This is a genomic window from Ruegeria sp. HKCCA4633, assembly GCF_013034605.1.
GTDB lineage: Bacteria > Pseudomonadota > Alphaproteobacteria > Rhodobacterales > Rhodobacteraceae > Ruegeria.
The window spans coordinates 1-54675 of record NZ_WQGJ01000013.1; the positions used below are offsets into that span (position 1 = coordinate 1).

The 54675-nt window shown below is 56.2% G+C and carries 66 protein-coding genes, 1 tRNA gene and 1 pseudogene (1 of these 68 only partly in view); 34 read left to right on the top strand and 34 right to left on the bottom strand.

Translation table 11 applies throughout. The features are described 5' to 3' along the window. Positions 1-128: 128 nt before the first annotated feature. Positions 129-1955 carry an amidohydrolase gene (locus tag GOV85_RS20110; RefSeq protein ID WP_171181584.1) on the top strand — a complete coding sequence of 609 codons (1827 nt, stop codon included), beginning with the start codon at positions 129-131 and terminating at the stop codon, positions 1953-1955. 34 nt (positions 1956-1989) lie between these two features. Beyond that, a pseudogene (gene tuf / locus GOV85_RS20115) lies at positions 1990-2130 on the top strand (elongation factor Tu); the annotation flags it as partial. Between the two features lie 93 nt (positions 2131-2223). Here tuf and GOV85_RS20120 read toward each other — a convergent pair. Continuing rightward, positions 2224-3288 carry a DUF1214 domain-containing protein gene (locus GOV85_RS20120; RefSeq protein WP_216599166.1) on the bottom strand — a complete coding sequence of 355 codons (1065 nt, stop codon included), beginning with the start codon at positions 3286-3288 and terminating at the stop codon, positions 2224-2226. A 346-nt stretch (positions 3289-3634) separates the two neighbouring features. Between GOV85_RS20120 and rpsJ the strand changes: the two genes are divergently transcribed. The 5 genes from rpsJ to GOV85_RS20145 are packed head-to-tail and all read left to right on the top strand — an operon-like array spanning position 3635 to position 6229. Then, entirely contained in the window at positions 3635-3949 is a 315-nt protein-coding gene (gene rpsJ / locus GOV85_RS20125; protein WP_008756422.1) for a 30S ribosomal protein S10, read from the top strand. A gap of 18 nt (positions 3950-3967) precedes the next feature. Further along, on the top strand, positions 3968-4693 hold the full coding sequence (gene rplC / locus GOV85_RS20130; RefSeq protein ID WP_170574972.1) for a 50S ribosomal protein L3: 726 nt from the start codon (positions 3968-3970) through the stop codon (positions 4691-4693). Further along, entirely contained in the window at positions 4690-5307 is a 618-nt protein-coding gene (gene rplD, locus GOV85_RS20135) for a 50S ribosomal protein L4 (protein ID WP_171181588.1), read from the top strand. Before rplC ends, rplD begins: the two co-directional genes overlap by 4 nt. Further along, the gene (locus tag GOV85_RS20140; protein WP_170609990.1) at positions 5304-5600 is read left to right on the top strand and encodes a 50S ribosomal protein L23; all 297 of its coding nucleotides are present in this window, start codon (positions 5304-5306) and stop codon (positions 5598-5600) included. Before rplD ends, GOV85_RS20140 begins: the two co-directional genes overlap by 4 nt. Next, a complete protein-coding gene (locus tag GOV85_RS20145; RefSeq protein WP_171181590.1) occupies positions 5597-6229 on the top strand; it encodes a hypothetical protein in 633 nt (210 codons plus the stop codon). The genes GOV85_RS20140 and GOV85_RS20145 overlap by 4 nt, the downstream gene beginning before the upstream one ends. A gap of 267 nt (positions 6230-6496) precedes the next feature. On the opposite strand, the gene GOV85_RS20150 is transcribed toward GOV85_RS20145, so the two are convergent. The 19 genes from GOV85_RS20150 to rplB form a co-directional block, all read right to left on the bottom strand. Continuing rightward, on the bottom strand, positions 6497-6709 hold the full coding sequence (locus GOV85_RS20150; RefSeq protein ID WP_171181592.1) for a DUF1127 domain-containing protein: 213 nt from the start codon (positions 6707-6709) through the stop codon (positions 6497-6499). Between the two features lie 302 nt (positions 6710-7011). Continuing rightward, on the bottom strand, positions 7012-7200 hold the full coding sequence (gene rpmD, locus GOV85_RS20155; protein ID WP_050605831.1) for a 50S ribosomal protein L30: 189 nt from the start codon (positions 7198-7200) through the stop codon (positions 7012-7014). Positions 7201-7212: 12 nt separating this feature from the next. Further along, entirely contained in the window at positions 7213-7782 is a 570-nt protein-coding gene (gene rpsE, locus GOV85_RS20160) for a 30S ribosomal protein S5 (RefSeq protein ID WP_155148691.1), read from the bottom strand. Positions 7783-7898: 116 nt separating this feature from the next. After that, positions 7899-8258: a 50S ribosomal protein L18 gene (gene rplR, locus GOV85_RS20165; RefSeq protein ID WP_039523386.1), complete on the bottom strand. Its 360-nt coding sequence runs from the start codon at positions 8256-8258 to the stop codon at positions 7899-7901. Between the two features lie 11 nt (positions 8259-8269). Then, a complete protein-coding gene (gene rplF, locus GOV85_RS20170; RefSeq protein ID WP_170467582.1) occupies positions 8270-8803 on the bottom strand; it encodes a 50S ribosomal protein L6 in 534 nt (177 codons plus the stop codon). 11 nt (positions 8804-8814) lie between these two features. Then, a complete protein-coding gene (gene rpsH, locus GOV85_RS20175) occupies positions 8815-9207 on the bottom strand; it encodes a 30S ribosomal protein S8 (protein WP_171181595.1) in 393 nt (130 codons plus the stop codon). A 13-nt stretch (positions 9208-9220) separates the two neighbouring features. Beyond that, positions 9221-9526: a 30S ribosomal protein S14 gene (gene rpsN, locus GOV85_RS20180; protein WP_171181605.1), complete on the bottom strand. Its 306-nt coding sequence runs from the start codon at positions 9524-9526 to the stop codon at positions 9221-9223. Positions 9527-9545: 19 nt separating this feature from the next. Beyond that, positions 9546-10106 carry a 50S ribosomal protein L5 gene (rplE, locus tag GOV85_RS20185; protein ID WP_171181607.1) on the bottom strand — a complete coding sequence of 187 codons (561 nt, stop codon included), beginning with the start codon at positions 10104-10106 and terminating at the stop codon, positions 9546-9548. Next, the gene (gene rplX / locus GOV85_RS20190) at positions 10099-10410 is read right to left on the bottom strand and encodes a 50S ribosomal protein L24 (protein ID WP_171092002.1); all 312 of its coding nucleotides are present in this window, start codon (positions 10408-10410) and stop codon (positions 10099-10101) included. Before rplX ends, rplE begins: the two co-directional genes overlap by 8 nt. Before the next feature lie 2 nt (positions 10411-10412). Continuing rightward, positions 10413-10781 carry a 50S ribosomal protein L14 gene (gene rplN, locus GOV85_RS20195; protein ID WP_008757934.1) on the bottom strand — a complete coding sequence of 123 codons (369 nt, stop codon included), beginning with the start codon at positions 10779-10781 and terminating at the stop codon, positions 10413-10415. Positions 10782-10856: 75 nt separating this feature from the next. Then, positions 10857-11087 (bottom strand): 30S ribosomal protein S17, encoded by a 231-nt coding sequence (gene rpsQ / locus GOV85_RS20200; RefSeq protein ID WP_171181609.1) that lies wholly within the window; start codon positions 11085-11087, stop codon positions 10857-10859. Between the two features lie 4 nt (positions 11088-11091). Next, positions 11092-11298 (bottom strand): 50S ribosomal protein L29, encoded by a 207-nt coding sequence (rpmC, locus tag GOV85_RS20205; protein ID WP_010437082.1) that lies wholly within the window; start codon positions 11296-11298, stop codon positions 11092-11094. 195 nt (positions 11299-11493) lie between these two features. Further along, positions 11494-11916 carry an ester cyclase gene (locus GOV85_RS20210; RefSeq protein WP_171181611.1) on the bottom strand — a complete coding sequence of 141 codons (423 nt, stop codon included), beginning with the start codon at positions 11914-11916 and terminating at the stop codon, positions 11494-11496. A 108-nt stretch (positions 11917-12024) separates the two neighbouring features. Beyond that, positions 12025-12645 (bottom strand): 2OG-Fe(II) oxygenase family protein, encoded by a 621-nt coding sequence (locus GOV85_RS20215; RefSeq protein WP_171181613.1) that lies wholly within the window; start codon positions 12643-12645, stop codon positions 12025-12027. 235 nt (positions 12646-12880) lie between these two features. Continuing rightward, positions 12881-13294 carry a 50S ribosomal protein L16 gene (rplP, locus tag GOV85_RS20220; protein ID WP_117872242.1) on the bottom strand — a complete coding sequence of 138 codons (414 nt, stop codon included), beginning with the start codon at positions 13292-13294 and terminating at the stop codon, positions 12881-12883. Positions 13295-13306: 12 nt separating this feature from the next. Beyond that, complete coding sequence (gene rpsC, locus GOV85_RS20225; protein ID WP_171091997.1) at positions 13307-14014, bottom strand: 30S ribosomal protein S3; 708 nt, start codon at positions 14012-14014, stop codon at positions 13307-13309. Continuing rightward, positions 14014-14394: a 50S ribosomal protein L22 gene (gene rplV / locus GOV85_RS20230; RefSeq protein ID WP_039538267.1), complete on the bottom strand. Its 381-nt coding sequence runs from the start codon at positions 14392-14394 to the stop codon at positions 14014-14016. The genes rpsC and rplV overlap by 1 nt, the downstream gene beginning before the upstream one ends. 3 nt (positions 14395-14397) lie before the next feature. Continuing rightward, the gene (gene rpsS, locus GOV85_RS20235; protein WP_005980699.1) at positions 14398-14676 is read right to left on the bottom strand and encodes a 30S ribosomal protein S19; all 279 of its coding nucleotides are present in this window, start codon (positions 14674-14676) and stop codon (positions 14398-14400) included. A gap of 3 nt (positions 14677-14679) precedes the next feature. Continuing rightward, positions 14680-15522, bottom strand: a complete 843-nt coding sequence (rplB, locus tag GOV85_RS20240) for a 50S ribosomal protein L2 (protein ID WP_008757664.1) — start codon at positions 15520-15522, stop codon at positions 14680-14682. Between the two features lie 475 nt (positions 15523-15997). Here rplB and GOV85_RS20245 point away from each other — a divergent pair, with 475 nt between their 5' ends. Further along, the gene (locus GOV85_RS20245; RefSeq protein WP_171181615.1) at positions 15998-16465 is read left to right on the top strand and encodes a helix-turn-helix domain-containing protein; all 468 of its coding nucleotides are present in this window, start codon (positions 15998-16000) and stop codon (positions 16463-16465) included. Then, positions 16462-17055, top strand: a complete 594-nt coding sequence (locus GOV85_RS20250; protein ID WP_171181616.1) for a PIN domain-containing protein — start codon at positions 16462-16464, stop codon at positions 17053-17055. Before GOV85_RS20245 ends, GOV85_RS20250 begins: the two co-directional genes overlap by 4 nt. 168 nt (positions 17056-17223) lie before the next feature. Here GOV85_RS20250 and GOV85_RS20255 read toward each other — a convergent pair whose 3' ends face one another. Then, positions 17224-18258 carry a fatty acid desaturase gene (locus GOV85_RS20255; protein ID WP_171181618.1) on the bottom strand — a complete coding sequence of 345 codons (1035 nt, stop codon included), beginning with the start codon at positions 18256-18258 and terminating at the stop codon, positions 17224-17226. Between the two features lie 318 nt (positions 18259-18576). On the opposite strand from GOV85_RS20255, the gene rplO reads away from it, so the two are divergent. From rplO to GOV85_RS20355, 20 genes are all read left to right on the top strand, one after another. Next, a complete protein-coding gene (rplO, locus tag GOV85_RS20260; protein ID WP_171091991.1) occupies positions 18577-19050 on the top strand; it encodes a 50S ribosomal protein L15 in 474 nt (157 codons plus the stop codon). Positions 19051-19159: 109 nt separating this feature from the next. Beyond that, positions 19160-20524, top strand: coding sequence for a preprotein translocase subunit SecY (secY, locus tag GOV85_RS20265; RefSeq protein WP_171181620.1), 1365 nt, complete (start codon positions 19160-19162; stop codon positions 20522-20524). Then, complete coding sequence (locus GOV85_RS20270; protein WP_171181622.1) at positions 20521-21165, top strand: adenylate kinase; 645 nt, start codon at positions 20521-20523, stop codon at positions 21163-21165. Before secY ends, GOV85_RS20270 begins: the two co-directional genes overlap by 4 nt. A 201-nt stretch (positions 21166-21366) precedes the next feature. Further along, positions 21367-21735: a 30S ribosomal protein S13 gene (rpsM, locus tag GOV85_RS20275; protein WP_170328762.1), complete on the top strand. Its 369-nt coding sequence runs from the start codon at positions 21367-21369 to the stop codon at positions 21733-21735. Between the two features lie 15 nt (positions 21736-21750). Then, on the top strand, positions 21751-22140 hold the full coding sequence (gene rpsK, locus GOV85_RS20280) for a 30S ribosomal protein S11 (RefSeq protein WP_008757289.1): 390 nt from the start codon (positions 21751-21753) through the stop codon (positions 22138-22140). A 114-nt stretch (positions 22141-22254) separates the two neighbouring features. Continuing rightward, positions 22255-23271, top strand: coding sequence for a DNA-directed RNA polymerase subunit alpha (locus GOV85_RS20285; protein WP_050605850.1), 1017 nt, complete (start codon positions 22255-22257; stop codon positions 23269-23271). 116 nt (positions 23272-23387) lie between these two features. Continuing rightward, the gene (gene rplQ, locus GOV85_RS20290) at positions 23388-23810 is read left to right on the top strand and encodes a 50S ribosomal protein L17 (RefSeq protein ID WP_171181624.1); all 423 of its coding nucleotides are present in this window, start codon (positions 23388-23390) and stop codon (positions 23808-23810) included. A 139-nt stretch (positions 23811-23949) separates the two neighbouring features. Then, the gene (locus GOV85_RS20295; RefSeq protein ID WP_171181626.1) at positions 23950-25272 is read left to right on the top strand and encodes a DUF3300 domain-containing protein; all 1323 of its coding nucleotides are present in this window, start codon (positions 23950-23952) and stop codon (positions 25270-25272) included. A gap of 1 nt (position 25273) precedes the next feature. Further along, positions 25274-26164 (top strand): DUF2950 family protein, encoded by an 891-nt coding sequence (locus tag GOV85_RS20300; RefSeq protein WP_171181629.1) that lies wholly within the window; start codon positions 25274-25276, stop codon positions 26162-26164. A 123-nt stretch (positions 26165-26287) separates the two neighbouring features. After that, the gene (locus GOV85_RS20305) at positions 26288-27343 is read left to right on the top strand and encodes a TauD/TfdA family dioxygenase (RefSeq protein WP_171181631.1); all 1056 of its coding nucleotides are present in this window, start codon (positions 26288-26290) and stop codon (positions 27341-27343) included. Between the two features lie 74 nt (positions 27344-27417). Then, entirely contained in the window at positions 27418-28803 is a 1386-nt protein-coding gene (locus GOV85_RS20310; RefSeq protein ID WP_171181633.1) for a trypsin-like peptidase domain-containing protein, read from the top strand. Positions 28804-28806: 3 nt separating this feature from the next. Next, the gene (locus GOV85_RS20315; RefSeq protein ID WP_171181635.1) at positions 28807-30117 is read left to right on the top strand and encodes a replication-associated recombination protein A; all 1311 of its coding nucleotides are present in this window, start codon (positions 28807-28809) and stop codon (positions 30115-30117) included. A gap of 98 nt (positions 30118-30215) precedes the next feature. Then, on the top strand, positions 30216-31022 hold the full coding sequence (locus tag GOV85_RS20320) for a crotonase/enoyl-CoA hydratase family protein (protein WP_171181637.1): 807 nt from the start codon (positions 30216-30218) through the stop codon (positions 31020-31022). A 120-nt stretch (positions 31023-31142) separates the two neighbouring features. Then, positions 31143-32186, top strand: a complete 1044-nt coding sequence (locus tag GOV85_RS20325; protein ID WP_171181698.1) for an RluA family pseudouridine synthase — start codon at positions 31143-31145, stop codon at positions 32184-32186. Further along, on the top strand, positions 32183-32854 hold the full coding sequence (locus GOV85_RS20330; protein WP_171181639.1) for an HAD-IA family hydrolase: 672 nt from the start codon (positions 32183-32185) through the stop codon (positions 32852-32854). Before GOV85_RS20325 ends, GOV85_RS20330 begins: the two co-directional genes overlap by 4 nt. Positions 32855-32857: 3 nt before the next feature. Further along, positions 32858-33565: an ATP12 family chaperone protein gene (locus GOV85_RS20335; RefSeq protein WP_171181640.1), complete on the top strand. Its 708-nt coding sequence runs from the start codon at positions 32858-32860 to the stop codon at positions 33563-33565. A 205-nt stretch (positions 33566-33770) separates the two neighbouring features. Next, positions 33771-34787, top strand: a complete 1017-nt coding sequence (locus tag GOV85_RS20340) for an amino acid ABC transporter substrate-binding protein (RefSeq protein WP_171181642.1) — start codon at positions 33771-33773, stop codon at positions 34785-34787. A 123-nt stretch (positions 34788-34910) separates the two neighbouring features. Next, a complete protein-coding gene (locus GOV85_RS20345; protein ID WP_171181644.1) occupies positions 34911-36143 on the top strand; it encodes an amino acid ABC transporter permease in 1233 nt (410 codons plus the stop codon). A gap of 3 nt (positions 36144-36146) precedes the next feature. After that, positions 36147-37445: an amino acid ABC transporter permease gene (locus tag GOV85_RS20350; protein WP_171181646.1), complete on the top strand. Its 1299-nt coding sequence runs from the start codon at positions 36147-36149 to the stop codon at positions 37443-37445. A gap of 12 nt (positions 37446-37457) precedes the next feature. Beyond that, entirely contained in the window at positions 37458-38249 is a 792-nt protein-coding gene (locus GOV85_RS20355) for an amino acid ABC transporter ATP-binding protein (protein WP_280922860.1), read from the top strand. Positions 38250-38293: 44 nt separating this feature from the next. Here GOV85_RS20355 and GOV85_RS20360 read toward each other — a convergent pair whose 3' ends face one another. From GOV85_RS20360 to rpmH, 12 genes are all read right to left on the bottom strand, one after another. Next, a complete protein-coding gene (locus tag GOV85_RS20360) occupies positions 38294-38791 on the bottom strand; it encodes a histidine phosphatase family protein (protein WP_171181648.1) in 498 nt (165 codons plus the stop codon). Beyond that, positions 38788-39474, bottom strand: coding sequence for a ferredoxin (locus tag GOV85_RS20365; protein WP_171181650.1), 687 nt, complete (start codon positions 39472-39474; stop codon positions 38788-38790). The genes GOV85_RS20360 and GOV85_RS20365 overlap by 4 nt, the downstream gene beginning before the upstream one ends. Before the next feature lie 22 nt (positions 39475-39496). Then, positions 39497-40360: an acetylglutamate kinase gene (gene argB, locus GOV85_RS20370; protein ID WP_171181652.1), complete on the bottom strand. Its 864-nt coding sequence runs from the start codon at positions 40358-40360 to the stop codon at positions 39497-39499. A gap of 60 nt (positions 40361-40420) precedes the next feature. Then, complete coding sequence (gene yihA, locus GOV85_RS20375; RefSeq protein WP_171181654.1) at positions 40421-41074, bottom strand: ribosome biogenesis GTP-binding protein YihA/YsxC; 654 nt, start codon at positions 41072-41074, stop codon at positions 40421-40423. Further along, entirely contained in the window at positions 41071-41808 is a 738-nt protein-coding gene (locus GOV85_RS20380) for an MOSC domain-containing protein (protein WP_171181656.1), read from the bottom strand. Before GOV85_RS20380 ends, yihA begins: the two co-directional genes overlap by 4 nt. Continuing rightward, positions 41805-43634, bottom strand: coding sequence for a membrane protein insertase YidC (gene yidC, locus GOV85_RS20385; RefSeq protein WP_171181658.1), 1830 nt, complete (start codon positions 43632-43634; stop codon positions 41805-41807). The genes GOV85_RS20380 and yidC overlap by 4 nt, the downstream gene beginning before the upstream one ends. A gap of 126 nt (positions 43635-43760) precedes the next feature. Then, positions 43761-44756: an EAL domain-containing protein gene (locus GOV85_RS21810; protein ID WP_371810824.1), complete on the bottom strand. Its 996-nt coding sequence runs from the start codon at positions 44754-44756 to the stop codon at positions 43761-43763. Next, on the bottom strand, positions 44750-45316 hold the full coding sequence (locus GOV85_RS21815) for a diguanylate cyclase domain-containing protein (protein WP_371810825.1): 567 nt from the start codon (positions 45314-45316) through the stop codon (positions 44750-44752). The genes GOV85_RS21810 and GOV85_RS21815 overlap by 7 nt, the downstream gene beginning before the upstream one ends. 44 nt (positions 45317-45360) lie before the next feature. Next, entirely contained in the window at positions 45361-46254 is an 894-nt protein-coding gene (ttcA, locus tag GOV85_RS20395) for a tRNA 2-thiocytidine(32) synthetase TtcA (RefSeq protein WP_171181660.1), read from the bottom strand. 56 nt (positions 46255-46310) lie between these two features. Continuing rightward, positions 46311-46556: a membrane protein insertion efficiency factor YidD gene (yidD, locus tag GOV85_RS20400; protein WP_171181663.1), complete on the bottom strand. Its 246-nt coding sequence runs from the start codon at positions 46554-46556 to the stop codon at positions 46311-46313. Then, positions 46553-46978 carry a ribonuclease P protein component gene (rnpA, locus tag GOV85_RS20405; protein WP_171181665.1) on the bottom strand — a complete coding sequence of 142 codons (426 nt, stop codon included), beginning with the start codon at positions 46976-46978 and terminating at the stop codon, positions 46553-46555. The genes yidD and rnpA overlap by 4 nt, the downstream gene beginning before the upstream one ends. A 25-nt stretch (positions 46979-47003) precedes the next feature. Further along, entirely contained in the window at positions 47004-47138 is a 135-nt protein-coding gene (gene rpmH / locus GOV85_RS20410; protein WP_005980833.1) for a 50S ribosomal protein L34, read from the bottom strand. 269 nt (positions 47139-47407) lie between these two features. Between rpmH and GOV85_RS20415 the strand changes: the two genes are divergently transcribed. The 4 genes from GOV85_RS20415 to GOV85_RS20430 all read left to right on the top strand — a co-directional run bounded on the left by GOV85_RS20415 (position 47408) and on the right by GOV85_RS20430 (position 51130). After that, positions 47408-48166 (top strand): TVP38/TMEM64 family protein, encoded by a 759-nt coding sequence (locus GOV85_RS20415; RefSeq protein WP_371813621.1) that lies wholly within the window; start codon positions 47408-47410, stop codon positions 48164-48166. Positions 48167-48169: 3 nt separating this feature from the next. Beyond that, positions 48170-49588: an NAD(P)/FAD-dependent oxidoreductase gene (locus GOV85_RS20420; protein ID WP_171181667.1), complete on the top strand. Its 1419-nt coding sequence runs from the start codon at positions 48170-48172 to the stop codon at positions 49586-49588. A gap of 15 nt (positions 49589-49603) precedes the next feature. After that, on the top strand, positions 49604-50989 hold the full coding sequence (locus tag GOV85_RS20425; RefSeq protein WP_171181702.1) for a HAMP domain-containing sensor histidine kinase: 1386 nt from the start codon (positions 49604-49606) through the stop codon (positions 50987-50989). Positions 50990-51053: 64 nt separating this feature from the next. Then, positions 51054-51130, top strand: a tRNA-Arg gene (locus tag GOV85_RS20430). Positions 51131-51403: 273 nt separating this feature from the next. Here the strand turns inward: GOV85_RS20430 and GOV85_RS20435 are convergent. Further along, positions 51404-52045, bottom strand: coding sequence for an alpha/beta family hydrolase (locus GOV85_RS20435; protein WP_171181669.1), 642 nt, complete (start codon positions 52043-52045; stop codon positions 51404-51406). A 1036-nt stretch (positions 52046-53081) separates the two neighbouring features. Between GOV85_RS20435 and GOV85_RS20440 the strand changes: the two genes are divergently transcribed. After that, positions 53082-54675, top strand: the 5' portion of a protein-coding gene (locus tag GOV85_RS20440) for a hypothetical protein (protein ID WP_171181671.1). The gene runs 80 nt beyond the window's last position; only the first 1594 of its 1674 coding nucleotides appear in the window; its start codon is at positions 53082-53084; its stop codon lies beyond the right edge, outside the window.

Here is a 54675-nt window from a genome sequence, read left to right on the forward strand (position 1 = left end):
CAGCCCGGCACATCGGTGAGACTAAGAAGGCCGCTCCCTAAGGGGCGGCCTTTTTCTTTTTCGCAAACGTCCACCGAGATGCTAAACTCTTTCGTATTGGATTATTGCAATTCGAAAGAGGTCATAAGATGCACGTATCGGCATGTTCGCTCTGTCTTGTTGCGGCAATTGCTTTTTCATCTAGTTCGGCGTTGTCCCAACAAATCGCGGATCGCATTTACCTAGGCGGGCCAATCGTCACGATGCATGACGATGACCCCTCTGCCGAGGCGGTCGCGGTCAAAGACGGGCGCATTCTGGCTGTTGGATCGCTGTCTGACCTGTCTGTGCATCAAGGTGATGGAACGGAAACATTCGATTTGAACGGACGGGCGATGCTGCCGGGCTTCGTGGACAGCCACGGACATGTTGTCATGGGAGGATTGCAGGCGCTGTCAGCCAACCTTCTCGCGCCACCCGATGGCGAGGTCGTTGATATCGCAAGTCTGCAATCCACGCTGACTGACTGGGCCGAGGAGAATGCGCAGGCCGTTGAACAGGTCAAAATGATCATTGGCTTTGGCTACGACAATGCTCAACTGCAGGAATTGCGCCACCCTACACGGCAAGAACTGGACGTGGTGTCCGAAGACTTGCCTATCATCATCATTCATCAGTCCGGGCATCTGGGTGTCGCAAATTCCAAAGCTCTGGAGTTGGCAGGCATCACCGCCGCTTCTGAGGCACCACCCGGTGGTGTAATTCAGCGTGATGAAGCAGGAGAGCCAAACGGTGTTCTGGAAGAATACGCCTTCTTTTCGGTTCTCGTACCCATGTTGGGAAATCTGGGTGAGGACGGCTTGGCTGCCTTCGCCCGAGCCGGAACCGAACTTTGGGCAAAGTTTGGATATACGACCGGACAAGAAGGCCGTTCTTCTGGCGAAATTGTAGAAGTTCTTAGGAAAGTTGCGGCCGAAGACGGACTTCCAATCGACGTTGTAGCGTTTCCGGATGTTCTAGAGGCCAGGGAATTTATCGGTGCCAATACCTCAGAGGACTATGAAGACCGGGTTCGGGTCGGGGGCTGCAAGCTTACGATTGACGGCTCGCCTCAGGGTTTTACTGCGTTGCGGGATCGACCCTATTTTGATCCGGTTGGAAATTACGCTGCTGGGTATGCGGGATATGCAGCCATTACAATGGAGCAACTCCAAGATGCCGTGAACTGGTGTTATGAAAACGGCTTTCAGATTTTGGTGCATTCGAATGGTGAAGGGGCCTCTGACATGCTGATTGCCGCATTGGAAGAAGCGCAGATGAAGTATGGTGACCCCGGCAACCGTCCGGTTCTGGTGCACGGTCAGTTCTTACGAGAAGACCAGGTTGCCAGCTTCAAGCGCCTTGGCGTGTTCCCCTCCCTTTTCCCGATGCACACATTCTATTGGGGGGACTGGCATCGGGATCACACCGTTGGGCCGGTCAATGCCGACAACATCTCACCCACCGGGTGGCTGCACGAACGGGACATGATGTTTGGCACGCATCATGATGCCCCGGTGGCCTTTCCAGACAGCATGCGGGTCCTTGCGGCAACGGTCACGCGTCGCACACGGTCGGGCGACATTTTGGGCCCGCATCAGAGGGTTGATGTCATGACCGCCCTGAAGGCCATGACGATTTGGCCCGCATGGCAACACTTTGAGGAAGATGAGAAGGGTTCGATCGAAGTGGGGAAGGTCGCCGATTTTGTGATCTTGTCCGATGATCCAACATCCATCGACCCCGAGACGTTGGCCGAACTGGAGGTGCTTGTGACTGTCAAAGGGGATGAGGTTGTCTATGAAGCCCAAGAGATTGTGAAAGAAGGCAATTTGCAGTTTTCACCTTTTTCGAATGACCCGGTGATTGCGCATGTTTTCTTGCATGCGATCTATCAGGGAATGAAGGTAGAAGAGCCGTGGCTTGTACGGAATTAGGCTAAGGATTTAGGTTTCGGTTGCTTGAAGCCCTGAAATAGTCATGCCTGACCAAAACGCGTCGTTCAGCGTTGAGCTGATCGCACCGATCGCAACGGAAATAGGCCTCCGCTTCGCGACCCGCGGAGGCGACCGCACCGTCGGCGCTTGCGTTGTCTCGAAAATCATCGAGTAAGGCGCGCTTGCCGCAACTCGGTTGAACTAAAGAAGGCCGTCCCATATCGGGGCGGCCTTTTCTTGCAACAGCTTATAAATCAGGCTTTTGCGTTCAGTCCGTGGACACTGGGACAGCCTTGGGGAAAGTCCACGTTCCATCAAGGATTTCGGGACCAGGTTGATACAGGCGCACTGCATAGTTCCACCCATCTGTCAACGGGATGCAGTTTACGCGTCCATCACCGCATCCGCCAAGATGAACAGTCATGCTGCCGTCATCGTTTTCCGCGCCTGAAACAGAGTTTACATTGTAGACGCCGGTTTCGTTTTCCTCAAAAAAGCCATCCGCGTTGTAGACGCTGATGGACCAAAAGGCGTCCACCGGGACCGCAGCCGGGATATCGATTTTATATTCACCAACAGGGCGATTGGGGTCAATCGACAGATAGAAGGCGGATTCTTCCGGCAATCCCCCCCAGCCAAAAGCAGCGCCCAGAAAGTGGCGGATGGGGTCCACTTCACTTTTGGGACCAAACGTGGCCCGGCTATCAGGAATAAACCGGCTGAGCGATAGCGCAGCTTGCAATACGCCATCAAAACTTTTCTCGTCATAATGAGGCGAGATAAAGGGTTTTGCGGACTTTGCCTCTAAAGTGATTTTGTCTTGCAAAGCAGAAACTTCCGCGATGTCATCGGGATCGCTGGCATCCACTAGAAGCCTCACAATCATCACGACAAAAGGGGTGTCGAACGTGTCAAAATCCAATTCATAGGTTCCAGCGCCCAGAAACACCTTGTTCATATAGTGATCCTGATTGACGATCTGGGCCGAGATGTAGCGGTTCCCTCCGTCCGGTAAGGTGAGGGTTGCTCCTTCGGTGATGTCAATGACTGCCATACTGTAAAGGGTGTCCCGATTCATGCGGATCGTGGGTTGTTGGTCAATCGGGGTAGGTTCTCGAATGTGCAAAACTTTGTTGATACCGCCAGATAGTGCCACGTATTTCCCAAACTCGATATCCGTGGCGGCCCGTACAAAATTGTCGACCGTGACAGGAACATTGCGACTGTCAAAGAACTTTCTCAGGTCATTCGATGCGCCTTGTGCGGCAGAATCGTCAAAAGGCATTGTCAGTGCAGCGCCAAGGAGCACAGCAGTTGCAACATGCTTAAGCATCGTGATTCTCCTTTGGTAAAAATGGGTCGACCACTATCCCACGGGGGTGCCAGTTCAATTTGGTCTATGACTATCCGAGACAGAGTTTAATGATTGCGGCTTTCGTATGCATTGAGGTAAATCAAAGGCTGACCCGCGATGACGAGCAAGCGCCTCACTATCGGGTAGCTGCCTCGAGCAGTGTTGAAATTTCCCCCCTTGCCAAACCCCACCAATCCCACTAATACGCGCGAGTTCTCAATAAGAACATCAAGGCGGGATGATTCCCGCCTTTTGGGTTCGAAGAGGGTTGGCGATGCGCGTCTGTCCTCCTCTCAACCTCAACGCCTGATAAAAGGCTGTTAATATGCAAAGCCAAAACATCCGTATTCGGCTGAAGGCATTTGACTATCGCGTTCTGGATGCCAGCACGCAAGAGATCGTCAACACTGCCAAGCGGACCGGCGCGAACGTGCGCGGCCCGATCCCGCTGCCGAACAAGATTGAGAAGTTCACGGTTCTCCGTGGCCCTCACGTTGACAAGAAATCCCGCGACCAGTTCGAGATCCGCACGCACAAGCGTCTGCTCGACATCGTTGATCCGACCCCCCAGACCGTAGACGCGCTGATGAAGCTCGACCTCGCTGCTGGTGTGGACGTCGAGATCAAGCTGCAGTCGTAAGATCGGAGGGTATAGATTATGCGCTCTGGTATTATCGCAAAAAAAGTTGGCATGACCCGCCTGTTCATGGAAGACGGCAAGCAGATCCCTGTGACCGTTCTTCACCTGGACAACCTGCAGGTCGTTGCACAGCGTACCGCTGACAAAGACGGCTACACCGCCGTTCAGCTGGGCGCCGGTGCTGCCAAGGCAAAACGCACCTCGAAGGCCATGCGCGGCCACTACGCCGCTGCAAAGGTCGAGCCCAAGCGTAAGCTGGCCGAGTTCCGCGTCTCTGAAGATGGCCTGATCGAAGTGGGCGCCGAGATTTCGGCAGAACACTTCCTGGAAGGTCAGAAAGTTGACGTTTCGGGTACCTCGATCGGTAAAGGCTTTGCCGGTGCAATGAAGCGCCACAACTTTGGTGGTCTGCGCGCCTCGCACGGTGTTTCGATCAGCCACCGTTCGCACGGTTCGACCGGTCAGTGTCAGGATCCGGGCAAGGTGTTCAAAGGCAAGAAGATGGCCGGTCACATGGGTGCTGCCCGTGTAACCACCCAGAACCTGGAAGTTGTCAAAACCGACGCCGACCGGAACCTGGTCTTCATCAAAGGCGCCGTTCCCGGACCGAAATCGGGCTGGGTCACCGTCAAGGACGCCGTGAAGAAGAAAGCACCGGAAGGCCTGCCTTTCCCGGCTGCTGTGAAATCGGCTGCAACCGAAGCACCTGCGGAAGAAGCTCCCGCGGAAGGTGGTGAAGCATGAAACTTGATGTAATCAAACTGGACGGCGGCAAAGCCGGCGACATCGAGCTGAACGCCGATCTGTTCGGTCTCGAGCCGCGTGCGGACATCCTGCACCGTGTGGTCCGTTGGCAGCGTAACAACGCGCAGGCCGGCACCCACAAGGTCAAGACCCGCTCGGAAACCAGCTACTCGACCAAGAAGATCTATCGCCAGAAGGGCACCGGTGGCGCACGCCATGGTGACCGCAACGCGCCGATCTTCCGCAAGGGTGGTATCTACAAGGGCCCGACCCCTCGTTCGCACGGCCACGACCTGCCGAAGAAGTTCCGCAAGCTTGGCCTGCGCCACGCTCTGTCGGCAAAAGCCAAAGCAGGTGAACTGGTTGTGATCGAGAACGCCGAAGCCGAAGGCAAGACCGCTGCTCTGGCCAAACAGGTTGCAAACCTGGGCTGGAAACGTGCTCTGGTCATCGACGGCGCGACCGTGAACGAAGGGTTCCTGAAAGCGTCCAAGAACATCGAAGGTCTGGATATCCTGCCGTCGATAGGCGCAAACGTCTATGACATCCTCAAGCGTGACACCCTGGTGCTCACCAAAGCGGCTGTCGAAGCACTGGAGGCTCGTCTGAAATGAGCGCGAAGGCAGAACACTACGACGTGATCCGCAAGCCGATCATCACCGAAAAGTCGACCATGGCGTCCGAAAACGGCGCGGTTGTCTTTGAAGTGGCGATCGAAAGCAACAAGCCGCAGATCAAAGAGGCCGTTGAGGCTCTGTTTGGTGTGAAGGTCAAGGCGGTGAACACCACCGTGACCAAAGGCAAGGTCAAGCGGTTCCGCGGCCAACTGGGCCGTCGGAAAGACGTCAAAAAAGCATATGTGACCCTGGAAGAGGGCAACACCATCGACGTGAGCACCGGTCTTTGATCCGACGCTTACTGCGACTATTTACGGCCTCGGCGGATCAACCCGCCGAGGCCGATTTCGTTTCAGACCCTGAGACCACGCGTACACAAGTGCTGGAGAAGATGCGCGCGTTCAGCGCCGAACCGTATTTCCAGATTGCTGACGAGCAACTGGGGCTTTTGTCTGTTTTCGATGATTTGAAATATGACCGGGCCGACGTAGACATGATCTCTCCGGCGATGCGTCGTCATGTGGTCGGCAAGCTTGGCCCATTGGGGTTCCGTCAGACCTCTGGTACGGTGCTTGAACACGCCGAGGCGGACATGCGCGTACACATCCCCAAATTCCACGCCTTGGGCGCGTCGCCGTTTGACATTGCGCGCTACACAGACAAGCGCCCGCAGGATTACTGCCTGCTGACCCCCACACAAGTTGCTTGCCAGTTCGTGGACCACTACGAGCTGGACGGTGCCGTGCAGCGGATCGAGTTGCTTGTTAAGAAACACCCGATCAACTTACTAAAACTGGCTGACTATCTGGAAGGGAAACCCAAGCACCGCGCGTTTCGCGAGGTATTAGGATACATCAAGCGTCAGCAGCGGTTGGCTGTGGAATCCGAACCTCTCTGCCGCAGGCGGTCTTTAGGGTAGGGGCCATGAGGTCGCTGAAGTTGTGGAGACACATTCCAGCCAGCTTATGAGGTGCCAGATGGCATTTGTGCTGCTTATGACAGTGCACCGGCTGCTCCTGTTGGGTGACAAACGACGCAGAGCCCGAATTTAGCGCCTTACAGCCGCTTTCGACCTTCTCGAGAGACCATGGGTCATCCGGCGCTGTCTGATCGCACTGTGGGCTTCTGGTTGAAACAGAAAAGGCGCCCTGTGGCGCCTTTGTGTTTTTGCTTCGGGTATCCGCGATTATGAGCAATAAACGTGCTTGTGCGCGATGTCCGCGATATCACAGCGACGGACGCCGATGTCATCCAGCTCGCGGTTGGTCAGGTTTTGCAGTTCGCGGTAAGTGCGCTGATACTCAGCCGCACGGGCGCGCGCGGTTTTCATCCGTTCGATCATGTTTGCAATCCGGGCGCTGAAGCCGAAGCCGGAGTGTGTCAGTGTAGCAGTTGTCATCTTCTTATTCCTTTCTCAAATCAGGGCGTATTCCCTGACGTTTCCTTTTTCGTGTTCCTTCATTGGACAAGCGTGAAATAGGGTTGAGAGGTATCGCTAACAACCGAATTTTCGGTCTACCGGCTATGCGTTTTCGGTATGTCCAACGTCAATCCTTACGCCGAACGGATAGGAATAGTTTCATCGTTTCTCATCCTTTTAACACAATGGATCAAAGCGACACGTCAGTTGGTGTTAAAGGCAAAAAAAACGCCCCCGACCAAAGTCAGAGGCGTTCTTGGAAATTCTCGAAGGCTTCGCGCTTAGCCGCGTTCTTCGACGATTTCTACCAGATGCGGGATCTTGCGGATCATACCACGAACCGAAGGAGTATCTTCCAGCTCACGGGTTTTGTGCATCTTGTTCAGGCCCAGGCCGATCAGGGTTGCGCGCTGTTCGGCGGGGCGGCGGATCGGTGAACCGATCTGCTTGACGACGATGGTTTTTGCCATGGGTCGCTCTCCTTATGCTTCTGCTTCAGCAGCAGCCGGTGCTTCGTCCCGCTTGGGCAGGATGTCGGCAACTTTTTTACCACGACGCGCGGCAACCGAACGCGGGCTCTGCTCTTTCTGCAGGCCGTTGATGGTGGCGCGGATCATGTTGTACGGGTTCTGCGAGCCCAGCGACTTGGACACAACGTCTTTAACGCCCAGCATTTCGAACACGGCACGCATCGGACCACCGGCGATGATACCAGTACCTTCAGGTGCGGTGCGCATAACCACTTTACCAGCGCCGTGACGGCCTTCGATGTCGTGGTGCAGGGTCCGACCTTCGCGCAGCTGCACGCGGATCATTTGACGCTTGGCTTGTTCGGTCGCCTTACGGATGGCCTCAGGTACTTCTTTCGCTTTACCTTTGCCAAAGCCGACGCGGCCTTTCTGATCGCCGACAACCACCAGAGCGGCGAAGCCAAAGCGCTTACCACCTTTTACGGTTTTCGACACGCGGTTGATTGCGACCAGACGATCTGCAAATTCCGGTGCTTCTTCACGGTCGCGGCCACGGCCCCGACGGTTTTCACGTTCTGCCATTTGGCATCCCTTTTCTCATGTGGCGCTTGTGACGCCGTTTGCTTCAATCCAAGTGAGCCCCGACTGTTGCCGAGGCCCCCGGATCATCGGGGCAGCCGCAAAGCTGCCCGCAAGTCTTAGATCTTCAGACCACCTTCACGCGCAGCGTCGGCAACTGCCTTCACTTTGCCGTGGAACAGGAAGCCACCACGATCGAAATAGGCCTCTTCGACGCCTGCCTTCTTGGCACGCTCGGCGATGGCTGCGCCCACTTTGGTGGCCGCTTCGACGTTGTTCTTGCCAACAACACCCAGATCTTTCTCCAGGGTCGAGGCCGAGGCCAGGGTCACGCCACGAACGTCGTCGATCAGCTGAACGCTGATGTTTTTGTTCGAACGGTGAACCGACAGGCGTACACGGCCGGCGTTGACTTTGCGAAGTTTGTTCCGAACGCGCAGGCGGCGCTTCAGAAACAGGGTTCTTTTGCTGTTTGCCATTGTTTGCGTCCTTACTTCTTCTTGCCTTCCTTGCGGAAGATGAACTCGCCCTTATAGCGGATGCCCTTGCCTTTGTACGGCTCGGGACGGCGCCACTCGCGGATTTTGGCCGCGGTTTCGCCCACCAACTGCTGGTCGATACCTTCCACAACGATTTCGGTCTGCTTCGGCGCGGTGATGGTGACACCTTCCGGAGCAGTGAAATCAACATCGTGGCTGTAGCCCAGGTTCAGTTTCAGGGTGTTGCCCTGCATCTGAGCCCGGTAACCGACACCCTGGATCTCCAGCTCTTTTTTGAAGCCTGTGGTCACACCGGTTACCAGGTTGGCAACCATGGTGCGGCTCATGCCCCACTGCTGGCGGGCACGCTTGGACATGCCACGGGGGTCGATCTTGACCACGTTGTCTTCAACCGACAGCGTTACGTCGTCGGTGGCGGTGAAGCTGCGGGTGCCTTTCGGACCTTTCACTTCGATGGTCTGGCCGGACACAGAGGCGGTAACGCCGCTGGGCAGCTCGACCGGTTTTTTACCAATACGAGACATTGCAGACCTCCTTAGAAGACGGTGCAGAGCACTTCGCCGCCAACATTGTTGGAGCGAGCGTTTGCGTCCGACATCACACCTTTCGGAGTGCTGACAATCGACACGCCCAGACCCTGACGGACCTGCGGGATGTCATTGACGCCCATGTAAACACGACGACCGGGCTTTGAGACCCGCTTCAGTTCGCGAATAACAGGGGTGCCTTCGTAGTACTTCAGGCTGATTTCGATGGCCGGATGACCGTTTTCGCCGGTCGTCTTTTCATAGCCACGGATGTAGCCTTCGTCCGCCAGCACATCCAGAACCCAACCGCGCAGCTTGGAAGCCGGGGTGGAAACGGTGGATTTGCCGCGCAGTTGCGCGTTGCGGATACGGGTGAGCATATCGCCGATAGGATCATTCATATCTATGTCTCCCTTACCAGCTCGATTTCACCATGCCGGGGATCTGACCAGCAGAACCCAGCTCGCGCAGCGCGATACGGCTGACCTTCAGCTTACGGTAGTAAGCGTGGGGACGACCGGTCAGCTGACAACGGTTGTGCAGACGGGTAGCCGAGCTGTTGCGCGGCAGTTTCGCCAGTTTCAGACGCGCCTTGAAGCGCTCTTCCATCGGGCGGCTCTCGTCACTCGCGATTTCTTTCAGCTCGGCACGCTTTGCGGCATATTTGGCCACCAGGCGTTCGCGCTTCTTCTCGCGTTCGATCATTGCTTTTTTAGCCATGTCTCAATCCTCCCGGCGCTTACGCGTTGAATGGCATGTTGAATGCTTTCAACAGGCTCTTCGCTTCAGCGTCGGTTTTCGCTGTGGTGGCAATTACGATATCCAAGCCCCAGACCTCGTCGACCTTGTCGAAGTCGATTTCCGGGAACACGATGTGCTCTTTCATGCCCATGGCAAAGTTGCCACGACCATCGAAAGACGGCTTAACACCGCGGAAGTCACGAACGCGCGGCAGCGCGATGGTGATCAGACGATCCAGGAATTCGTACATCCGGTCGCCGCGCAGGGTCACTTTTGCACCCAGCGGCATGTCTTCACGGACGCGGAAACCCGCGATCGACTTCTTCGCCTTTGTTGCAACGGCCTTTTGACCAGCAATCGCAGTCAGATCCTCGACAGCAGCTTTCGCTTTCTTCGAGTCTTTGACCGCCTCAGCACCACAACCGATGTTCAGAACGATTTTTTCCAGCTTGGGCAGCTGCATGTCGTTCTTATAGCCGAACTCTTCTTTCAGAGCGGCACGGATGGTTTCAACGTACTGAGCTTTCAGACGCGGGGTGTAGGTTGCGTTATCAAGCATCGATCACGTCCCCTGTGGTCTTGGCGAAGCGGACCTTCTTGTCACCTTCCATGCGGAAGCCAACGCGGGTTGCTTTGCCGTTCTTGTCCAGCAGCGCCAGGTTCGACAGCTCGATCGGGTTTGCCTGAGGCAGGCGACCACCTTGCGAGGTTTGCGACTGACGGGTGTGGCGGATGGCGATGTTGATGCCATCGACAACAGCTTTACCGGCTTTCGGGTCAACCGAGGAAATGGTTCCCTCTTTGCCCTTATCCTTGCCGGCCAGCACGACGACCTTGTCGCCTTTGCGGAGTTTAGCAGCCATGATTACAGCACCTCCGGAGCCAGCGAGATGATTTTCATGAAGTTCTTGCCACGCAGTTCGCGAACAACGGGGCCAAAGATACGGGTACCTACGGGCTCGTTGTTGTTGTTCAGGATGACGGCGGCGTTGCGATCAAAACGGATCGCGGTGCCGTCTTCGCGACGGACTTCTTTGGCGGTGCGTACGACGACGGCCTTGCGGACGTCACCTTTCTTCACGCGGCCGCGCGGGATGGCTTCCTTCACCGAGACGACAATGATGTCGCCAACGGAGGCGTATTTACGCTTGGAACCACCCAGGACCTTGATGCACTGAACTCGGCGTGCGCCGGAGTTGTCAGCAACATCCAGATTGGTCTGCATCTGGATCATGTGGTTTCTCCCGACCTGTGGGGGCTGGTCTTGTTAAATCCCCCAGGGTTTCGACAAATGAAAAATCCCGGAAGCTTATGCTTCCAGAACTTCCCAACGTTTCGTCTTCGATTTCGGCGCGCATTCGATGATGCGTACGGTGTCGCCGACCTTGAAGGCGTTCTTTTCGTCGTGAGCCCGGTATTTCTTGGACTTACGAACGGTTTTTTGCAGCAGCGGGTGCTTGAAGCGGCGTTCGACAGATACGGTTACGGTCTGTTCGTTGGCGTCGCTGGTCACGGTGCCTTGCAGGATACGCTTGGGCATCTGATTACTCCTCGGATGCCGCAGCAGCGGCCTTTTCGTTCAGAATGGTTTTGACGCGGGCAGCATTGCGGCGGGCCGCTTTGATACCAGCTGTATTTTCCAGCTGACCGGTTGCCTGTTGAAAGCGCAGGTTAAAGCTTTCTTTCTTCAGGTTGGCCAGTTCCTCGCGGAGCTGGTCCGGGGTCTTGTCACGCAGTTCTTGGGCGTTCATCGCCTTTTTCCTTTGCTCAAAACACCAGAAGGCCCCCTTGCAGGGTCACCTTGGACCTGGTGGATGAATGATAGACATGCGAATCCCCCGACTCGGCCGGGGGACTTGCAGGATGCCGCCGTATAAGGGTTTAGGGGGTGGGTGGCAAGAGGAAGTTTCTAAAGGAAGAACATCCGCAAAAAATACACACGATCCTTACATTAAACCGAGGTTTCGAACGATTGTGGCACTGTCATAATAGTCGCGCCCTTCGACAACCATACCGTTCTTTACGCGCATTACAGAACAGTAGCGTACTTCGTATCGCTTACCCGTAGGTTCAAATTCTCCCAAACTGGAATGCAGGATACCAGTATGCGTACCGGTATTGTGAAACTCTACAATGGCCCACTCGCCACAATCGCTCACGATGACATTGTCAACGATACACTCCCCATCTGGAAATGCTTTTCGCCAACGCGCATAGTCTTCTTTATACGCGAGCTTTCCTATTTGCCTTTCACCACGGGCTACATCCTCAAACTTACAGTCATCAGAAATAACCTGCGCGCCACGTTCAGGGTCGCGCATGCCCCAGCTTTCGTGAAATTGGCGTACAACACGCTCTGCTTCTCTCATTACCGTTACTCCTCTATTAATGAGAGAGTAACGGCTGTAATTGAGATTGGCTTGTCCTAGTTTACCAGACCCCACAGAGTTCTAAGAGAACCCCTAACAGAGTGCACGCTACTCCCACTTGTAGTTGAAGCTGACGCTAATCCGTTCGTCCTCGGCCATGTTCATCGGCACCTCGTGGCGCAGCCAGCTTTCCCACAGTAGGACATCCCCTACCTGTGGCTTCATATAAATGAACGGCTGCAATTCCCGCCGACCACCTTTGAGACGCGTCGGCGCTGCCATCATGCGGCCTGAGCGCGGATCTTCCAGTTTCAACGCGCTCGCCCCTTCGGGCATCGCCACATAGGTCGTGCCAGAAATTACGCTGTGCGGGTGCAGGTGGCTGGAGTGCATACCACCTTCGGGCAGGATGTTGATCCACAGATCCTCCAGCTTCAGCTCTCCTTCACCAAGATCAAACTCCAGATCCTTGGCAAAGGCCGCCACGTGTTGATCCAGCACTTTCACCAGATCGGCAAAGATCGGGAACCGCCAGGGCAGATCCGTCAGCGAGGCATAGCTGGTATAGCCGGGATAGCCATTCTCTTCACACCAATCCTGTCCGGCCTCGTCATCTTCCGCGATAACAAGGCAAGAGTTTTCAAGCTCCTCCGAGTCTATTTTGGGATCAAACTCGGACAAAGCTGCGCGATAGAGACGGGTAACGAAAAGTGATTCAATCTGTGCCATGCGTCCTGTCTTAGACCAGTGATGCGGGGAAGGCGATGGCGGAAATGCGAGGCTCTGCCTCGCGCTCCGAGGTATTTTTGGCCAGATGAAAAATGGATTCCTGCTTCATCTGGCTAAAACTACCCCGGGGGAGGCGTGGCTTGCCGCGGCGGGGGCAGCGCCCCCAACATAAAACCTCCGCCGGTGTCCCGACGGGGGTCAATCTTTTTGCGAACTGGGCCTTAGCCCCAATCGCTTACCAGTCTTCGCGAACCACGACGCGGGTCTTGATCGGCAGCTTCATCGCGGCCAGGCGCAGGGCCTCGCGGGCGATGTCGTCATTGACACCGTCGATCTCGAACATCACGCGACCAGGCTTGACCTTGCAAACCCAGCGGTCCACCGAACCCTTACCTTTACCCATACGAACTTCGATCGGCTTTGCAGTGACCGGAGTGTCGGGGAAGATACGGATCCAGACACGACCCTGACGTTTCATGTGACGGGTCATGGCACGACGTGCAGCTTCGATCTGACGCGCGGTGACGCGTTCAGGCTGCAGAGCTTTCAGACCGTAAGTGCCAAAGTTCAGATCAGAGCCGCCTTTGGCTTCACCCTTGATCCGGCCTTTGTGCATCTTGCGGAATTTTGTACGCTTTGGTTGAAGCATCTCAATTCCCCCTTAGCGACGGCCGCCTGCACCGCGAGGTGCCGGACCATCCTGGAGTTCCTGTGCTTTACGGTCACGTGCCTGCGGATCGTGCTCCATGATCTCACCTTTGAAGATCCAGACCTTGATCCCGATGATCCCGTAAGGAGTCATCGCTTCGGCATGTGCGTAATCGATGTCGGCACGCAGGGTGTGCAGAGGCACGCGGCCTTCGCGGTACCACTCGGTCCGTGCGATTTCGGCACCACCCAGACGACCAGCGACGTTCACCCGGATACCCAGGGCGCCCATGCGCATGGCGTTCTGAACGGCACGTTTCATCGCGCGGCGGAACGAGACACGGCGTTCCAGCTGCTGAGCGATCGACTCGGCAACCAGTTGACCGTCGAGTTCCGGCTTGCGCACTTCGACGATGTTCAGGTGCAGTTCGCTGTCGGTCATCTTGGCCAGCTTCTTGCGCAGAACTTCGATGTCTGCACCCTTCTTGCCGATGATGACACCCGGACGTGCAGTGTGGATCGTGACGCGGCACTTCTTGTGCGGACGTTCGATGATCACACGTGCAACACCGGCCTGCTTGCACTCTTTGTTGATGAACTCACGGATCTTGATGTCTTCCAGCAGAAGATCACCGTAGTCCTTGGTATCAGCGTACCAACGGCTGTCCCAGGTGCGGTTGACCTGAAGGCGCATGCCGATCGGATTGACTTTATGTCCCATTAGGCTTGCTCCTCAACTTGACGCACCTTGATGGTGATCTCCGAGAACGGCTTCATGATCTTGCCGAAACGGCCACGGGCGCGCGGACGACCGCGCTTCATGACCAGGTTCTTGCCAACCCATGCTTCGGCGACGATCAGCTCGTCAACGTCCAGGTTGTGGTTGTTTTCGGCATTCGCGATTGCGGACTGCAGGCACTTCTTGACGTCCTGCGCGACACGCTTGTTCGAGAAAGTCAGGTCGGTCAGAGCCTTCTCAACTTTCTTGCCGCGGATCATTTGCGCAACCAGGTTCAGCTTCTGCGGGCTGGTGCGAAGCATGCGCGTTTTCGCCATTGCTTCGTTTTCAGCCACGCGGCGGGGGTTCTTTTCCTTGCCCATGACTTACTTCCGCTTCGCTTTTTTGTCTGCGGCATGGCCATAATAGGTACGGGTCGGCGAGTATTCACCGAACTTCTGACCAATCATGTCTTCCGAGACGTTGACGGGAATGTGCTTCTGGCCGTTGTACACACCAAAGGTCAGACCCACGAACTGGGGCAGAATGGTGGAACGACGCGACCAGATTTTGATGACTTCGTTGCGGCCCGACTCGCGCGCTGCTTCGGCTTTTTTCAGCACGTAAGCATCGACGAAAGGACCCTTCCAAACAGAGCGAGACATAGATTAACGTCCCTTCTTCTTGGCGTGCCGCGAGCGGATGATCAGCTTCTGGGACGCTTTGTTCTTGTTGCGGGTACGCTTACCCTTGGTGTCCTTACCCCACGGCGTAACCGGTGTACGGCCACCCGAGGTACGACCTTCACCACCACCGTGCGGGTGATCGATCGGGTTCATTGCAACACCACGAACCGACGGACGCACGCCTTTGTGGCGCATACGACCGGCTTTACCGAGGTTTTGGTTCGAGTTGTCGGGGTTGGACACGGCACCGACGGTGGCCATGCATTCCTGACGGACCATGCGCAGCTCGCCCGAGCTCAGACGGATCTGAGCGTAGCCGCCATCGCGACCAACGAACTGAGCGTAAGTACCGGCCGCACGTGCGATCTGACCGCCTTTGCCAGGCTTCATCTCGATGTTGTGGACGATGGTACCAATGGGCATGCCCGAGAACGGCATTGCGTTGCCCGGCTTGATGTCGGCCTTGGCGGATGCCACGACTTTGTCACCAACAGCCAGACGTTGCGGAGCCAGGATATATGCCTGCTCGCCGTCTTCGTATTTTACCAGTGCGATGAATGCGGTCCGGTTCGGGTCATATTCGATCCGCTCGACGGTTGCCGCGACATCAAATTTGTTCCGTTTGAAGTCAACGATCCGGTAGAGACGCTTTGCGCCACCGCCGCGGCGGCGTGAAGTGATCCGTCCGGTGTTGTTCCGGCCGCCCGATTTGGTCAAACCCTCAGTGAGAGACTTGACCGGACGTCCTTTCCAAAGCTCCGAACGGTCGATCAGCACCAGCCCGCGCTGGCCCGGCGTCGTCGGCTTGTACGACTTGAGTGCCATGCTTTCTGTCTTCCGTTTAGCAAGTGCAGGGGTTTTCCCTGCTATGTGATAGGCCCCCGTAGGTGCCAAGGGTATAGGGCCCCGAAGGTCCCCGGTTACAAATATCAGAGGCCCCGGAACGAATCCGAGGCCGCAAGATTGGGTGCGTTTAGCAGTGTTGGCGGTGGGTGTCTATAGGGAATTACTTGCGTTCTGCAATGCTGAGAAAGGTAGTTTACGAACGGCCAGCCAACTTGCACGCATAAGTTTTTCGATGCTACGCGCAAATCCCAATGGCTAGGCCAAATCGCTATCTGTAAAGAACTTTTGAATGCATCGCACCACAATTTAAACACATTTTTTACTTGATACTGTCAGAAAGTTGTTGCGAATATTGCGAATAGATCCATATAAATACACAACGGTGTGTGGAAAACTACCGAGCCCAGACAAGTAACTCTATCGAACCAACATATACAATAAGAGAGAACACGCTATGAATGCCGCGTTAAATGCGCCGGCCTTTGACGAACGCTTGCCAACTGAGTTGGAAAGCACAAACGCCGAGACGCTTAGACAAATCGTCGCCTCGCAAATCAAGGAGGACGGCGAAACAGTAATAAACATATCTAATGTCGAGGGTGAGACGCAGCCAATCACGCTCTCGCCCGCACTTGCGCACTCTTTTTTAGAGTTGTTGCGGCTAGTTAGCAGTGGTCGAGGCTTCCAACTGATTCCACTGGATAGTCAACTGACCACGCAACAAGCAGCTGATATACTGAACGTTTCACGCCCTCATCTAATCAAATTGCTTGAAAGAGATGAAATCCCCTTTGATCGCGTTGGGAGACATAGGCGCATCAAAGCAAGCGACTTGATGGCATACAAAGACAAACGTGACACTGAGCGTGCTGACGCTCTTGCAGACCTTGCGGAATTTGACGGAGAGCACGGCCTACTTTGAACTATCAAGCTGACCGCTTCACGGCGCTGGCTGACGCTTGCGTGTTATCCAGCGCCCTTAAGCGAAATATTTTACTTTCCTTTGCCCAAGCTGAATTTTATCGCGTTCGATGGTCTAACAAGATCATGGATGAGACTGAACGAACTATAGTGAAGCTGCTTCAACGCAAAGAAATCGCCGAACCCGATAAGGGTGCGAAACGCCAGCGCAGTAATATGTGCCGAGCGTTTGAGGAAGCTATGGTCGAGGATTTCGAGGTTCTTGAACCTTCACTAGATGGCATTAACGAGAAAGATCGGCACGTTCTTGCAGCGGCAATTAAGACCTGCGTATCGGTTATCGTGACCGACAATCTGAAAGATTTCCCGCCGGAATATTGCGCGCCATTTGATATAGAGCCACTGTCGGCAGATAGTTTTTTTGCCGACTGCATTTCATTGTCACCATCAGAAACCATGGCGACACTCAGAAGAATGCGCGAACGTCTCAAAAACCCTGAAATCACACCGGAAAAACTTGTTACACTCTGCGAGGGTGAAGCGATGCTAAAGACTGCTTCACTAATCCACGAATACAAGGCTGCCTTGTAAAACTGTTCAGACGACCGGTACAAAAAAACCGCTTTCGCGGGGTCTTTAACTCTCTCCAAGGACGGGTCCGATCAGCGACCGGAGGACACGGCGATGGAGCTGCCCTTTTCCAGGGTCACATAGGATTTCTTGGCGTCTTTCCGACGAACCAGCTGGCCACGGAACCCCTCACCCATAAAGCGCCCTCGCCTCGGCGAAGGACAGCAGGCGGCGGCTTTGCTCATCCCACAGATGCAGCCGTGCGTTGGCGAGGCTTTCGCGGATGGTCATCCGGTTGCTGTTGGCCAGCTCATCATGATCGCGCAGCACTTCGGGCAGGCGATAAAAGGGAATACGGCTGTAGAGGTGATGCACGTGGTGGATGCCGATATTGGCGGTGAACCACTGCAAGACCGACGGCAATATATAATGAGAGCTTCCGTGCAGCGCCGCTTCGTGCAGCTGCCAGTTCTCATCCGACTCCCAATGTGTGTCCTCGAACTGGTGCTGCACGTAGAACAGCCATACTCCGGCGGCTGCGGCAATCAGGGTTGAGGGCAGGAAGATCAGCAGCATCGGCATCAGGCCGCCAAAATAATAGACCGTCAGTAATATGGCCAGAATGGCGACATTGGTGGCCATGGCGCTGACCCAGAACCTGACGCTGTCGGTCAGGCCCAAGGGTAGGCGGTTCTGAAACAGAAACAGATAGCCGGGGCCAAACACGAACAGGGTGATCGGATTCCGATAGACGCGATACCAGAACCGGTTCATTGGCGTTTTGGCTTGATACTCGGCCACAGTCAGGGTGTGGATATCGCCCATCCCGCGCTTGCCCAGATTGCCCGAGCTGTTGTGATGCGTGGAATGCGTGCGACGCCAGACATCATAAGGTGTCAGGGTCAGAACGCCGATTCCGCGCCCGATCCAGTCACTGACCGTCCGGTTCTTGAAGAACGCGCCGTGTCCGCAATCATGCTGGATGGCAAAAAGGCGCAGCAGAAAGGCCGCATTGAGCACGGAAATCGCAAAGGCCAGCCAATAGCTGACAGACAGCGACATCCAGGACAACGCCCAAAGCGCGAAGAAGGGAACAATGCTGACGCCCAACTCGAACGTGCTTCGCAGTTGGTCCGGTTCGCGATATTTGGCAAGCGTTGTTACCCAGTCACGTGCGGCGGTTGTCTCCGGCTTGTCCCGAAGCGAGTGAGAAGGGTGAGTCATGCGCCTGCCAGTCTGGTGTTTACAGGCATCCCGATAGACTACCACTCCGGTATGGCAAGGGGTTTCTGCCAAAGTTGGTGGAATTCGTGCTCAAATAACGGTTAGAAACCGGCGAGGTCGCCCTTTTGGGAGCAGTTTACAGTCTGGTTCGGGTACCTTTGACTGCGCCGCAGAGCGGACGGCAATCTACAGACTTGCCAAGCTTGGCCATCGGGCCTATACGCCTGCGGTGGCTTTCCGCCATGAGAATCAAAACCAAGAAATGCCGTGTTTGGCCCATCACGCTTCGGGGGTCATATCCGGCTTAGGAGAAGCGAAATGAAACTGAACGAATTGCGCGACAATCCAGGCGCCGCACCTAAACGCACTCGCGTTGGCCGTGGTCCGGGTTCTGGCAAAGGTAAAATGGGTGGTCGTGGTATCAAAGGCCAGAAATCCCGCTCGGGTGTGGCCATCAATGGCTACGAAGGCGGTCAGATGCCATTGTACCAGCGTCTGCCCAAGCGTGGCTTCAGCAAGCCGAACCGCAAGGCATTCGCCGTTGTTAACCTGGGCCTGATCCAGAAGTTTGTCGAAGCCGGCAAGCTGGACGCTTCGGCTGCGATCACCGAAGACGCTTTGGTTGCGTCCGGTCTGGTCCGCCGCAAGCTGGACGGTATCCGCGTTCTGGCCAAAGGCGAAATCAGCGCCAAAGTGAACCTGGAAGTAACCGGTGCTTCGAAGTCTGCCGTTGAGGCAGTTGAAAAAGCGGGCGGTTCACTGAAGGTCACAAAAGCTGCTGCGGCAGAGTAATCGCTTGTGAGTGGGCCAAGACCCGCTTACATAGACCTCAGAGTTTTCCAAGACGCCGTCCGAGCCGGAAAACGGTTCCGGGCGGCGTTTGCATAAGAGAGACCGATTTATGGTATCAGCAGCAGAACAAATGGCAGCCAATACAAGCTGGGCTGCTCTGGGCAAAGCCACCGATCTGCGCAACCGCATCCTGTTCACGCTGGGTTTGCTGATCGTCTATCGCCTAGGCACTTTTATTCCGGTGCCGGGGATTGACGGGCAGGCGCTGCGCGAGTTCATGGAGCAGGCGGGGCAAGGCATCGGCGGCATGGTTTCGATGTTCACCGGCGGTGCGCTGGGGCGGATGGGTATCTTTGCCCTCGGCATTATGCCCTATATCTCGGCCTCGATCATCGTGCAGCTGCTGACATCCATGGTTCCCGCGCTTGAACAACTCAAGAAAGAGGGCGAGCAGGGCCGCAAGAAGATCAACCAGTACACCCGGTTCGGTACCGTGGCCTTGGCCACTGTACAGGCCTATGGTCTGGCGGTTTCGCTTGAAGCTGGTGATTTGGCGACAGATCCGGGGCTGTTCTTCCGCATGTCGACCATGATTACTCTTGTTGGCGGCACCATGTTCCTGATGTGGCTGGGTGAACAGATCACCGCGCGCGGCATCGGCAATGGTATCTCGCTGATCATCTTTGTGGGCATCATTGCTGAGGTTCCGGCAGCACTGGCACAGTTCTTTGCTTCGGGTCGTTCGGGTGCAATCAGCCCTGCAGTGATCGTTGGGGTGATCGTGATGGTCATCGCCGTGATTACCTTCGTGGTGTTCATGGAGCGCGCGCTGCGCAAGGTTCACATCCAGTACCCGCGCCGTCAGGCCGGGATGAAAGTCTATGAGGGCGGATCCAGCCACCTTCCGGTCAAAGTCAACCCGGCAGGCGTGATCCCTGCAATCTTTGCCAGCTCGTTGCTGTTGCTGCCGGTGACAATCTCGACCTTCTCGGCGGGTGCTACAAACGGACCGATCATGTCGTGGATGCTGGCCAACTTTGGCCCCGGACAGCCGCTGTATCTGCTGTTCTTTGCGTCGATGATCGTGTTCTTTGCATATTTCTACACGTTCAACGTGGCGTTCAAACCCGATGATGTTGCGGACAATCTGAAAAAGCAAAACGGTTTTGTACCGGGTATCCGCCCGGGTAAGAAGACCGCCGAGTATCTGGAATACGTGGTCAACCGCGTGCTGGTTCTGGGTTCAGCCTATCTGGCAGCGGTTTGCCTGCTGCCCGAGATTCTGCGGAACCAGTTCGCCATCCCGTTCTATTTTGGCGGCACCTCTGTTCTGATTATCGTCTCTGTGACTATGGACACGATCCAACAGGTGCAGAGCCATTTGCTGGCGCATCAATACGAAGGGCTGATCGAAAAGTCACAACTGCGCGGTAAGAGCAAGAAACGCGGCAGGAAGGGACCCGCTCGTCGATGAACATCATTCTTCTTGGCCCTCCGGGCGCTGGTAAAGGGACGCAGGCGCGTCACCTGGTTGAAACACGCGGCATGGTGCAGCTGAGCACCGGCGACATGTTGCGCGAAGCCAAAACCTCGGGCACCGAGATGGGCCAGAAGGTTGCGGCGATCATGGATGCGGGCAAGCTGGTCACAGACGAAATCGTGATCGGCCTGATCGAAGAGAAGCTGACAACTGAAACCGGTGCTGGTTTCATTTTTGACGGCTTCCCGCGCACGCTGGCTCAGGCCGATGCCCTGTCGGCATTGCTGACCAAGCTGGGCCAGTCCTTGCACACAGTGATCGAGATGCGTGTGGATGACGAAGCCTTGGTGCAGCGGATCACTGCGCGTTCGACCTGTGGTGGTTGTGGTGAGGTTTACAACGATATCACCAAGCCGATCCCGGCCGACGGCAAATGTACCAATTGTGGCAAGGAAAACGATTTCCAGCGCCGCGCAGACGACAACGAAGACAGCCTGCGCACGCGCCTGATGGAATACTACAAAAAGACCTCGCCGCTGATCGGGTATTACTATGCCAAAGGCGATCTGCGCCCGGTCAATGGCCTGGCCGAGATCAAAGAAGTGACCGCCTCTATTGAGGCTATTCTCGGCTGACTTCAGGTTGGGGCTTGACGGCCCCACCAAAAGCCCATATCGACCCCCATCCCTAAAGGGAATCAAGTCTGCGTGAGGGATTCGTCCCAAACGCCCCGACCACCTCGAATAATGCTGGACCCTCTGGCGACACTGCCACGGTCAAGCGTTGTGAAAAAAGGTTCTGGAGTTACGGAACCGCAACGAAAAGGAAAGTGACACGTGGCACGTATTGCCGGCGTAAACATCCCGACTGCAAAGCGGGTACCAATCGCCCTCACATATATCACCGGTATCGGCAACACTTCGGCCAAAGCAATCTGCGAAGCCGTGGGCATTGAAGCGACTCGTCGCGTCAATGAACTGTCCGACGCCGAAGTTCTGGCCATCCGCGAACACATCGACGCCAACTACACCGTCGAAGGTGATTTGCGTCGTGAAGTTCAGATGAACGTCAAGCGCCTGATGGACCTGGGCTGCTATCGCGGTCTGCGTCACCGCCGCAACCTGCCGGTTCGCGGTCAGCGCACCCACACCAACGCTCGTACCCGCAAAGGCCCCGCAAAGGCCATCGCTGGTAAGAAGAAATAAGGGAGGGTCTGACTGATGGCACGTGATAAGACTCGCGTTAAACGCAAAGAGCGTAAGAACATCGCATCGGGCGTTGCCCATGTGAACTCGACCTTCAACAACACCAAGATCCTGATCTCGGACGTACAGGGCAACGCCATTTCGTGGTCGTCTGCCGGTACCATGGGTTTCAAAGGATCGCGGAAATCGACCCCCTACGCCGCTCAGATGGCTGCAGAAGATGCAGGCAAAAAGGCGCAGGAACATGGCGTCAAGACGCTGGAAGTCGAAGTTCAGGGCCCCGGTTCGGGTCGTGAATCGGCTCTGCGCGCGCTGGCTGCAGTGGGCTTCAACATCACGTCGATCCGCGACGTGACCCCGATTGCTCACAACGGCTGCCGTCCGCCGAAGCGTCGTCGCGTCTAAGCGATTTTGAATTGAGCTGGGGCTGTGTTTTTGCACGGCCCCAGCACGTCATTTTGAACCTCGGGCGTCTGCACCTTGTTGGTCATGGGGCGCGGACAGGAATGGAGGGATTACATGATCCACAAGAATTGGGCAGAATTGATCAAGCCGACTCAGCTGGAAGCCAAGCCGGGCAACGATCCCGCACGCCAGGCGACCCTGGTTGCCGAACCGCTGGAGCGTGGCTTTGGTCTGACTCTGGGCAACGCCCTGCGCCGCGTTCTGATGAGCTCGCTGCAAGGTGCGGCCATCACCAGCGTTCAGATCGACAACGTCCTGCACGAGTTTTCCTCGGTCGCAGGTGTTCGTGAAGACGTTACCGATATCATTCTGAACCTCAAGCAGGTTGCTCTTCGCATGGAAGTCGAAGGCCCTAAGCGCCTGTCGATCAATGCCAAAGGCCCGGCAATTGTCACTGCGGGTGACATCAGCGAAAGCGCTGGCATCGAGGTTCTGAACCGCGATCACGTCATCTGTCACCTGGATGATGGCGCCGATCTGTTCATGGAACTGACCGTCAACACCGGCAAAGGCTATGTTTCGGCTGAGAAGAACAAGCCCGAAGACGCACCTATCGGTCTGATCCCGATCGACGCGATCTATTCGCCGGTCAAAAAGGTCGCCTATGACGTTCAGCCGACCCGTGAAGGTCAGGTTCTGGACTATGACAAGCTGACCCTGAAGATCGAAACCGATGGTTCGATCACACCTGAAGACGCGTTGGCCTTTGCCGCTCGCATTCTGCAGGATCAGCTGTCGATCTTCGTCAACTTCGACGAGCCGGAATCGGCGAGCCGTCAGGACGAGGACGATGGTCTGGAGTTCAACCCGCTGCTGCTGAAGAAAGTGGACGAGCTGGAGCTGTCGGTCCGTTCGGCAAACTGCCTGAAGAACGACAACATCGTTTACATCGGCGATCTGATCCAGAAAACCGAAGCCGAGATGCTGCGCACACCGAACTTCGGCCGCAAGTCGCTGAACGAGATCAAAGAAGTGCTGTCCGGCATGGGCCTGCACCTCGGCATGGATGTCGAAGATTGGCCGCCCGACAACATCGAAGATCTGGCCAAGAAATTCGAAGACGCGTTCTAAGCGCGTCTTCCCAATGCCCGGCTTTCCGGGGACTGTCTGGGCGATGATGCCCCAAGGAGAGCCGGTGACACGCATCGCCGGCCAGACAAAGCAAAACGCAAGATAGGAATTGAAAAATGCGTCACGCACGTGGTTACCGCCGCCTGAACCGTACTCATGAACACCGCAAGGCTCTGTTTGCGAACATGGCTGGCTCGCTCATCGAGCATGAGCAAATCAAGACAACTCTGCCCAAGGCAAAAGAACTGCGCCCGATCATCGAAAAGCTGGTCACTCTGGGCAAGCGCGGCGACCTGCACGCCCGCCGTCAGGCCGCATCACAGCTGAAAGAAGACAAAGACGTCGCGAAGCTGTTCGAAGTTCTGGGCCCCCGCTACGCCGAGCGTCAGGGCGGTTATGTCCGCATCCTGAAAGCTGGCTTCCGCTATGGCGACATGGCCCCGATGGCGATCATCGAGTTTGTTGATCGTGACATCGACGCCAAAGGCGCAGCCGACAAAGCCCGCGTCGCCGCCGAAGAGGCTGCAGACGAAGAATAAGAAAGCCCTGCTTTCGAATAATTGGCCCCTGCGTCCCGGACGCGGGGGCTTTTTGGTTTTTGGCTTTGGGCCAAATTCCGAGATTTGTTGCCAGAATCATGAACTTGGGCGATCCTCAAAGAAATTGAAGGATCGCTATATGTTTAGATATCTGATTTTTGCGCCCCTGTTTTGCGCAAGCACTGCGCTTTTCGCGCAGGAAACCACAGATGAAACGACCGAGGCGGCGTCGCAAGAAACAACGGACCTTCTGACCGACGCAGAGCTGCAAACTCTGGTCGCGCCGGTTGCATTGTACCCGGATACTCTGCTCATCCAGATACTTGTCGCCTCGACCCAGCCGCTGGAGATTGTGAAGGCCGAGCGTTTTCTGATCGACAATGCAGACCGAGATCCGGCTGAGCTTGAGCCTGAAATCGAAGCGATGGGCTGGGACCCGTCCGTCAGCGTGCTTGCAACAGCGTTCCCCGAGATCGTTGGGCAAATGGCGACACATGTCGACTGGACCGAAACGATGGGAACAGCGATGCTGGCCCAATCTGACGATGTGATGGATGCCGTCCAGGTGATGCGGGATCAGGCAATCGATAGCGGTGCACTGGTGTCCGGCCCGGAACAAACGGTTGAGGTTGAAGAGGATGAAACCGTCGTCATCACACCGACCAACACGGAAACAGTTTATGTTCCGCAATATGATCCTGCCACGGTGTACACCGGGCCATCAACGGGTGACGTCGTTGGGGCCGCTCTGCTGACCTTTGGCACCGTGGCGTTGATTGACGAGATTTTTGACGATGACGATGATTGGTACGATTATTGGGGGTGCCGAAACTGCGGTGGATGGGGCGGTGGCCCGATCTACAGAAACCCGAATATCGACATAGACGTCGATGGTAACGTCAATATCGGTAACAACATTAATCGCAAAGATGTTGAATGGAAGCCTGATACGAACCGTCAGCAACAAGCGCGGAACAAAATCGCCGATCATAAACGCACTGGTGGCGGTGCCGGAACATTGCCCGTTGACCGGCCAAATGGCCGCACAGATGAGTTGCGCTCAAAGCTCAGCAGAGAATCCGGGGCTGCCGACATAAGTCGGGACGGCTCGGGCGCTGCGGCATTGGCGGCCGGGGCGGGCGCCGGGGCGATTGCGGGTGGTGCACTGGCCAACCGCGGCAATGATAAGCAATTGCCCAAGGTCAATCGGGGTAATGTCGACACTGACAGAGCCGCCGCGAAACAGAAGGCTGTGGACAGAACCAAGCAATCCTCTGGTGCCGCCAAGAAGCCGGTTAAAAGCAACGCCAAGACCGCCAAGAAACCTCAGGCCCAAAGGGCAGCAGTTCAGCAGAAAAAACCTGCGGCCAAAGGGAAAGCCATGCAAAAGAAAGCGTCCGGCAAGCGAACCCACAGCGCGTCAAAACGCGGGCACGCGGCCAAGGGAAAGCGGAGGAGATAAGATGCGAAATTTCATAGTTTCTTCTGCCATTCTTTTGATCACGGCGAGCACAGCGGCATCCGAGGGTGCCCGATACAATAGCCCGCAAGCGGCGTTGGATGCGTTTGTCGGTGCTCTGAAGTCGGATGATCGGAATCAGTTGCTGGATGTGTTTGGGGCTGAGGCCGAAGACTTGCTTGCAACCGGCGACCCCGAAGAAGACCGCGCCAGACGAGAGGAAGTGCTTGGCATGTATGCCGAGGGCTATCGTTTCCAGCCGGACGAGCACGGTGTTGTCGTTTTGCTGGGGGAAGACAGTTGGCCCTTCCCGATCCCGATTTCTCGGGCCGGTGAGGAATGGCACTTTGACCTCGAAGCTGGCATCGAAGAAGTTTCGGCCCGCGAGATTGGCTTGAATGAGCTGGAAGTGATGGAATTGCTTGATGCTTATGTCGATCTTCAGGCCGCGTTCCGTTTGGCCGACCATAATGGCGACGGCGTGATGGAATTCGCGCGCAACATCATTTCCGACCCGGGCGTGAAGGACGGTTTGTTCTGGCCTGAGGAAGACAGCTTTGTCGGCGCGGCGCTCGCACGAGCGGTGGCCTCTGGGTGGAGTGACGGAGAAGAGGACCACGAACCTGAACCCTTCCTGGGTTATTACTACACAATCCTTCAGGGGCAGGGACCCAGTGCTCCGGGTGGTGCGTATTCTTACTTTGTTGGGGATCATTTTGTAGCAGGTCATGCGCTGCTTGCCGTTCCTTCTGAGTATGGCGAGACCGGAATTCATTCGTTTCTTGTGGGTGAGAACGGGATCATTTTCGAGGCGGACTTGGGTCCTGACACGCTCGAACGCGCTGCGGATATCCAAGAGTATGACCCGGGCTCTGATTGGTCGCCAGCAGAGTAAAACCAAAAGCGTTTGCGAACGCGGACCAGATGGGTGTCGTATTTTAACAAGTTTCGGTGACTTCAGATGATGAACTGTGCTTTCTCACGCGTGAATATTGAAACAGCGTGATTGGAGGCAGCGATGACCGTGTTTTCTGAATTACCGGCACAAATCACCGGTCCATCTGTTTGGAACGGACGGGAAATGGCAGCGCGGAAGAATGAATGGCTGTTGCATCTGAGCCCTGTGGATGTCGCAGACCTTGAGCAAGCCGCGCGCCACTATCTAAGCTTGGGGCAGGATATTGGCGAAATCACCAAAACAGATTTTCCGTTGCGCCGGTTCGACCGCCATCTTGAGACTCTAAAAGACACGCTGATCAACGGTATTGGGTTCGAAGTGATCCGGGGCCTGCCGGTCGAGACCTATTCTCAGGAGATGGCCGCCGCGATCTTCTGCGGGGTGGGTGCCCATTTGGGATCGGCGCGATCCCTGAATGCGCAGGGGCATATTCTGGGTTATGTCCGGGATATCGGTGCGGACGCAAATGACCCGAACACGCGGATCTATCAGACTCACGAGCGCCAGACATTTCACACAGACAGCGCCGATATCGTAGGGCTATTGTGTTTTCGGGACGCCAAGGAGGGCGGGGATTCACTGCTGTTCAGCGCTGAAGCAATCTACAACCGGATGCGCAACGAATGCCCGGACCTGCTGGAGCGATTGTTCGACCCGATAGCGACCGACCGGCGCGGCGAAGTGCCGGAAGGGATGCAGCCCTTTATGACCATTCCGCCCTTCAACTGGCATGATGGCAAGCTGACCGTGTTCTATCAGCGGCAGTATATCGACAGTGCGCAGCGGTTTCCCGAAGCCATGCGCCTGACCCCAGAGCATGTCGCTGCTTTGGACAAGTTCGACTCCTTGTCGAACGACCCAGATCTATATCTGACCATGCGGTTGCAACCCGGCGATATGCAATTTGTCTACAACCATTCTCAGTTGCATGACCGGACGGGTTTTGTGGACTGGCCTGATCCGGCCGACCGTCGGCATCTTTTTCGCCTATGGCTCTCACCCGAGGGAGACCGGGAGTTACCTGACGTTTTCAAACAGCGTTACGGGTCGATCGAAGTGGGTAATCGGGGCGGGATCATTACAAAAGGGACCCGCCTGCACGCGCCGCTGGATTGAGTGCGCCGGACAGGTGCTTGCATTAGCGCGCCCGTAGTCGCATATCCTACGCAGCTTTTGAGGTAGAGGTATCCATGCTTCGCGCGACACTTATCGCTTTGACCTGTGCAGTTTCCACATTTGCGACGGCTGAAACACGCGTGCCGCAGTCGCAGGCCGAGATTTCGCTGGGATTTGCTCCTGTGGTGAAAAAAGCCTCTCCTGCGGTCGTGAATATCTATGCCAAGATCGTGCGGCAGGGGCGGGCCAGCCCGTTCTTTTCGGACCCGTTTTTTCAAGACTTCTTTGGCCGGGGCTTTGGCACGCCACAGCCGCGCGTTCAAAACTCGTTGGGTTCTGGTGTGATCCTGTCCGATGACGGTTACGTGGTCTCCAACTATCATGTGGTTGGGTCCGCAACAGAGATCCGGGTCGTCACCACGGACCGACGCGAGTTTTCGGCCACAGTTGTACTTGGCCATGAAGAAAGCGACATCGCGATCCTGCGCTTAGAAGAGGCCGAAAACCTGCCTTTCCTGAGCCTGCGGGATTCCGATCAGGTTGAAGTTGGCGAACTGGCCCTGGCCATTGGGAACCCCTTTGGTGTGGGGCAAACCGTGTCCTCGGGCATCATCTCGGGTCTGGCGCGCACGGGAACGGCAACGGGCAACGGTCGCGGGTATTTCATCCAGACGGATGCGGCGATCAACCCGGGCAATTCCGGCGGCGCATTGATCGACGTGAATGGCGATCTGATCGGGATCAACACGTCGATCCTGACACGGTCGGGCGGTTCCAACGGTATCGGTTTTGCCATCCCGGCAAATCTGGTGGCTGAGTTCCTGAAACAGGCGCAGCAAGGCAATGACAGCTTTGTCAGCCCTTGGGCGGGAATGTCGGGTCAGCACATGAGCGCGGATATCGCGGAATCTTTGGGGCTGGTTATCCCGCTGGGCGTTGTGATCTCGGACCTGCATGACCTCAGCCCGCTGCGCGAGGCGGGGCTGAAGGTGGGCGATGTTGTCACCCATGTGGACGGGGACGAGGTGAACTCCCCCGCTGAAATGAAGTTCCGCATGTCTATTGCGGGTGTGGGGGGAAGCTCGGTTCTGACGCGGCTGCGCGGCGACCAAAGCGATGAGGTCGAGGTGGCCTTGATCAAAGCACCTGAAACACCCGCTGCCGAAGAAACCGCGCTGGACGACAATACAGTTCTGCCGGGCTTAGTTGTGTCCCGAATCAATCCGGCGGTGATTACCAAGCTGGGTCTGCCCCTGTCTCTGACCGGCGTTGTTGTCGTCGATCCGGGCGCTTTTGGCGCGCGGGCCGGGTTGCGGCCTGGCGATGTGATCGAGACCATCAATGCGGCCGATATTCAGCGCCCCGGTGATGTCGAACGCGCAATGACGGACCCGGGACGCCGCGTGCACATGGGGCTTCAACGCGAAGGCCGCTCCGTGTCCCTGCGATTCCGGCTGTAACGTATGAGCGATCTGTTCGACACCGGGCCAACCGAACCCGTCGATGCCCCGCACCGCCCTTTGGCAGATCGATTGCGGCCCCAATCGCTGGGCGACGTCATCGGTCAGGAGCAGTTGCTGGGGCCGGAAGCTCCGCTGGGCGTGATGCTGGCGGCGGGCAGTCTGTCCAGCCTGATCTTTTGGGGTCCGCCCGGGGTAGGAAAGACGACCATAGCGCGGCTTTTGGCGCAGGAAACCGATCTGCATTTTGTCCAGATCAGTGCGATCTTCACGGGTGTGCCTGACCTGAAGAAGGTCTTCGAGGCCGCCAAGATTCGCCGGCAGAACGGGCAGGGGACGCTGTTGTTCGTGGACGAGATCCACCGTTTCAACAAGGCACAGCAAGACGGGTTTCTGCCCCATATGGAAGACGGCACCATCCTGTTGGTCGGTGCCACAACCGAAAACCCGTCATTTGAACTTAATGCCGCTGTGCTAAGCCGGTCGCAGGTTCTGGTACTGGAACGCCTCAGCCTTGCCGACCTTGAACGCCTGACGCAGCGCGCCGAGAAAGAGTTGGACCGCGCATTGCCTTTGACCCCGGCTGCGCGCGATGCGTTGCAGGAAATGGCAGACGGCGATGGGCGGGCGTTGCTGAACCTGATCGAACAGGTCTCGGCCTGGAAAGTGGACGCGCCGCTGGATCCCGATGCATTGTCGACGCGGCTGATGCGGCGGGCTGCGAAATACGACAAGTCGGGTGATGAGCATTACAACCTGATCTCGGCCCTTCATAAATCGGTACGTGGGTCTGACCCGGATGCTGCGTTGTACTGGTTCGCACGAATGCTGACCGGCGGCGAAGACCCGCGCTATCTGGCGCGTCGGATTACGCGGATGGCAGTTGAGGATATCGGTCTGGCGGATCCTCAGGCGCAGGCCATTTGCCTGCAATCGTGGGAAACGTATGAACGGCTGGGGTCTCCCGAAGGAGAATTGGCGCTGGCGCAAGCCTTGGTTTATTTGGCGCTGGCCCCAAAATCCAATGGGGCTTACGTGGGCTATAAAGCGGCCATGCGACTGGCCAAACAATCCGGCAGCGAGCCACCGCCCAAGCATATCCTGAACGCACCCACTTCGCTTATGAAGGATCAGGGATATGGTGCGGGTTACTCTTATGACCATGACGCCGAGGATGGGTTTTCGGGTCAGAACTACTTCCCGGAATCCATGAAACGCCCGGTACTGTATCAGCCGGTGGAACGCGGGTTCGAGCGAGAGCTGAAAAAGCGCCTCGATTACTTTGCCAAGCTTCGGACACAGCGCAACAGTTAGTTACGCAGGGTCAGTATTGGACATGCCGCCGCGTCACAGGCGACAGGTTCGCAATAGAACGGTTCCCTTGGGTCAATGCCAGCAAGGGAGGACGGAAAATGCCGGTTTCAATTGAAAAGACCCAAGACGTCTGGACCATCATCCATGACAGGCCGGATGCTCGGAATGCCGTTGATACGGAACACGCTGTAGCTCTGGTTGACGCATTCCTGAGTTTTGAAGCCAGTTCTGCCAAAGCCGCTGTGTTCTGGGGCAAGGGTGGCAATTTCTGCGCGGGCTGGGATCTGAAACTCGCCGCCTCGCTGGCCGATCCTGAACTGCGTGAGGCATATTTCGACAAGCATGCCTTTCCAATAGGTTCAGCCACTTCGACACTTGGGCCGATGGGACCGTCCCGGCTGGAGCTTTCGAAACCGGTCATCGGCGCGATTGAGGGTGCCGCCGTGGCCGGAGGCATGGAGCTTGCTCTTTGGTGCGATATCCGCGTGATGGCGGAAACGGCATATCTGGGTGTTTACTGCCGCCGCTGGGGGATTACGCTGATGGATGGCGGCTCGGTCCGGTTGCCGCGTTTGGTGGGGCAAGGCAAAGCGCTGGAGATCGCCTTGACAGGTCGGAAAGTCGAGGCCGAAGAATGTTATCGGATCGGGCTGGCAGAAAAGGTCGTCCCGCATGGTGAAGCGCGTTCTGCAGCTGAAGAAACGGCCCATGAAATTGCACGTTTTCCGCAAGAGGCTGTGCGGGCTGACCGCCGTTCGATCATCGAAACGCGGGGTATGCCGGTGCGCGAAGCGCTCAAGGTGGAATGGGCCAACGGGTTGGAGGCGATCCGTCGCGAAGGAACCTCGGGCGCGGGGCGTTTCCGGGATGGTGCCGGGCGGCACGGGGATTTCTCGAACATCTGATCGCAACGACCAGATACCTTGACTCTTGGTGCATTGCGCGCGACAGACGCCCATGATTTCTGGGACACGGACAAAGGTGCAATCCGGGCGGCTCACCCGCGCGGTGCAAGGGTTAGTGGCATGATTGGCGTACAGATGATTACAGTCGCTGAAGGGGATGGCGACCAGCGCGTTGACCGCTGGCTGCGCCGTCTGTTTCCGCATGTCAGTCAGGGCCGCATTGAAAAGATGTGTCGCAAGGGTGAACTGCGTGTCGATGGCAGCCGCGCCAAAGCCTCGACCCGGCTGGAGGTTGGGCAAGTGGTGCGTGTGCCGCCTTTGCCTGACGCAGATCACAAACCGGCTGAGGTCAAACATCGTATCTCGGATGCCGATGCCAAGATGATCCAGTCCTGCGTGATCTACCGCGACGATCACATTCTGGCGCTCAACAAGCCGCAGGGCCTGCCGGTTCAGGGCGGCAGCGGGCAGACCCGGCATGTCGACAGCCTGTCCGAGGCGTTGCGGTTCGGCTATGACGAGAACCCGCGTCTGGTCCACCGCTTGGACAAAGATACGTCAGGTGTTCTGTTGATGGCCCGCACGCGTGAGGCCGCCAAGGGCCTGACGGCCGCTTTCCGTCACCGCGACACGCGCAAGATTTATTGGGCACTGGTGGCCGGTGTTCCGACTCCCTACCTGGGTGAGATCAAGACGGGCCTTGTCAAAGCACCGGGTCATGGCAAGCACGGCGAAGGCGAAAAGATGATCCCCGTGCATATGAACGAAATCGACAGCACACCAGGCGCCAAACGCGCGCACACGCATTACGCGACCCTCTACCGGGTGGCCGGCCGTGCCGCATGGGTTGCAATGGAGCCGATCACCGGGCGGACGCACCAGCTGCGGGCCCACATGGCGGCCATCGGGCATCCGATTATCGGGGATGGTAAATACGGCGGCTCGGGCCAGGAAAACCTTGGCGACGGCTGGGGCGCGCAACTGGGCGGGATCATTAGTAAAAAGCTTCACCTGCATGCCCGGCGACTGTCGTTTCAACACCCAATGACCCGTAAGCCTGTGACAGTCACGGCACCTTTGCCGGATCATATGAAGCACAGCTGGGATACGTTCGGGTGGACCGAGGATCTGGCTGCTGACGATCCGTTTGAGGATCTGCAATGAGCGCACCCGTACGGCTGGTTCTGTTTGATGTCGACGGCACGCTGGTCGACAGTCAGGGCAGTATCGTTCACTCCATGACAACCAGCTTTCAGGCGGCTTCGGTGCCTGTCCCGTCGCGCGACGCGATCCTTTCGATTGTGGGTCTGTCCTTGCCACACGCCATTGCGCGACTGGCACCGGATCAACCATCCTTGGTCCAGGGTGATCTGGTTGAAGGGTACAAAGAGGCTTACCACGCACATCGGCTGGACCTGGGTGCGGCCAGTTCGCCGCTTTATCCCGGCGCGCGTGAGGCGATTGAAGCGTTGCACGCTGTGCCCGAAGTACTTTTAGGAGTAGCCACCGGCAAGTCACAGCGCGGTCTTGATGCGTTGATCGAGGCGCACGGGCTGGAGGCTTATTTTGTGACGCGTCAGGTTGCAGATCATCACCCGTCCAAGCCACACCCGTCCATGGTGCAGACCGCCTTGTCTGAAACCGGTGTTGATCCGGATTGCGCAGTGATGATTGGTGACACGAGCTTTGACATGGACATGGCTGCGGCGGCGGGTGTGCGCGGAATTGGGGTGACCTGGGGATACCATGATCGCTCGGCTTTGGCTTCGGCGACTTGCGTGATCGAGACATTTGACCAGTTGCCCACGGCGCTGGCTGGAATATGGAACTAGGAAATGAGCGACTGGAAACCAAAACGCTTCTGGAAAGACAGTGCCGTTGTCGAGGCCGACGGCGGGTTTGCGGTTGAATTGGACGGTCGACGTGTCAAAACGCCCGCCAAGAAAGGTTTGATCTTGCCGACCCGCAGCATGGCCGAAGCGGTCGCGGTAGAATGGGATGCGCAAGAAAAAGAAGTTGATCCTGCGACAATGCCGTTCACACGTTGTGCCAATGCCGCAATCGACAAAGTGCGCGTTCAGCATGCAGAAGTGGCCGACATGCTGGCCGATTACGGCGATTCTGATCTGCTGTGTTACCGTGCCACGCACCCGCAAGAGCTGCAGAACCGCCAAAGTGACGAATGGGACCCGGCCTTGGATTGGGCCGAATCTACGTTGTCCGTTCGTCTGGTACCGGTCGCAGGGGTGCTGCACCAACCACAAGCGCGTCCGGCCTTGGAGACGCTGCGCGCACGGGTCCATGCGCTGAATGCGTTTCAACTGGCGGCCTTCCACGACCTTGTCAGCCTGTCAGGGTCGTTGATTCTTGGGTTCGCGGCAGCCTTGGATTGGCGCAATCCGGACGAGATATGGCGCATTTCGCGACTGGACGAAATCTGGCAGATCGAGCAATGGGGCCATGATGACGAGGCGCATGAGGTTGCTGAGGTCAAAAGGGCGGCGTTTCTGCATGCAAAACGCTTCTTTGATATGTCAGTTTGAGCCATAATTCCTGATATTTGGGCAATTGTGCAAAGGGCTTGGGGGGTGAAACATCGATTTCGATGATCCGACCCTTGACGTTTGTTTATGAATACGCCCAAACTCAGTCCCACTAAAGGGGAGACACCTTTGGGGTAACCTATCCGGCATCCACTTGCCGGGCAGAGCCGTTTCTTATGAGACGGAAAATCAGGAAGAGGTAAAAATGAAAAAATCCGTAATCTTGGGCGCGGCGACGATTGCCGGTCTGGCTGCTGGTGCAGCTGCGGCGGGCACCATTGACGACGTCAAGGCGCGCGGCAAGTTGAATTGCGGCGTGACCACCGGTCTGGTTGGTTTTGCTGCACCCGACGCAAATGGTGAATGGCAAGGCTTTGACGTTTCGCTGTGCCGCGCTGTTGCTGCTGCCGTTCTGGGCGACGCAAACGCCGTTGAGTTTGTTCCGACCACCGGTAAAACACGCTTTACTGCGCTGGCATCCGGCGAAATCGACATGCTGGCCCGTAACACCACATGGACCTTCAGCCGCGACGTCGACCTGAAGTTCGAATTCACTGGTGTGAACTACTATGACGGTCAGGGCTTCATGGTTCCCAAGGCGCTGGGCGTCAGCTCGGCCAAGGAACTGGACGGCGCAACCGTTTGTATCCAGACCGGCACCACAACCGAGCTGAACCTAGCGGACTTCTTCCGCTCGAACAACATCAGCTATGAGCCGGTTCCGATCGAAACCAACGCCGAAGCGCAACAACAATATCTGGCTGGTTCGTGTGACGTTTACACCACTGACGCATCGGGTCTGGCTGCGACGCGCGCCACGTTTGAAGCACCGGATGAGCATGTTCTGCTGCCCGAAATCATCTCGAAAGAGCCTCTGGGACCGCTGGTTCGCCACGGTGACCACGAATGGGGCGACGTTGTCCGCTGGACTCTGAACGCGCTGGTCTCGGCAGAGGAACTGGGTGTGACCTCGGCCAATATCGATGAGCTGAGCGGTGGCACCGACAACCCGGAAATCAACCGCCTGCTGGGTACCGAAGGTACTCTGGGTGAGATGCTGGGTCTGGACGCTGACTGGGCTGCCAAAGCCATCAAAGCAGGTGGCAACTATGGTGAAGTATTCGCCAAGAACATCGGTGAAGAAACTCCGATTGGTCTGGCGCGCGGCTTGAACGCTCAGTGGACCGAAGGCGGCCTGCTGTATTCGCCGCCGTTCCGCTAAAATCTACGGAGATGGGCGCAGGGTATAACCTGCGCCCTCTTCACATCAAAGAGCTGCGGAAGCATTCAGAGCGGGAAAAACTCGCCAAGACAAAAAAACCGCACGCTACGGGGATTTCAAAATATGTCGACTATGACTGATCCACCGAAAGCTGACTTTCGGTTGTCCATGCTCATTAACGACACTCGCTATCGCTCCCTGACGTTTCAGGTGATCGCGGCGATCGTTATTGCGCTTTCCATCTGGTATCTCGGAAACAACCTGATCCAGAACCTTCGGGCCGCAGGGCTCAACATCTCTTACTCGTTTTTGGGCGACTCCTCCGGGTATGACATCAACCAGAGACTGATAGAATATGACAGCCAGTCCAGTCACGGGCGTGCGGCTGTTGTTGGTATTCTCAACACGCTGTTGGTTGCCTTTCTGGCATGTATCACGGCCACGGTGTTCGGCGTGATCGCGGGGGTTCTGCGGCTTTCGAACAACTGGCTCGTGTCGAAACTGATGGCGGTCTATGTCGAGATCTTCCGGAATATTCCGGTTCTGATCTGGATCATCATAATCTTCACCATCATGACGGCTGTACTGCCCGCGCCACGCGCGTTCCGGGGCGATGCCGCCACATCCAGTATGTTGTTCGACGCCTTTGCCTTTACCAACCGGGGTGTCTATATCCCGCGGCCCGAGTTCGCAAACGGGCTGTTTGGCGCAACCATTCTGAACTGGTTGCTGGTGATTGTCGTTTTGATCGGTTCGTGGTTCGCCTCGCACGAGATCGAAAAGCGGGCGACATTGAAACAGGAAGAGACCGGCGAACGTCCGAAGACATTCTTGGTCAAATTGGCTGTTTGGCTGGTGCCCTTTGCCTTGCTGATGCTCATCATGGGTTTGACCTGGGATATTCCCGCTCTGAAAGGCTTTAATTTCAGCGGTGGTATCAAGGTTGGCGGCCCGCTGATTGCATTGTGGTTCGCCCTGTCGATCTACACCGGTGCCTTCATTGCGGAAAACGTACGTGCGGGTATTCAGGCGATCAACAAAGGTCAGACCGAGGCCGCCGCCGCACTGGGTTTGCGACCCGGACGGATCATGAACCTTGTCGTTCTGCCCCAGGCACTGCGGGTCATCATACCGCCGCTTATTTCGCAATACCTGAACATCACCAAGAACTCGTCGCTGGCGATCGCTGTTGGTTATGCAGACATCACAGCCACGCTGGGCGGCATCACGCTGAACCAGACCGGTCGTGCGATCGAATGTGTGCTGCTGCTGATGCTCTTCTATCTGACAGCCTCGTTGCTGATTTCGATGGCGATGAACATCTACAACGCCTCCGTTAAGTTGAAGGAGCGCTGAGCCATGAGTGATCAAACAACAAACCCGATCGCCTTTGTCGCCGAAGGCACTATCCCGCCTTCACCGCCACCTGCAAATGAAGTCGGAGTGGTCAAGTGGCTACGCGAGAACCTCTTCTCGGGCGTGACAAACACCATCCTGACGGTGCTGTCGCTGGTGCTGATCTACATTCTGTTGAAAAACACGTTGCCGTGGATTTTGAACGGGGTGTGGAATGCCAACTCTCTGGCGGAATGTCGCGAGATCCTGGACGGCAAGACCGGTGCCTGTTTTGCGGTTCTGACGGAACGCTGGCCTCAGCTGATCTATGGCTTCAAGTACCCGGCCGACGCTTATTGGAGACCAAACCTGGCGTTTGTGCTGATGCTGGTTGCCCTTGCCCCGGTGTTGTTCTTTGACCTGCCGCGCAAGATGCTGCTGTTCACTGCGGTTTACCCGTTTGTGGCCTTTTGGCTGATCTGGGGCGGTACGATCCTGGTTCCTCTGGTGGCGCTTGTCGGCTTCATTGCAGCAGGTGCTGTGTTCCAGAAGCTGGGCAACAACAGTTTTGCTGCCGGCTTCTTTGGGGCTATTGTGACTGCGTTGGTCATCTGGAATGTCGGCGGAGCCCTGATCCCGGAAAGTGCATCAGAGAATGCTTGGCTCACAGCTGTTCCCAGCCGTGATCTGGGTGGCTTTATGCTGAACATGATGCTGGGCGTGACCTGTGTGTCGCTGTCGGTGCCACTGGGTATCGCGTTGGCTTTGGGTCGTCAGTCGAACATGCCGCTGATCAAGTGGGTATGCGTTATCTTTATCGAATTCATCCGTGGCGTGCCTCTGATTACGCTGCTGTTCGTGGCTTCGGTGATGCTGGCGTATTTCTTCCCGCCTGATAGCACAGTCGACCTGTTCCTGCGCGTTGTGATCATGATCACCATGTTCTCAGCCGCCTATATCGCCGAGGTGATCCGTGGCGGTCTGGCGGCACTTCCGCGTGGACAGTACGAAGCAGCAGACAGCTTGGGCCTTGATTACCCGCAGGCGATGCGGCTGATCATCCTGCCGCAGGCTCTGAAGATTTCGATCCCTGGGATCGTGAACGTGGCCGTGGGCCTGTTCAAGGATACCACACTGGTTTCGGTCATCTCGATGTTCGATCTGGTGGGCATGATCCGGGGACCCATTCTGGCGTCGACCGAATGGAACGGCGTCTATTGGGAGCTTCTGGGCTTTGCCGCGCTTTTGTTCTTCGTCGTCTGTTACGGCATTTCTCAATATTCTCAGTGGCTCGAGCGTCGCCTTGCCACAGATCATCGTTAAGGAGTTCAACACATGTCTGAACTTGCAGTAGAACGCGAAATCGACCGCTCGAAGATGCAGGTGAGCGACGAGGTCGCCATCGAAATCAACGGCATGAACAAGTGGTACGGATCATTCCATGTGCTGCGCGATATCAATCTGACCGTCAATCAGGGCGAGCGGATCGTTATCGCGGGTCCGTCGGGCTCGGGCAAATCCACGCTGATCCGCTGCCTGAACGCGCTGGAAGAACACCAGCAGGGCAAGATCGTTGTGGACGGGATCGAGCTGTCGAATGATCTGAAGAACATCGACAAGATCCGGTCTGAAGTTGGCATGGTGTTCCAGCACTTCAACCTGTTCCCGCACCTGACCATTCTGGAAAATTGCACACTGGCCCCGATCTGGGTGCGCAAAACGCCCAAGAAAGAAGCCGAAGAACGTGCGATGCATTTCCTTGAAAAGGTCAAGATTCCGGATCAGGCGCTGAAATATCCTGGCCAGTTGTCCGGTGGTCAGCAGCAGCGTGTGGCGATTGCGCGTTCGCTGTGCATGATGCCGCGGATCATGTTGTTCGACGAACCGACATCGGCGTTGGACCCCGAGATGATCAAAGAGGTGCTCGACACCATGATCGAACTGGCCGAGGAAGGTATGACCATGCTCTGTGTGACCCACGAGATGGGCTTTGCCCGTCAGGTCGCCAACCGCGTGATCTTTATGGACGCGGGCCAGATCGTGGAGCAGAACGAGCCGGAAGAGTTCTTCAACAATCCGCAGAGCGAACGGACCAAACTGTTCCTCAGCCAGATTTTGGGGCACTAAACTGCCTGAAATTGAAGAAAGGGCGGGGTTTTGCCCCGCCTTTTTTATTCCAACAACTCGCGCGGAAGGGCGAAGCCAAGGACTTTTCCGCGGTGCCATTGCACCTCGGCCCAACTGGTGATGTCAAATTCCATGACGGTCGTTGCGCAGGTCGGATAGTCCAGAAATCGCGGATGTGTCGGAGCATCCCGCACCAGCTGGTGCGCAAGCTGCGCTATCCCAGGATTGTGCCCCAACATCAAAACGGTTTGCCCTTTCGCATCGAACAGCTGGCGTATCATCTGGTCAGGCCCTGCCAGGTAAAGCGCATCGCGAAACTGGACCTGCCGGGCTGTCATCGCCATTCTATCCCAGGTTTCGCGGGTTCGGGTCGAGGTCGAGCTGAGAACCTCATCCGGCACCCAACCATGTGTACGCAGCCATTTGGCAATTGCGGAGGCTGACTTGCGTCCACGTTTGTTCAACTGGCGCGCATGATCATCCAAAATCGGGTTATCCCAGCTGGATTTGGCGTGGCGTGTCAGGATCAGCGTGCGGGTCATGACGTGTGGAACGACCTCATGTGATGGGCCGACTGTTCTGATGTGCGCTCCGCTCCTGCACTGAGAGGGCATGCAAGGCGGGCAAGACATCCGCCGGTCATGCAGGTCTGTCCTTGGGTTGTGTCCAGGTGGCTGTGGCAGGCTGAGATGTTGTAGAATTCCTGAGCGTTCAGGGCACCGACCGGGCAGGCCTGCGTACATGGCGCGACGCAGGTAATGCAGGGAGATTGTCCGGGTGTGTCCGGGATACTGAATTCTTCGGCAAAGTGCAGTGCACCTCGATATGAGATCATCATACCCACCGTGTCATGCACCAAAGCGCCCACCGGGCTGCTGAAGGTCCGTCCTGATTTCAGGGCCCAATCGATGAAAGGGGCATAAGGTGGCCCGCCAAAAGGGAAATAGGCCTCGGCATTAAATGTCTGGGCTATTTCGCCAATGATCCTAGTGGACCAGCGGTCAACCGGGTCCGGTGCCCCCCATTCTGGTGCGGCCTTCAAAACAGGCCAAAAGTCCCCTCCGGCGCCTAAAAGGACCAACGTACCGGATTCAAGCTGTTTGGCTTCCACCTTACGGGGATGCAGTGCTCCCATGACAATCAGTCCCTCACGATGAGCGACTTCAACGATGTGGTCATAGGATATCGCATTTGGGTCAGAGGAAGGCTGCGCAAGATTGGCCATGTTTCATCCTTCCTTGAACGGGTCAGTCCGGCCTTATAAGCGACCCGGCCCCGTGTTCTGTAAACAATTCTAGCAACACGGCATTCGGTGCGCGCCCGTCCAGGATCACCACGGCCCGGACGCCGCTGTGCAGCGCGTCCAGGGCCGTTTCAGTTTTGGGGATCATGCCGCCCGCGATCGTGCCTTCGCGGGTCATTTCGCGAATTTGTCCTGCCTTCAGTTCGGTCACAACATCTCCGGCGGCATTCTTGACGCCTGAGACATCGGTCAGCAGCAGCAGACGGTCGGCTTTCAGGGCCGAAGCAATTGCACCCGCCGCCGTATCGCCATTGACGTTGAAGGTTTCACCATCGCGGCCGGCACCCAACGGGGCAATCACCGGGATCACATCATGAGAGAACAAGTCATGCAGAATCTTCGGGTTCATGTCAGAGGGGGTGCCCACATATCCCAGAGATGCGTCCGTCTGGTCGCAGACCATCAGGTTTGCATCCTTACCAGACAGCCCCACGGCAGAACCCCCTTGATCGTTGATCGCCTGGACAATGCGCTTGTTCACAAGACCGGACAAAACCATCTCGACCACTTCGACGGTTGCTGTGTCTGTCACACGCTTGCCGTTCACGAATTCAGACTGGATATCCAGCTTGTCCAGCATCGCGTTGATCATCGGACCGCCACCATGAACGACAACTGGATTAACCCCAACCTGACGCATCAGAACCACGTCACGGGCGAAGCTTTCCATCGCCTCATCGCTGCCCATTGCGTGACCGCCCAGCTTGATGACGACAATGGCCCCGTCATAGCGCTGCAGATAGGGCAGAGCGCTGTTGAGTGTGGCTGCGGTGGCGATCCAGTCCCGGTTCATATCTCTTGTCTTCATGGCTAAAGTCCCTTTGGAGACCTGTGTTAGGGCCTTTGTCCGGCCCTGCCAAGTGTGAAGCTATTCCAGATGCGCAATGATGGACCGCAGGGTTGCGATACCGTCGCCTTTTTCGGAAGAGGTCAGCACGATTTCCGGGAACGCTGCGGGGTGCTTGGATAGGGCCGCACGTGTTTGGTCCAGCACCTTTTCGCGGTCCTTGGCTTTCACCTTGTCCGACTTGGTCAGAACGCATTGAAAGGTCACGGCGCTGGTGTCCAGCAGCTTCATGATCTCGGCATCGACTGGTTTCACGCCGTGGCGCGCATCGATCAGTACAAAGGCACGACGCAAGGTCTGGCGACCACTGAGATACTGTTTCAGCAGCTTCTGCCATTTCTCCACCACTTTCAGCGGGGCGTTGGCGTATCCATAGCCGGGCAAGTCCACCAGATAGAGTTCGGGGCCTTGGGTGAAAAAGTTGATCTCTTGCGTGCGCCCGGGCGTGTTCGAGGCGCGCGCCAAACCCTTGGTTCCGGTCAGCGCGTTGATCAGGCTGGATTTGCCGACGTTCGACCGGCCTGCAAAACAGACCTCCAACCGATCAGGGCTGGGCAGGCCGTTCATGGCGACCACGCCTTTGACAAATTCAGAAGGGCCCGCAAACAGCTTGCGCCCGTGTTCTTTGGAAAGGTCATCCGGCTCTTCAGCCAGTGGAAACGGAAGCGATGTCATAGCACGCTCACCTCATCATTCAGGCGGACTTCACCACCCTGAATGACTTCGGCGTAAACACCGAAATCCTGATGGCCCCAATTGCTCAGCGCACCCAGAGTGTCTGCGTCACGTGCGCCAGTCTCTGGGTTCGCGGTGGTGGCCATGCAACGGGTAATGCGTTCGCGGATACGGAACACGGCCTGCCCAATGCGGACGTCGCGCCCCAACCAGTCAAACTCTTCCCACAAGGGCAGGCCGTCAAACCAGATGTTCCCGCGCCAGCGGACGGTTGACAGCGACTGGCCAAGCTTTTGCTCGACAGCGTGGTGTGATGCCATGTTGCACAGGCTGATGGACGGGAAATCACTGTCGGTCATCCCGCGTCCCGGAACCCGGACTATTCTGGCAGGTGCCGCGCGGTCGGCGGGCATCAGAGGTTTTACCCAATCCAGGAAAATCTCCTGTTCGGTATCCGGGGCAAATAATAAATCAGGCCGGTCAGGATGGCGTAAAGTTACACGCTCGTCTTGGAGTTCGGCTGAGATCGCCGCCAGCTCGGGTGCTTTAGCGACCCGGGTGAAATTCGAACAAGGGGCCCAATCCGATCCATCCGTCTTGGCAGCTTCATGAGCAACAGCCCAAACGCGATCCCCGGGCATGGTCTGCCCGGGGATGACTGTGATCTGGCTCAGCGCCTCGCGCCCGTGACTTTTGATCGGGTGACGCCAGAGGTCTGAGACTGTCCCGCTCATTTGTTGTCCGTTTTCGGCGTTTTCTTGAAGCCGGATTTTATATTTCCGAACACGTCCGGGGTGTAGCCCTGGCTGCGCATGATCAGATATTGCTGCGTGAATGTGATCGTGTTGTTCGCTATCCAGTAGACAACCAGACCGCTTGCAAAACCACCCAGCATGAACATGAAGACCCAAGGCATCCATGCAAAGATCATCGCCTGAGTGGCGTCTGTTGGTGCCGGGTTTAGTTTTTGTTGCAACCACATCGAAATACCCAGCAACAGCGGCAGAATACCGATGAAGATCAGCGCCATGAAGCTTTCAGGCGCGGGTGCCGCCCATGGCAGCCAGCCAAAGAAGTTGAAGATCGATGTCGGGTCAGGTGCGCTCAGGTCCTGGAACGGTCCGAACCAGGGTGCCTGGCGCAGTTCGATCGTGACGAAAATCACCTTATACAGCGAGAAGAAGATCGGAATCTGCAACAGGATCGGCAAACATCCCGCAGCCGGGTTCACCTTTTCCTTCTTGTACAGTTCCATCATGCCTTGCTGCATCTTCTGTCGGTCGTCGCCGGCGGCCTCTTTCAGGGCCTCCATCTGCGGCTGCAGTTCTTTCATCTTCGCCATCGAGACGTAGGATTTGAACGCCAGCGGGAACAGAATCGCCTTGATAATCAGTGTCAGGCCGATAATCGACCAACCCATGTTGCCAATCAGCACGTTGATGTTGTGCAGAAGCCAGAAGATCGGTTTGGTCAGGAAGAAGAACCAGCCCCAATCAATGCTGTCGATGAACTTCTGAACGCCTTCTGACTGGTATTCCCGAATGGCCTCCCATTCTTTTGCACCGGCAAATAGGCGTGTGGTAGCCTGCTCGGTCGCGCCGGGCGCAACTGTCAGCGTCGGCAGAACCGTTTCTGTCTGATAGATTTTGCGACGCGAGTCATACTTGGCGGCAGCTTTGAATGCGGAACCAGGCTCAGGGATCAGAGTGGTCATCCAATAATGATCGGTGAAACCGATCCAGCCATTTTCCTTTACCTGATATACCTCGGCCTGCGCACGCTCATTCGGGTCGATGTCGAAATCACGGACGTCGCCATAGTCCACCTCCGTCAGTGTCCCGTCGGCCATGCCGATGACGCCTTCATGGAGAATGAAGAAATTCTTCAAGCCAGGCAGATCACCGTCTTCGCCGATACCGTGGCGTGCCAGGATGCCGTAGGGGGCCATGCCGACCTCGGCCTCGGTGGCGTTTTCAACCGACTGTGTGACGCTGAACATATAGTTCTCATCAACCGAGATAGCGCGGCGGAAGGTCAAACCATTGCCGTTGTCCCAAACAAGCGTCACCGGGCTGTCAACGCCAAGGGTTTCGCCCTGTTCAACGGACCAGATTGTGTTGGGTCCGGGAACGTCGGCACCGCTCAAGCCCGCGCTAGGGGCCCAACCGTATAAGGCATAGTACGCGGACTCGGACCCCACCGGTGACATCAGTTCGACAATCGGAGAATCGTCGGCCAGCGAAACCTTATAGTCTTTCAGCGACAGCTCATCGATGCGACCACCGGCCAGCGACAGGCTGCCGGTCAGGCGCGGCGTGTCAATACTGATCCGAGGGGCTTGGGCCTCAGGTTCAGCTTCGGTCGCTGCTGCGGTTGCCTCTCCTACAGTGCCGGTTTCGGCAGCGCTGGGCGTCTGAACGTCATTGCCTTCGACATTGGCAATTTCAGCCTGTTCCGGTGCGGGCGTTGGTTCCGGCGGAGGGAACAGCACAAACCAGACCAGGATCACGAGAAAACTGAGCGCAGTTGCGAGGATGAGATTCTTGTTCTGATCGTCCATAGGGGACAGCCACCTTGAGCAGTGAAAGACACCCGCAGGGTTCAACAGAGTGCGGGCCCAAAGGTCAAGCGGAATCGCCCTTCAATTCGTCACGTACCGGTCTTCTTTGGCTTGATTTGGGGTTCTTTAACCTGTTTCCCGCCCAATTTTGGGTACTCGGTTCAATTTGCTGCGATAGGACATGATCCAGTCCCTGGTTTTTTCGACTGGCATCGGCTTGCTGATACCAAAACCCTGAACATGGTCACATCCCAACTGGGCCATCAATGCATGCTCGCCTGGCGTTTCGACGCCTTCGGCCAGTGTTTCCAGATTCAAACGTTCAGCCATGGTCAGAATGGCGCTTGCCAGTTGCTGCTGGCTGGGGTCTTGATCGGCTTTTGCGACAAAAGACCGATCGATCTTTATGCGCGACACGTTGAATCGTTTTATGGATGCGATCGAGGCATGGCCGGTTCCAAAATCGTCCAAATCAATGCAACAGCCCATTGTAGCCAACCCGGTGACGTTGCGGGTTATGACGTCATCGGGTCGACGGGAAAAAACGGTCTCCAACACTTCGACTGCCAACCTGTCGGGTGTCAGGTCGAATTGATCCAACTCCCATTTCAGGCGGTCGATCAGGCCCGGATCGCGCAGCTCGTCCGAGGAAAAGTTGATGCCGATACGCGGCACATAAAGCTCTGCCCTATCCCAGTCGCGCATGGCAGAAAACGCGCAGTGCCGCATCGTCTGTCCCAGCCGACCCATAAGATCGGCATGTTCTGCAAACGGCAGAAAGACGTTGGGGCCCAGAACCCCCTTTTTTGGGTGTTCCCATCTGGCCAGCGCCTCAAAGCCAGTGACGCGCCAGGTGTCGGTGGAAATCTGAGGTTGAAACCAAGGACGAATCTCACCGCTGTCCAGGGCAGTTTCAAACTCCTTGCGCAGATTGGAGCGAACCTGAGCCCGGCGGCGGGTCTCGGATGAAAAGGCGCGAATCGTGGATGGGCCATTCTGTTGCGCTTCAAGCAGGGCGTTATTCGCAGCATCGCGCCAGTCCATAGCCGACCCGTCCGGAAAGCTGCCGCTTAGGCAGAAACCGATCGAGCACGACATGTAGACGCCGGTTCCATTTAACATGATCGGCTCTTCCACCGCCGATTGCATACGCCCGACATTTGAATGCAGGCCTCTAGATCCAGTTGGTCAGAGGGCCGCAAGACCACCATCATCTTATTCCCGCCAACGCGTGTCGCGCAGTCGTTCGTGCGGATCATGGACATGACACGCGCGCAAAACTGCTGTGCAACGTGGTTTGCGGCTGCCTGACCATGAAGATCAAGCAACTGAGTGTAATCATCCAGAACCACGGCAAAACAAGCAGAGTCTTCGCCTTTGCGACAGGTTTCAGCGAACACTTCGTTTAATGCGGATGCGAAGTGGTCGTTTGACAATAGGCCAACCGACCGCCCCAAGCGCGGACGGGTTTGTTTGGACGAAAACGCACCAAGGCCTGTGATTGCCAAAGGGAGGCCCAATGCCATTGAAACCAAAGCGCGTTCGTCCCCGATCCAGAACGCACCCAAACTGAGCGCGGGAATAAACGCCAGCGCTGATGGACTGTTAAAAACGGTGTTCAAAGAACGGATAAAACGGTCGATAGAAGAATGGTTCCGCATCGTGCTTTTGGCCTTGGGCATGAATGACACGCCGTTGAGCCTAGGAAACCAGTCTGAGTCAGTCGTTAACGCAGCTGCGGAATTCCGTCCGTGTTTTCGGTTTTTTTGTCAGAATTTATTGAAAGGTTAAGGAAATCAAACAGTTTCGCGTCCAGCAGATGCGAAGGGCGTGCATTTGTTAAGGCGCGGAACATAACTTGACGCCGACCCGAGCTGTTCTTTTCCCATTGATCGAGAATCTGTTTCACCTGCTGGCGTTGCAACCCGTCCTGACTGCCGCAAAGATCGCAGGGTATGATCGGGTATTGCATTGCATTGGCAAATTTCTCGCAATCGGCTTCGGCAACATGGGCCAGCGGTCGGAAGACAAAAAGATCGCCCTCTTCATTCACCAGCTTCGGCGGCATGGTGGCCAGACGGCCGCCGTGGAAGAGATTCATGAAAAATGTCTCAAGAATGTCGTCGCGGTGATGGCCCAGAACAACCGCCGAGCACCCCTCTTCACGCGCGATGCGATACAGGTTGCCACGGCGCAGGCGAGAACACAGGGCGCAGTAGGTTCGGCCCTGCGGAACCTTGTCCATCACAACGGAATAGGTGTCCTGGTACTCGATCCGGTGCGGTACATCCATGCGTTCGAGAAATTCGGGCAGGACTGTCGCGGGAAATCCGGGCTGACCTTGATCCAGATTGCAGGCCAGCAGATCCACAGGCAGCAGGCCACGCCATTTCAATTCGTAGAGAACGGCCAGCAGCGTATAACTGTCCTTGCCGCCTGACAGACAGACCAGCCAGCGTGGCGGTTTGCCGTCCTTGTCGTGGGCAGACGGGTCTACCATCCCGTATTGCTCGATCGCGTCGCGGGTTTGCCGTACGATACGCTTGCGCAGCTTCTTGAACTCGGTGGTCGAGGGCGCGCCAGCAAACAGCGGGTGGATATCGTCTGCATCATCAAACATGCGCTGCCCCTACAGCAGTTGGCCCAACCGGGCAAGATGGTGACAGGATGCCCGGTCTAGCCCTTATCGGTCGAGGTATCGGAGTCAGGGACCGGATCGTAGCCGTCGCCACCCCACGGATGACAGCGCCCGATCCGACGCGCGGCCAACCATGCGCCCTTTATCGCACCGTGCTTTTCCAATGCCTCCAGCGCATAAGCTGAACACGTTGGCTGATATCGACAGTTAAAGCCAACCCACGGGCTGAAAATCAACCGATAGGCCCGAACGGGCAGGGCGGCGATATGGGCCAGAAATGTCATTTGCCCTGTGCGTGAACCTTGCGCAGCGCATAGCGCAGGTCACTCAACAGTGCGTCGTAGGAGCGGTTGGCCGTGACTTCGGCCCGGCCGACCAGAACGTAATCCCACCCATCGCGACCAGATTCGGGCAGTATGGCCCGCGCGGCTTCGCGTAAGCGACGTTTGGCGCGGTTGCGGGCCACGGCGTTGCCGACCTTCTTCGAGCAGGTAAAACCTACGCGAATCCCGGATGCCTCTTCTGGAGTGCGTCTGCGCGCCTGGACCATCATCGACGACGTTCCTTGCCTGCTCGCGCGTGCGGCTTTCAGAAAGTCGGACCGTTTTTTAAGAACGACAAGAGGTTCAGGTGCACAAACGGACGCCGCCGGGGGCGTATTCCCGGGCTGGTGCATACCATCCTCAGGGGCCTCCGGCGGCGTCATGTTCATAACCTGATCGGTGAGCGGTTTACGCGCTCAGCGACTTGCGGCCGCGTGCGCGGCGTGCGTTCAGGATCTTGCGGCCGGCCTTGGTGGCCATGCGCGCGCGGAAACCGTGGCGGCGTTTGCGAACCAGGTTCGAAGGCTGATAGGTGCGTTTCATCGCTCCGTCTCCAATCTATAGCGGTGGGGTGCGGCGCGGATTCGCCTGGCCCTAGTGTTCGAAGCCCGTCCTCTACTGCTAAGCGGGGGGTAAGTCAAACCCCAACAGTGGGGTTTTCGCGCCTTTTGCAACAATTCTGTACCCGCAGAGCTGAAAAGGTTTCAAAACACCCAATTATCGATGAAATCTCTCACATTCAGCGCCACAAAGATCAAGGCCCCGTGATCCCTCTGTTGCTTGACCGATTGGAAGCGCATCTTGGGCACAGAATGAAACAGAAAGAACCGGAAAACCTGATGTCTGAAACAAGCCAGGCACCGCGCAGCGGGTTTGCGCGCCATATTCCGTTGCTGGTGATCCTTGGTGTTGCCGTTGCGGGCTTTTTCACACTGGGGGATTACCTGAGCTTTGAAACCTTGCGGGACAACCGCGAGGCGCTTTTGGCTTGGCGGGATGGTCACTATTGGGTCATGGCCGCAGCGTTTGTGGCCATTTATATCGTCATTGTAGCGTTCTCGCTGCCGGGGGCGGCGGTCGCGTCGATGACAGGCGGGTTCTTGTTTGGATTGTTTGCGGGCACGGTTCTCAATGTTGTGGCTGCAACCATCGGAGCTTCGGCTATTTTCCTGGCGGCACGCTGGGGATTGGGTGAGTCGCTGACCGCCCGTTTGGAATCGTCGGAAGGGACGGTCAAGAAGCTGAAGGATGGTCTGCGCGAGAATGAGATCTCGGTCCTGTTCCTGTTGCGGCTGGTCCCGGTTGTTCCGTTCTTTGTTGCAAATCTGGTGCCTGCTCTGGTCGGCGTGAAGTTTCGCAACTTCCTGATCACCACTGCCCTGGGCATTATTCCCGGGGGGATTGTCTACACGTGGATTGGTGTCGGGCTTGGTGGTGTATTCGATCGCGGCGGAACACCGGATGTGTCTCTGTTGTGGGAGCCGTTCGTGATCGGACCGATTATCGGCTTGTGCGTTCTGGCCGCTTTGCCCATCTTCATCAAAGCCTTGCGCGCAAATAAGGACAGCTGAGCCATGACCGAACTGAAAACAGACCTCCTGGTCGTTGGGGCCGGGTCCGGCGGCCTGTCAGTTGCAGCTGGGGCCAGCCAGATGGGTGCAGATGTCGTTCTGCTGGAAGGCCACAAGATGGGCGGCGATTGCCTGAATTTCGGCTGCGTCCCGTCCAAGGCGCTGATCGCAAGCGGGAAGGCCGCTTATGGTCAGGCGCATTCCGCGGCGTTTGGGGTGGCGGATGTGACTCCTCAGATCGACTATGGGGCGGCCAAGGACCATGTGCATAACGTCATCGCCCAGATCGAACCGATGGACAGCCAAGAGCGCTTTGAAGGATTTGGCGTCAAGGTGATCCGAGAATACGGCACCTTTATCTCTCCCAACCAAGTGCAGGCAGGAGATCACATCATCACTGCGCGCCGGATCGTGATTGCAACTGGGTCCTCGCCCCTGGTGCCGCCGATTCCCGGGCTGGATGCGGTTCCTTACTTTACGAATGAAACTATTTTCGACCTGCGCGAGCGGCCGGATCATTTGCTGATCATTGGCGGTGGCCCGATCGGTATGGAAATGGCGCAGGCCCATCGACGCCTCGGCAGTAAGGTCACGGTCATAGAGGGTCAAAGGGCGCTGGGCAAAGACGACCCCGAAGCCGCGGCGGTGGTGCTGGAAGCGCTACGTAGCGAAGGTATCGATATCCGCGAAAGCGCCATGGTGGCACAGATCCGAGGCAGCGAAGGCGCGGTAGAAGTGGTGACCGAAAACGGTGAGATTCTCAAGGGATCTCATCTTTTGATCGCGGCCGGGCGCAAGGCAAACATTGACCAGTTGAATCTGCAAGCGGCGGGTATTGACCGCACCCGGACCGGCATTAAGACAGATGAAGCCCTCAGGACGACAAATCGCCGGATCTATGCCATTGGTGATGTTGCAGGTGGGATGCAGTTCACTCATGTGGCGGGCTACCATGCGGGTATCATAATTCGCTCGGCGTTGTTTGGTCTGCCGTCCAAAGCCAAGACCGCGCATATCCCCTGGGCGACCTACACAGATCCTGAACTGGCGCAAGTTGGTCTGACCGAAGCTCAAGCGCACGACCAGCATGGCGACAGGCTCGAAATTGCCCGCTTTGACTATCATCACAACGACCGGGCCATTTCCGAGCGTAGGACAAACGGCTTCATCAAGGTCATGGTTGTCAAAGGCCGTCCTGTTGGGGCCACAATCGTTGGTCATCAGGCAGGCGAGTTGATCAACTTGTGGTCGCTTGCATTGGCCAATAACCTGAAGATGGGGCAGATTGCTGCAATGGTTTCGCCCTATCCGACGGTCGGAGAGCTTAACAAACGCGTGGCGGGAGCTTATTTCACGCCAAGGCTGTTTGAGAATCAGACAGTTAAACGAGTGGTCGGGTTCGTCCAGCGCTGGATTCCCTGACCCGAGGAGGGGCGCATTTTGAATTCGCTGTCGGGCCGATTTCTGATCCTGACGACGGTCTTCGTCATGTTGGCCGAAATCCTGATTTTTGTCCCGTCTATTGCCCGGTTCCGCGAGGATTTCCTGCTGAACCGTCTGGAGCGCGCCCAGATTGCTTCGCTGGCGTTGCTGGCAGACGATATGCTGGCTGATGACCTCGAGGCAGAACTGCTGGCGAATGCGGGTGTTTATAACGTGGTTTTGCGTCGGGACGAAGTTCGGCAGCTTATGTTGTCTTCACCGATTCCGGATTCAATTGCCAAGACATACGATCTGCGCGAAGCGGGGCCCTGGGTTCTGATCCGGGACGCCATGAGCCGGATTGTCACGCCCGAAAATGAAATCATTCGAGTTATCGGCGAGCCGGTCAAAGGTGCGGGCTTGCTGATTGAAGTCACCACAGACAGCACGCCATTGCGAATGGCGATGGTGGACTATGGCCTGCGTATTCTTGGCTTGTCTTTTGTCATTTCGATTATCACCGCTTCGCTGCTTTTCTTGGCTGTTCGGGTTGTGCTTGTACGGCCAATCAAAAGCGTAGTGGGGTATATGCAGCGCTATGCCAGCGCGCCCGAAGACGCGCGGGGGATCATCTCGCCGAACTCGAAAGTGACAGAGCTGCGCGAAGCTGAAGAGGCGCTGCAAATGCTGCAGACTGACCTCACACAGGCGCTGCGACAGCGCGAGAGGTTGGCGCAGCTGGGTGGTGCCGTCGCCAAAGTCAGTCACGATTTGCGCAATATTTTGACATCGGCACAGCTGTTCACGGACAGGATCGAATCCAGCGATGATCCACTGGTTCGTCGGATGGCCCCTAAATTGGTGAATTCCATCACCCGTGCCGTATCTTTGTGTGAAAGCACGCTGGCCTTTGGGCGCGCGGAAGAACCGGCCCCGACGCTGACGATGGTTCCAGTGCGGTCGCTGGCCGCGGATGTAGCAGCCAGTGAACAACTTGCCGTCGCCGATGCCTGCGTCGAAATTGCGAATGAAGTTCCCGAAGATCTGATCGTCCGCGCAGACCCCGAGCAGCTTTTTCGGGTTATCATGAACCTCGTGCGCAACGCGCGTCAGGCCCTGGTTGCGTCGGGCAAGCCTGGGCGCGTTACAATTGCCGGCTGCGAATATGGCGACACTTGGTGTGTTGAAATCCGTGACACAGGCCCGGGCCTTCCGCCGAAAGCGCGGGAAAACCTTTTCACGCCTTTTCAGGGCGGTGTCCGAAAGGGTGGTTCAGGTTTGGGGCTGGCAATTTCTCAGGAACTGGTGCGTGGGCATGGCGGAGATCTGACTTTGAAACAGACCGGACCCGAAGGAACCGTGTTTGAAATAAGCCTTCCGCGCGGCGAAATGACTTTTTGAAATATTTTTGAAGAATCGACTTGCACGTCCTGGGCGGCAGGTCTAAACACCGCCTCACCAACGCGGACCGATAGCTCAGCTGGATAGAGTACTTGACTACGAATCAAGGGGTCGGGGGTTCGAATCCTCCTCGGTCCGCCATTAAATCAATGACTTAGATTTTGGCGGTTGCTTCTGAGGCCTTGCGGGCGAGACAGGAGCGAGACAAAACGAGTCGTTTTGCGCAGCTCGAAAGCAAATATCTGCGGTCACACGACCGATCTGATCTGTGAACGAAGACAATTCGCAAAGCCCATACTCACCCGAGCGTACGACCCGTCCAATCTTCGCGACGCGGGACGCGCAGTCTTAGGCCAACACATGATCCCGAACGGATTGAATTGACACGTCCGCTCTCGAGGGCTGACAGCCGATCTAATTTCTGATCCCGTCGATCCACGCCGAAACCGCTGTCGCCATCGACTTCAAGTGGTTCGCGTGGGTAAAGCCTGAAATGCGTTTGCGTGGTTTCAGGTCGTGATTTCCGTCTTCGAACCAAAGTAGTTTTATCGCGGATGAAAGCTCATACTCACTGACTTCATCCTTCGAGCCAAATTGGTCTCGCGTTCCCTGACAGATCAGTGTCGGTGTTCGTAGGTTTCGCAGATGTTCGGTGCGAAGTTTCTCGGGTTTTCCGATAGGATGGAACGGATAGCCCACACATAGCAAACCGGCGATGCGATCCTTTTCGAACAGTTCATCCGCAATCGTACTGGCGACCCGGCCGCCCATGGACTTCCCGCCTATGATAAGCGGGCCTTCCCCATCGAGCTCCTCAATTGCAGCTTGGTACTCTGGGATCAATTTGTCGGCGCGCGGTGGGGGTTTTCGAATGCCGTCGTTACGGCGATCGGCCATATAGGAGAATTCAAACCGAAGGACCTTTAGATCTTGTTCCGCAAGTGCGTCCGACAGCGATGTCATTCCGGGGGAATCCATTGGAGCACCAGCGCCATGTGCCAGCAGGATAGTTGCACCTGCAGCTTCAGAGCCGAGTTCCAGAAATTCTGTTGGCATAGTCTCTTGCGCTCCCCTACCTTTCGCAGTGTCCGTTCTGGCAAATTGGTTATTGCCAAGCACATCTTCACCGCAAGTTCCTAGTGGCAGCAACATGCTAGAAGTCAAAAAATCTAAAAAACCTCTGGGCGTTGTTCCAGGCTGAGCAAGTGTCTGATTTGTCTCGTAGTAAACATTGGCTAGTGGCGATGATCGGTCTGCTACCTATTCTCAAGCGGACATCTGATGAAATTACTCAGATGTCTGCGTTGAGCCCAAAATCCCGAATGCTGCATTTTGCATCAACGACGTAAAACTGTGTGAAGCCGACATCAACGGCTGCAGGGCGGCCCTATCGGGAATTTGAATTAAGCAGCCTAGCTTCCTTAAAGCCGACCGTGATCAACTGCAGAGAAGATCGGTGTATGAACAGGTCATAACGCGAGCTTAGCAGCCTATTGCAGATATAGTCGTTGCTTACGCCACAAAACCTGTGGGCCGCACCCAGCCGGGACATGTCTTGCCCCACCAGAACTTCAACTTGCCGCTACTTTGAGACAATTTCTACCGGCTTCGGTCGCTTTTCCGAAACGGTTCTTGACCATAGCGGCGAACCATTTCAGTGGGGGAGACTCAGTCCTTGGGCCCCTGCAGAATATAAGCCTCCAAGTCTTATCGCTTTATGTTCAGTTGATTGCGGGAATTGGCGCTGCCATTGTGGGTTTTGCCAACAATAGTATATGCATCGTGGAAACGACTAAAAATTTGAAACTGTTGAAAATGGAAGCGGCGGCAATCATACTCACTCTATCTGGCTTGGTTCCAGCCTGTCTTCGGCAAAAAGAAAATACAGTTGCCGACCAAAATAGCCTCGTCACCAAGAATCCGTCTTAAACGGGATTTGTCAAAGCAGCTTGCCGTGCCCGCAAAATTGCAAAGTAACGTAGAGAGCCATAAACTCGGCAGTAACAAAACGAATCCTTTTCAGGCTTTGGAAGTCAAAGCCATACAAAAGTTAATGGTCGCGACTGGATAATTTTCTCGTGGATGCTGTAAAATGCATAAAAAACATAATTTTATCGACATGCATACCCACCTGTTCACAGCACGCTATTTGCCGTTACACAGTATATTTCATTCCTTTGGTATTCCCTATTTTCTTGCGGGCGGGATGACAATCTTAGCGGTTTCTGTAACTCGCATCAGCGATTTTGAACAGTCACCTGAATCGGAACCAGATCAGAATGACCTAATCAATGCCTTGCTGGATCGCGATGTGGATCAAATCATGTGGGCTATTGCCTATCCTATTCGAATGAAAATTAGAGAGTATCAGAAGATTGAAAAACCTGACTATCGTGATTGGAAAGAAATAGAACACCTGCTGCGTGCTTTGGACGATATCGATCACGATATAGGCTTTTCAGAACAAAATAATGCCCCGATAAGCGTTCAGATTATTAATGGCGAAGCACTGTCCAAAAAATCTGTTTTTGGGGATGACGCCACAATGCCAGACCTGCTGGATCAGTTTTTGGCAGCGGCCTTCGACGTGGCGGGCCAACATGCGGCGGACAGCGAGTTCTTTCATGAAGCTGAACACTTGCATGTGGATGAGCCGTATAAATCAGATTCTGATGCAGGTTTTCGTGCGATAGGAATTCCAGGCGAACAGATCGGCAACATCTTTCAACTGCTCGAGTTCATTGCCATCATGACGCTCTCCGAGCGCAACAGGTACAAGGCTCTCAAAGAAGACTTCAAGAAAGACGGTGTGAAGGATGATCTGCAGGCCAGACTTTATGTCGGCATCCTTGTGGACATGCGCAGGGCATTCGACAAACTCCAGGAATGGTGGATGCCAGGGTTCTTACCTCCACACTTTGACTTCACCGAACAAATGGAGCGGATGCAGTCGCTTGCTCGCGAAAACGTAAACGAACTGATCACTTTTGGCGCGGTCGACCCGTTCCGTGGCAGGAACTGGAAGCAGATTGTCGATTCCGGTGTAAGGATGGGCATAAATGGGTACAAGATCTACCCGCCTCTGGGCATTCGCCCGATCGATGTTCACGGGAATCCAACCCCGGTCGCGCGTGGGAGAAAGTTCTCAGAGTATCGGAAAAAAGCCAAGAATCCAGCACCTTATCCGATTGTGCAGACTGCGATGGAAGAGATCATCCGTCATTTTTCCCGCAACAACCTGCGTATGTTTGCACATTGCAACCCCATGGGCTTTCAGGTCGAAACGGGATATGGCGTTTATAGCGATCCGGAAATATGGCGGCGTGCAATGGAGGACTACAACGCACAAGGCCTTTGGTTGTTCCTCGCTCACGGTGGTGGCGCAACAGAAATAGATTGGATGGGGTGGGCTGCCGAGGACAACGTATTCGATCGGACATTTGCCTTTCGCGCAATAAAATTGGTCGAGGACTACGATAATGTCTACCTTGGATTGGGTCACATTCTGGGCATTCTAGATGCGCGTTATCAGAGAAAGATTTTCCGGCGGATAAAGTCGACTTTGAAAGCGAAAAAACCTGCGGGTGCAAAACACCATTTCGGAAAGAAAGTGTGCTTTGGCACCGACTGGGCAATGCCGATGATGGTTGGCAGAACGCGAGAATATTTGAATGCATTTTACAAGT

Excerpts from the sequence above, each read along its gene's own strand:
- rpsH (WP_171181595.1), bottom strand. The coding sequence starts at position 9,207 with ATGAATGATCCTATCGGCGATATGCTCACCCGTATCCGCAACGCGCAA.
- GOV85_RS20380 (WP_171181656.1), bottom strand. The coding sequence starts at position 41,808 with ATGAGCGGGACAGTCTCAGACCTCTGGCGTCACCCGATCAAAAGTCAC.
- GOV85_RS20270 (WP_171181622.1), top strand. The coding sequence starts at position 20,521 with ATGAACATCATTCTTCTTGGCCCTCCGGGCGCTGGTAAAGGGACGCAG.
- rplP (WP_117872242.1), bottom strand. The coding sequence starts at position 13,294 with ATGCTTCAACCAAAGCGTACAAAATTCCGCAAGATGCACAAAGGCCGG.
- GOV85_RS20310 (WP_171181633.1), top strand. The coding sequence starts at position 27,418 with ATGCTTCGCGCGACACTTATCGCTTTGACCTGTGCAGTTTCCACATTT.
- GOV85_RS20340 (WP_171181642.1), top strand. The coding sequence starts at position 33,771 with ATGAAAAAATCCGTAATCTTGGGCGCGGCGACGATTGCCGGTCTGGCT.
- GOV85_RS21810 (WP_371810824.1), bottom strand. The coding sequence starts at position 44,756 with ATGTTAAATGGAACCGGCGTCTACATGTCGTGCTCGATCGGTTTCTGC.
- GOV85_RS20140 (WP_170609990.1), top strand. The coding sequence starts at position 5,304 with ATGAGCGCGAAGGCAGAACACTACGACGTGATCCGCAAGCCGATCATC.
- rplQ (WP_171181624.1), top strand. The coding sequence starts at position 23,388 with ATGCGTCACGCACGTGGTTACCGCCGCCTGAACCGTACTCATGAACAC.
- rpsS (WP_005980699.1), bottom strand. The coding sequence starts at position 14,676 with ATGTCTCGCTCTGTTTGGAAGGGTCCTTTCGTCGATGCTTACGTGCTG.
- GOV85_RS20435 (WP_171181669.1), bottom strand. The coding sequence starts at position 52,045 with ATGCCAACAGAATTTCTGGAACTCGGCTCTGAAGCTGCAGGTGCAACT.
- rplD (WP_171181588.1), top strand. The coding sequence starts at position 4,690 with ATGAAACTTGATGTAATCAAACTGGACGGCGGCAAAGCCGGCGACATC.
- GOV85_RS20300 (WP_171181629.1), top strand. The coding sequence starts at position 25,274 with ATGCGAAATTTCATAGTTTCTTCTGCCATTCTTTTGATCACGGCGAGC.
- GOV85_RS20210 (WP_171181611.1), bottom strand. The coding sequence starts at position 11,916 with ATGAGAGAAGCAGAGCGTGTTGTACGCCAATTTCACGAAAGCTGGGGC.
- GOV85_RS20295 (WP_171181626.1), top strand. The coding sequence starts at position 23,950 with ATGTTTAGATATCTGATTTTTGCGCCCCTGTTTTGCGCAAGCACTGCG.
- rplO (WP_171091991.1), top strand. The coding sequence starts at position 18,577 with ATGAAACTGAACGAATTGCGCGACAATCCAGGCGCCGCACCTAAACGC.
- GOV85_RS20255 (WP_171181618.1), bottom strand. The coding sequence starts at position 18,258 with ATGACTCACCCTTCTCACTCGCTTCGGGACAAGCCGGAGACAACCGCC.
- GOV85_RS21815 (WP_371810825.1), bottom strand. The coding sequence starts at position 45,316 with ATGCCCAAGGCCAAAAGCACGATGCGGAACCATTCTTCTATCGACCGT.
- GOV85_RS20415 (WP_371813621.1), top strand. The coding sequence starts at position 47,408 with ATGAAACAGAAAGAACCGGAAAACCTGATGTCTGAAACAAGCCAGGCA.
- argB (WP_171181652.1), bottom strand. The coding sequence starts at position 40,360 with ATGAAGACAAGAGATATGAACCGGGACTGGATCGCCACCGCAGCCACA.
- GOV85_RS20330 (WP_171181639.1), top strand. The coding sequence starts at position 32,183 with ATGAGCGCACCCGTACGGCTGGTTCTGTTTGATGTCGACGGCACGCTG.
- yidC (WP_171181658.1), bottom strand. The coding sequence starts at position 43,634 with ATGGACGATCAGAACAAGAATCTCATCCTCGCAACTGCGCTCAGTTTT.
- rplB (WP_008757664.1), bottom strand. The coding sequence starts at position 15,522 with ATGGCACTCAAGTCGTACAAGCCGACGACGCCGGGCCAGCGCGGGCTG.
- rpmC (WP_010437082.1), bottom strand. The coding sequence starts at position 11,298 with ATGAACGCCCAAGAACTGCGTGACAAGACCCCGGACCAGCTCCGCGAG.
- ttcA (WP_171181660.1), bottom strand. The coding sequence starts at position 46,254 with ATGTTTGATGATGCAGACGATATCCACCCGCTGTTTGCTGGCGCGCCC.
- rpmH (WP_005980833.1), bottom strand. The coding sequence starts at position 47,138 with ATGAAACGCACCTATCAGCCTTCGAACCTGGTTCGCAAACGCCGCCAC.
- rnpA (WP_171181665.1), bottom strand. The coding sequence starts at position 46,978 with ATGACGCCGCCGGAGGCCCCTGAGGATGGTATGCACCAGCCCGGGAAT.
- GOV85_RS20315 (WP_171181635.1), top strand. The coding sequence starts at position 28,807 with ATGAGCGATCTGTTCGACACCGGGCCAACCGAACCCGTCGATGCCCCG.
- rpsN (WP_171181605.1), bottom strand. The coding sequence starts at position 9,526 with ATGGCTAAAAAAGCAATGATCGAACGCGAGAAGAAGCGCGAACGCCTG.
- rpsJ (WP_008756422.1), top strand. The coding sequence starts at position 3,635 with ATGCAAAGCCAAAACATCCGTATTCGGCTGAAGGCATTTGACTATCGC.
- rpsE (WP_155148691.1), bottom strand. The coding sequence starts at position 7,782 with ATGGCAGAACGTGAAAACCGTCGGGGCCGTGGCCGCGACCGTGAAGAA.
- GOV85_RS20305 (WP_171181631.1), top strand. The coding sequence starts at position 26,288 with ATGACCGTGTTTTCTGAATTACCGGCACAAATCACCGGTCCATCTGTT.
- GOV85_RS20285 (WP_050605850.1), top strand. The coding sequence starts at position 22,255 with ATGATCCACAAGAATTGGGCAGAATTGATCAAGCCGACTCAGCTGGAA.
- rplF (WP_170467582.1), bottom strand. The coding sequence starts at position 8,803 with ATGTCTCGTATTGGTAAAAAACCGGTCGAGCTGCCCAGCGGCGTTACC.
- rpsK (WP_008757289.1), top strand. The coding sequence starts at position 21,751 with ATGGCACGTGATAAGACTCGCGTTAAACGCAAAGAGCGTAAGAACATC.
- rplX (WP_171092002.1), bottom strand. The coding sequence starts at position 10,410 with ATGGCTGCTAAACTCCGCAAAGGCGACAAGGTCGTCGTGCTGGCCGGC.
- rpsC (WP_171091997.1), bottom strand. The coding sequence starts at position 14,014 with ATGGGACATAAAGTCAATCCGATCGGCATGCGCCTTCAGGTCAACCGC.
- GOV85_RS20245 (WP_171181615.1), top strand. The coding sequence starts at position 15,998 with ATGAATGCCGCGTTAAATGCGCCGGCCTTTGACGAACGCTTGCCAACT.
- GOV85_RS20320 (WP_171181637.1), top strand. The coding sequence starts at position 30,216 with ATGCCGGTTTCAATTGAAAAGACCCAAGACGTCTGGACCATCATCCAT.
- secY (WP_171181620.1), top strand. The coding sequence starts at position 19,160 with ATGGTATCAGCAGCAGAACAAATGGCAGCCAATACAAGCTGGGCTGCT.
- rplN (WP_008757934.1), bottom strand. The coding sequence starts at position 10,781 with ATGATCCAGATGCAGACCAATCTGGATGTTGCTGACAACTCCGGCGCA.
- GOV85_RS20110 (WP_171181584.1), top strand. The coding sequence starts at position 129 with ATGCACGTATCGGCATGTTCGCTCTGTCTTGTTGCGGCAATTGCTTTT.
- rplE (WP_171181607.1), bottom strand. The coding sequence starts at position 10,106 with ATGCTTGATAACGCAACCTACACCCCGCGTCTGAAAGCTCAGTACGTT.
- rpmD (WP_050605831.1), bottom strand. The coding sequence starts at position 7,200 with ATGGCAAAAACCATCGTCGTCAAGCAGATCGGTTCACCGATCCGCCGC.
- GOV85_RS20335 (WP_171181640.1), top strand. The coding sequence starts at position 32,858 with ATGAGCGACTGGAAACCAAAACGCTTCTGGAAAGACAGTGCCGTTGTC.
- GOV85_RS20365 (WP_171181650.1), bottom strand. The coding sequence starts at position 39,474 with ATGGCCAATCTTGCGCAGCCTTCCTCTGACCCAAATGCGATATCCTAT.
- GOV85_RS20350 (WP_171181646.1), top strand. The coding sequence starts at position 36,147 with ATGAGTGATCAAACAACAAACCCGATCGCCTTTGTCGCCGAAGGCACT.
- rpsQ (WP_171181609.1), bottom strand. The coding sequence starts at position 11,087 with ATGCCCAAGCGTATCCTGCAAGGCACCGTGACCAGCGACGCCAACGAA.
- rplV (WP_039538267.1), bottom strand. The coding sequence starts at position 14,394 with ATGGGCAAGGAAAAGAACCCCCGCCGCGTGGCTGAAAACGAAGCAATG.
- GOV85_RS20325 (WP_171181698.1), top strand. The coding sequence starts at position 31,143 with ATGATTGGCGTACAGATGATTACAGTCGCTGAAGGGGATGGCGACCAG.
- GOV85_RS20355 (WP_280922860.1), top strand. The coding sequence starts at position 37,458 with ATGTCTGAACTTGCAGTAGAACGCGAAATCGACCGCTCGAAGATGCAG.
- rplC (WP_170574972.1), top strand. The coding sequence starts at position 3,968 with ATGCGCTCTGGTATTATCGCAAAAAAAGTTGGCATGACCCGCCTGTTC.
- GOV85_RS20150 (WP_171181592.1), bottom strand. The coding sequence starts at position 6,709 with ATGACAACTGCTACACTGACACACTCCGGCTTCGGCTTCAGCGCCCGG.
- GOV85_RS20120 (WP_216599166.1), bottom strand. The coding sequence starts at position 3,288 with ATGCTTAAGCATGTTGCAACTGCTGTGCTCCTTGGCGCTGCACTGACA.
- yidD (WP_171181663.1), bottom strand. The coding sequence starts at position 46,556 with ATGACATTTCTGGCCCATATCGCCGCCCTGCCCGTTCGGGCCTATCGG.
- GOV85_RS20345 (WP_171181644.1), top strand. The coding sequence starts at position 34,911 with ATGTCGACTATGACTGATCCACCGAAAGCTGACTTTCGGTTGTCCATG.
- GOV85_RS20215 (WP_171181613.1), bottom strand. The coding sequence starts at position 12,645 with ATGGCACAGATTGAATCACTTTTCGTTACCCGTCTCTATCGCGCAGCT.
- GOV85_RS20360 (WP_171181648.1), bottom strand. The coding sequence starts at position 38,791 with ATGACCCGCACGCTGATCCTGACACGCCACGCCAAATCCAGCTGGGAT.
- GOV85_RS20420 (WP_171181667.1), top strand. The coding sequence starts at position 48,170 with ATGACCGAACTGAAAACAGACCTCCTGGTCGTTGGGGCCGGGTCCGGC.
- yihA (WP_171181654.1), bottom strand. The coding sequence starts at position 41,074 with ATGACATCGCTTCCGTTTCCACTGGCTGAAGAGCCGGATGACCTTTCC.
- rplR (WP_039523386.1), bottom strand. The coding sequence starts at position 8,258 with ATGGCAAACAGCAAAAGAACCCTGTTTCTGAAGCGCCGCCTGCGCGTT.